Annotated in this window: 55 protein-coding genes (2 of these 55 running past the window's edge); 18 read left to right on the forward strand and 37 right to left on the reverse strand. The window is 30.4% G+C overall.

Annotated features, from left to right (window positions below; all coding sequences use genetic code 11):
- Positions 1 to 1605: the 3' portion of a GNAT family N-acyltransferase gene (locus tag L1S33_RS02515; RefSeq protein WP_240561099.1), read on the forward strand. It extends 204 nt beyond the left edge of the window; 1605 of the gene's 1809 nt are visible here — the last part of the coding sequence; its start codon lies off the left edge, out of view; the stop codon is at positions 1603 to 1605.
- A 69-nt stretch (positions 1606 to 1674) separates the two neighbouring features.
- On the opposite strand, the gene L1S33_RS02520 is transcribed toward L1S33_RS02515, so the two are convergent.
- The 7 genes from L1S33_RS02520 to L1S33_RS02550 form a co-directional block, all read right to left on the reverse strand.
- Entirely contained in the window at positions 1675 to 1968 is a 294-nt protein-coding gene (locus L1S33_RS02520; RefSeq protein WP_072556233.1) for a F0F1 ATP synthase subunit epsilon, read from the reverse strand.
- 79 nt (positions 1969 to 2047) lie between these two features.
- Entirely contained in the window at positions 2048 to 3559 is a 1512-nt protein-coding gene (atpD, locus tag L1S33_RS02525; protein WP_240561100.1) for a F0F1 ATP synthase subunit beta, read from the reverse strand.
- A 168-nt stretch (positions 3560 to 3727) separates the two neighbouring features.
- On the reverse strand, positions 3728 to 5101 hold the full coding sequence (locus L1S33_RS02530) for an OmpA family protein (protein ID WP_240561101.1): 1374 nt from the start codon (positions 5099 to 5101) through the stop codon (positions 3728 to 3730).
- A 106-nt stretch (positions 5102 to 5207) separates the two neighbouring features.
- Complete coding sequence (kbl, locus tag L1S33_RS02535; protein ID WP_240561102.1) at positions 5208 to 6401, reverse strand: glycine C-acetyltransferase; 1194 nt, start codon at positions 6399 to 6401, stop codon at positions 5208 to 5210.
- Between the two features lie 48 nt (positions 6402 to 6449).
- Positions 6450 to 9590 carry a UvrD-helicase domain-containing protein gene (locus tag L1S33_RS02540; RefSeq protein ID WP_240561103.1) on the reverse strand — a complete coding sequence of 1047 codons (3141 nt, stop codon included), beginning with the start codon at positions 9588 to 9590 and terminating at the stop codon, positions 6450 to 6452.
- A gap of 118 nt (positions 9591 to 9708) precedes the next feature.
- On the reverse strand, positions 9709 to 10545 hold the full coding sequence (locus L1S33_RS02545) for a ZIP family metal transporter (protein WP_072556238.1): 837 nt from the start codon (positions 10543 to 10545) through the stop codon (positions 9709 to 9711).
- Positions 10542 to 11198 carry a metal-dependent transcriptional regulator gene (locus L1S33_RS02550; protein WP_240561104.1) on the reverse strand — a complete coding sequence of 219 codons (657 nt, stop codon included), beginning with the start codon at positions 11196 to 11198 and terminating at the stop codon, positions 10542 to 10544. The genes L1S33_RS02545 and L1S33_RS02550 overlap by 4 nt, the downstream gene beginning before the upstream one ends.
- A gap of 88 nt (positions 11199 to 11286) precedes the next feature.
- Here L1S33_RS02550 and L1S33_RS02555 point away from each other — a divergent pair, with 88 nt between their 5' ends.
- On the forward strand, positions 11287 to 13602 hold the full coding sequence (locus tag L1S33_RS02555) for a TonB-dependent receptor (protein ID WP_240561105.1): 2316 nt from the start codon (positions 11287 to 11289) through the stop codon (positions 13600 to 13602).
- A gap of 9 nt (positions 13603 to 13611) precedes the next feature.
- Here the strand turns inward: L1S33_RS02555 and L1S33_RS02560 are convergent, their stop codons facing one another.
- From L1S33_RS02560 to tyrS, 4 genes are all read right to left on the reverse strand, one after another.
- Positions 13612 to 14523, reverse strand: coding sequence for a metallophosphoesterase (locus L1S33_RS02560; RefSeq protein WP_240561106.1), 912 nt, complete (start codon positions 14521 to 14523; stop codon positions 13612 to 13614).
- 50 nt (positions 14524 to 14573) lie between these two features.
- Positions 14574 to 15611, reverse strand: a complete 1038-nt coding sequence (locus L1S33_RS02565) for a transporter family protein (protein WP_240561107.1) — start codon at positions 15609 to 15611, stop codon at positions 14574 to 14576.
- Positions 15612 to 15688: 77 nt separating this feature from the next.
- Positions 15689 to 16006: a hypothetical protein gene (locus tag L1S33_RS02570; RefSeq protein WP_240561108.1), complete on the reverse strand. Its 318-nt coding sequence runs from the start codon at positions 16004 to 16006 to the stop codon at positions 15689 to 15691.
- Positions 16007 to 16347: 341 nt separating this feature from the next.
- Complete coding sequence (gene tyrS / locus L1S33_RS02575) at positions 16348 to 17655, reverse strand: tyrosine--tRNA ligase (RefSeq protein WP_240561109.1); 1308 nt, start codon at positions 17653 to 17655, stop codon at positions 16348 to 16350.
- Between the two features lie 61 nt (positions 17656 to 17716).
- Between tyrS and L1S33_RS02580 the strand changes: the two genes are divergently transcribed.
- Positions 17717 to 18718, forward strand: coding sequence for an SDR family oxidoreductase (locus L1S33_RS02580; protein ID WP_240561110.1), 1002 nt, complete (start codon positions 17717 to 17719; stop codon positions 18716 to 18718).
- 7 nt (positions 18719 to 18725) lie between these two features.
- Here the strand turns inward: L1S33_RS02580 and L1S33_RS02585 are convergent, their stop codons facing one another.
- Genes L1S33_RS02585 through L1S33_RS02600 form a run of 4 tightly spaced genes read right to left on the reverse strand, consistent with a single transcriptional unit; the run spans position 18726 to position 21747 of the window.
- Positions 18726 to 19217, reverse strand: a complete 492-nt coding sequence (locus tag L1S33_RS02585) for a DUF4296 domain-containing protein (protein WP_240561111.1) — start codon at positions 19215 to 19217, stop codon at positions 18726 to 18728.
- On the reverse strand, positions 19217 to 20557 hold the full coding sequence (locus L1S33_RS02590; RefSeq protein ID WP_240561112.1) for a dihydroorotase: 1341 nt from the start codon (positions 20555 to 20557) through the stop codon (positions 19217 to 19219). The genes L1S33_RS02585 and L1S33_RS02590 overlap by 1 nt, the downstream gene beginning before the upstream one ends.
- A 6-nt stretch (positions 20558 to 20563) precedes the next feature.
- Complete coding sequence (locus tag L1S33_RS02595; protein ID WP_240561113.1) at positions 20564 to 21025, reverse strand: GNAT family N-acetyltransferase; 462 nt, start codon at positions 21023 to 21025, stop codon at positions 20564 to 20566.
- A 2-nt stretch (positions 21026 to 21027) separates the two neighbouring features.
- Positions 21028 to 21747: a polyprenol monophosphomannose synthase gene (locus tag L1S33_RS02600; RefSeq protein ID WP_240561114.1), complete on the reverse strand. Its 720-nt coding sequence runs from the start codon at positions 21745 to 21747 to the stop codon at positions 21028 to 21030.
- Positions 21748 to 21867: 120 nt separating this feature from the next.
- On the opposite strand from L1S33_RS02600, the gene L1S33_RS02605 reads away from it, so the two are divergent.
- The 3 genes from L1S33_RS02605 to L1S33_RS02615 all read left to right on the forward strand — a co-directional run bounded on the left by L1S33_RS02605 (position 21868) and on the right by L1S33_RS02615 (position 24658).
- Positions 21868 to 22458 carry a DUF4271 domain-containing protein gene (locus tag L1S33_RS02605; protein ID WP_262914338.1) on the forward strand — a complete coding sequence of 197 codons (591 nt, stop codon included), beginning with the start codon at positions 21868 to 21870 and terminating at the stop codon, positions 22456 to 22458.
- A 14-nt stretch (positions 22459 to 22472) separates the two neighbouring features.
- Positions 22473 to 23222 (forward strand): uroporphyrinogen-III synthase, encoded by a 750-nt coding sequence (locus L1S33_RS02610; RefSeq protein ID WP_240561116.1) that lies wholly within the window; start codon positions 22473 to 22475, stop codon positions 23220 to 23222.
- 98 nt (positions 23223 to 23320) lie between these two features.
- Entirely contained in the window at positions 23321 to 24658 is a 1338-nt protein-coding gene (locus L1S33_RS02615; RefSeq protein ID WP_240561117.1) for a deoxyguanosinetriphosphate triphosphohydrolase, read from the forward strand.
- Positions 24659 to 24763: 105 nt separating this feature from the next.
- Here L1S33_RS02615 and L1S33_RS02620 read toward each other — a convergent pair whose 3' ends face one another.
- Complete coding sequence (locus L1S33_RS02620) at positions 24764 to 25333, reverse strand: DUF3109 family protein (protein ID WP_240561118.1); 570 nt, start codon at positions 25331 to 25333, stop codon at positions 24764 to 24766.
- 83 nt (positions 25334 to 25416) lie between these two features.
- On the opposite strand from L1S33_RS02620, the gene L1S33_RS02625 reads away from it, so the two are divergent.
- Together L1S33_RS02625 and L1S33_RS02630 are read left to right on the forward strand one after the other, a co-directional pair.
- Complete coding sequence (locus tag L1S33_RS02625) at positions 25417 to 25998, forward strand: MarC family protein (RefSeq protein WP_240551118.1); 582 nt, start codon at positions 25417 to 25419, stop codon at positions 25996 to 25998.
- A gap of 1 nt (position 25999) precedes the next feature.
- The gene (locus L1S33_RS02630; protein WP_240561119.1) at positions 26000 to 26617 is read left to right on the forward strand and encodes an FAD-dependent oxidoreductase; all 618 of its coding nucleotides are present in this window, start codon (positions 26000 to 26002) and stop codon (positions 26615 to 26617) included.
- A gap of 41 nt (positions 26618 to 26658) precedes the next feature.
- Here L1S33_RS02630 and glmS read toward each other — a convergent pair whose 3' ends face one another.
- The 3 genes from glmS to L1S33_RS02645 are packed head-to-tail and all read right to left on the reverse strand — an operon-like array spanning position 26659 to position 30893.
- Positions 26659 to 28515: a glutamine--fructose-6-phosphate transaminase (isomerizing) gene (gene glmS / locus L1S33_RS02635; protein ID WP_240561120.1), complete on the reverse strand. Its 1857-nt coding sequence runs from the start codon at positions 28513 to 28515 to the stop codon at positions 26659 to 26661.
- A gap of 24 nt (positions 28516 to 28539) precedes the next feature.
- Complete coding sequence (locus L1S33_RS02640; RefSeq protein ID WP_240561121.1) at positions 28540 to 30060, reverse strand: DUF4270 domain-containing protein; 1521 nt, start codon at positions 30058 to 30060, stop codon at positions 28540 to 28542.
- A gap of 11 nt (positions 30061 to 30071) precedes the next feature.
- Positions 30072 to 30893 (reverse strand): glycogen/starch synthase, encoded by an 822-nt coding sequence (locus tag L1S33_RS02645; protein ID WP_240561122.1) that lies wholly within the window; start codon positions 30891 to 30893, stop codon positions 30072 to 30074.
- Between the two features lie 97 nt (positions 30894 to 30990).
- Between L1S33_RS02645 and panC the strand changes: the two genes are divergently transcribed.
- The 4 genes from panC to radA all read left to right on the forward strand — a co-directional run bounded on the left by panC (position 30991) and on the right by radA (position 34755).
- Complete coding sequence (panC, locus tag L1S33_RS02650; RefSeq protein ID WP_240561123.1) at positions 30991 to 31836, forward strand: pantoate--beta-alanine ligase; 846 nt, start codon at positions 30991 to 30993, stop codon at positions 31834 to 31836.
- 48 nt (positions 31837 to 31884) lie between these two features.
- A complete protein-coding gene (panD, locus tag L1S33_RS02655) occupies positions 31885 to 32235 on the forward strand; it encodes an aspartate 1-decarboxylase (RefSeq protein WP_072556258.1) in 351 nt (116 codons plus the stop codon).
- Between the two features lie 2 nt (positions 32236 to 32237).
- Entirely contained in the window at positions 32238 to 33182 is a 945-nt protein-coding gene (locus L1S33_RS02660; RefSeq protein ID WP_240561124.1) for a lysylphosphatidylglycerol synthase transmembrane domain-containing protein, read from the forward strand.
- A gap of 214 nt (positions 33183 to 33396) precedes the next feature.
- Positions 33397 to 34755: a DNA repair protein RadA gene (gene radA / locus L1S33_RS02665; protein WP_240561125.1), complete on the forward strand. Its 1359-nt coding sequence runs from the start codon at positions 33397 to 33399 to the stop codon at positions 34753 to 34755.
- 80 nt (positions 34756 to 34835) lie between these two features.
- Here the strand turns inward: radA and L1S33_RS02670 are convergent, their stop codons facing one another.
- The 3 genes from L1S33_RS02670 to L1S33_RS02680 all read right to left on the reverse strand — a co-directional run bounded on the left by L1S33_RS02670 (position 34836) and on the right by L1S33_RS02680 (position 38519).
- Entirely contained in the window at positions 34836 to 35090 is a 255-nt protein-coding gene (locus tag L1S33_RS02670; protein WP_240561126.1) for a hypothetical protein, read from the reverse strand.
- A 367-nt stretch (positions 35091 to 35457) separates the two neighbouring features.
- Positions 35458 to 37242, reverse strand: a complete 1785-nt coding sequence (locus L1S33_RS02675) for a ribonucleoside-diphosphate reductase subunit alpha (RefSeq protein WP_240561127.1) — start codon at positions 37240 to 37242, stop codon at positions 35458 to 35460.
- A 2-nt stretch (positions 37243 to 37244) separates the two neighbouring features.
- Positions 37245 to 38519, reverse strand: coding sequence for a ribonucleotide-diphosphate reductase subunit beta (locus tag L1S33_RS02680; RefSeq protein WP_240561128.1), 1275 nt, complete (start codon positions 38517 to 38519; stop codon positions 37245 to 37247).
- Positions 38520 to 38908: 389 nt separating this feature from the next.
- On the opposite strand from L1S33_RS02680, the gene L1S33_RS02685 reads away from it, so the two are divergent.
- From L1S33_RS02685 to L1S33_RS02695, 3 genes are all read left to right on the forward strand, one after another.
- Positions 38909 to 39100, forward strand: coding sequence for a cold-shock protein (locus L1S33_RS02685; protein ID WP_072556268.1), 192 nt, complete (start codon positions 38909 to 38911; stop codon positions 39098 to 39100).
- A gap of 364 nt (positions 39101 to 39464) precedes the next feature.
- Entirely contained in the window at positions 39465 to 40199 is a 735-nt protein-coding gene (locus L1S33_RS02690; protein ID WP_240551106.1) for a LytR/AlgR family response regulator transcription factor, read from the forward strand.
- 13 nt (positions 40200 to 40212) lie between these two features.
- A complete protein-coding gene (locus L1S33_RS02695; protein ID WP_240561129.1) occupies positions 40213 to 42126 on the forward strand; it encodes a tetratricopeptide repeat-containing sensor histidine kinase in 1914 nt (637 codons plus the stop codon).
- On the opposite strand, the gene dinB is transcribed toward L1S33_RS02695, so the two are convergent.
- Positions 42123 to 43205: a DNA polymerase IV gene (gene dinB / locus L1S33_RS02700; protein WP_240561130.1), complete on the reverse strand. Its 1083-nt coding sequence runs from the start codon at positions 43203 to 43205 to the stop codon at positions 42123 to 42125. The genes L1S33_RS02695 and dinB overlap by 4 nt on opposite strands.
- Before the next feature lie 104 nt (positions 43206 to 43309).
- On the opposite strand from dinB, the gene hflX reads away from it, so the two are divergent.
- A complete protein-coding gene (hflX, locus tag L1S33_RS02705) occupies positions 43310 to 44515 on the forward strand; it encodes a GTPase HflX (RefSeq protein ID WP_240551103.1) in 1206 nt (401 codons plus the stop codon).
- A 38-nt stretch (positions 44516 to 44553) separates the two neighbouring features.
- Here the strand turns inward: hflX and L1S33_RS02710 are convergent, their stop codons facing one another.
- The 10 genes from L1S33_RS02710 to L1S33_RS02755 all read right to left on the reverse strand — a co-directional run bounded on the left by L1S33_RS02710 (position 44554) and on the right by L1S33_RS02755 (position 51442).
- Positions 44554 to 45183 carry an arsenate-mycothiol transferase ArsC gene (locus L1S33_RS02710; protein ID WP_240561131.1) on the reverse strand — a complete coding sequence of 210 codons (630 nt, stop codon included), beginning with the start codon at positions 45181 to 45183 and terminating at the stop codon, positions 44554 to 44556.
- Positions 45184 to 45201: 18 nt separating this feature from the next.
- Positions 45202 to 45969, reverse strand: a complete 768-nt coding sequence (locus L1S33_RS02715; protein WP_240561132.1) for a metallophosphoesterase family protein — start codon at positions 45967 to 45969, stop codon at positions 45202 to 45204.
- A gap of 16 nt (positions 45970 to 45985) precedes the next feature.
- Complete coding sequence (locus L1S33_RS02720) at positions 45986 to 46453, reverse strand: DUF6428 family protein (RefSeq protein ID WP_240561133.1); 468 nt, start codon at positions 46451 to 46453, stop codon at positions 45986 to 45988.
- A 39-nt stretch (positions 46454 to 46492) separates the two neighbouring features.
- Entirely contained in the window at positions 46493 to 46822 is a 330-nt protein-coding gene (locus L1S33_RS02725; protein ID WP_240561134.1) for an ArsR/SmtB family transcription factor, read from the reverse strand.
- Positions 46823 to 46935: 113 nt separating this feature from the next.
- Entirely contained in the window at positions 46936 to 48015 is a 1080-nt protein-coding gene (locus L1S33_RS02730; protein ID WP_240551098.1) for a CNNM domain-containing protein, read from the reverse strand.
- 225 nt (positions 48016 to 48240) lie between these two features.
- The gene (locus tag L1S33_RS02735) at positions 48241 to 49161 is read right to left on the reverse strand and encodes a DUF3078 domain-containing protein (protein WP_240561135.1); all 921 of its coding nucleotides are present in this window, start codon (positions 49159 to 49161) and stop codon (positions 48241 to 48243) included.
- 80 nt (positions 49162 to 49241) lie between these two features.
- Positions 49242 to 50090 carry a DUF3078 domain-containing protein gene (locus tag L1S33_RS02740; protein WP_240561136.1) on the reverse strand — a complete coding sequence of 283 codons (849 nt, stop codon included), beginning with the start codon at positions 50088 to 50090 and terminating at the stop codon, positions 49242 to 49244.
- A gap of 7 nt (positions 50091 to 50097) precedes the next feature.
- Positions 50098 to 50607, reverse strand: a complete 510-nt coding sequence (locus L1S33_RS02745; protein WP_240551095.1) for a DUF2480 family protein — start codon at positions 50605 to 50607, stop codon at positions 50098 to 50100.
- Between the two features lie 81 nt (positions 50608 to 50688).
- Entirely contained in the window at positions 50689 to 51009 is a 321-nt protein-coding gene (locus tag L1S33_RS02750; protein ID WP_072556281.1) for a DUF59 domain-containing protein, read from the reverse strand.
- A gap of 7 nt (positions 51010 to 51016) precedes the next feature.
- The gene (locus L1S33_RS02755) at positions 51017 to 51442 is read right to left on the reverse strand and encodes a SufE family protein (RefSeq protein ID WP_240561137.1); all 426 of its coding nucleotides are present in this window, start codon (positions 51440 to 51442) and stop codon (positions 51017 to 51019) included.
- Between the two features lie 75 nt (positions 51443 to 51517).
- Here L1S33_RS02755 and L1S33_RS02760 point away from each other — a divergent pair, with 75 nt between their 5' ends.
- Positions 51518 to 52444 (forward strand): PfkB family carbohydrate kinase, encoded by a 927-nt coding sequence (locus tag L1S33_RS02760; RefSeq protein ID WP_240551094.1) that lies wholly within the window; start codon positions 51518 to 51520, stop codon positions 52442 to 52444.
- 64 nt (positions 52445 to 52508) lie between these two features.
- A complete protein-coding gene (locus L1S33_RS02765; protein ID WP_240561138.1) occupies positions 52509 to 54407 on the forward strand; it encodes an amidophosphoribosyltransferase in 1899 nt (632 codons plus the stop codon).
- 71 nt (positions 54408 to 54478) lie between these two features.
- Here the strand turns inward: L1S33_RS02765 and L1S33_RS02770 are convergent, their stop codons facing one another.
- The 4 genes from L1S33_RS02770 to L1S33_RS02785 all read right to left on the reverse strand — a co-directional run.
- The gene (locus L1S33_RS02770; protein ID WP_240551093.1) at positions 54479 to 54979 is read right to left on the reverse strand and encodes a DUF1761 domain-containing protein; all 501 of its coding nucleotides are present in this window, start codon (positions 54977 to 54979) and stop codon (positions 54479 to 54481) included.
- A gap of 110 nt (positions 54980 to 55089) precedes the next feature.
- On the reverse strand, positions 55090 to 56076 hold the full coding sequence (locus L1S33_RS02775; RefSeq protein WP_240561139.1) for a DUF4837 family protein: 987 nt from the start codon (positions 56074 to 56076) through the stop codon (positions 55090 to 55092).
- Positions 56077 to 56124: 48 nt separating this feature from the next.
- Complete coding sequence (locus L1S33_RS02780; RefSeq protein ID WP_240561140.1) at positions 56125 to 57462, reverse strand: lytic transglycosylase domain-containing protein; 1338 nt, start codon at positions 57460 to 57462, stop codon at positions 56125 to 56127.
- Position 57463: 1 nt separating this feature from the next.
- On the reverse strand, positions 57464 to 57671 hold the 3' portion of the coding sequence (locus tag L1S33_RS02785; protein WP_240561141.1) for an exodeoxyribonuclease III. It continues 554 nt past the right edge of the window; the window shows 208 of its 762 coding nt (coding positions 555–762); the start codon falls outside the window, past its right edge; it ends in the stop codon at positions 57464 to 57466.

Genomic DNA, 57671 nt, shown 5'->3' on the forward strand with positions numbered 1-57671 from the left:
GAAGACGATTTAAAAAGAATACCTAAAGATGGTGCTTTTATTACAATATCTAACCATCCGTTAGGAGGAATTGATGGTGTTTTATTATTAAAACTATTGGTTGAAAAAAGAGCTGATTATAAAATAATTGCTAATTTTTTATTACACAGAGCTGAGCCTTTAAAGCCTTATATAATGCCTGTAAATCCTTTTGAAAACAGAAAGGATGCAAAATCTAGTATTGCCGGAATTAAAAATTCACTACTACATTTACGTGAAGGAAAACCTTTAGGTATTTTTCCAGCTGGTGAGGTTTCCACCTATAAAGATGGTGAATTAAAAGTTGATAAACCTTGGGAACAAGGTGCTGTACGTTTAATAAAAAAAGCGAAAGTTCCTGTAATTCCAATTTACTTTCATGCTAAAAACAGTAAGCTTTTTTATATACTTTCTAATATTAGTGATACGTTAAGATCTGCTAAATTACCTTCTGAAGTAATGACACAAAAAAGACGTGTTGTTAAGGTTAGAATAGGGAAACCTATTTCTGTGAAAGATCAAGATACGTATCCAGATATTCCTTCTTTTTATGAATTTATCAGGAAGAAAACCTACATGTTGGCAAATCCTTTTCAGAAAACGCCAGTTAAAATTTTATCTTCTCAGAACTTGAAAATTCCGAAGAAAGCTAAGAAAATTACAGCACAAAGAAGTCCAGAATTATTTCAAAAAGAAATTGACCAACTTAGAGATGATGGAAATCGTTTATTAGCCAGTAAAAACTACGAAGTGTTTTTTGCAAATGCTAAAGAAATTCCAAACTTATTGCATGAAATTGGTAGAACAAGAGAAATTACTTTTAGAGATGTTGGAGAAGGAACAAATAAGCCGTTAGATTTAGATAAATATGACAAGTATTATTATCACTTAATTTTATGGGATAGTAATAAAAATTCATTAGTTGGTGCTTATAGAATGGGTCTTGGTAAAGATATTTTTAAAAAGCATGGAATAAATGGTTTTTACGTGCATTCTTTATTTAGAATTGAGCCAGAATTATATTCTATGATGGAAAACACTATAGAATTAGGTAGAGCATATATAGTAAAGGAATACCAGCAAAAACCGATGCCACTGTTTTTATTATGGAAAGGAATTGTACATGTTACGCTTCGTTATCCTAAATATAAATATTTAATGGGTGGAGTTAGTATTAGTAATCAGTTTTCAGAATTTTCGAAATCTTTAATGATTGAATTTATGAAATCTCATTATTATGATCCGTATGTTGCACAATATATTCATCCAAAGAAAGAATTTAAAGTTCAATTAAAGGACGGTGATAAAGATTTTGTTTTTGATGCTACAAAAGCAGATATGCAAAAGTTTGATAAGATTATTGATGAGATTGAACCTGGAGCATTGCGTATACCTGTTTTAATAAAAAAGTACGTAAAACAGAACGCTCGTTTAGTAGCTTTTAACGTAGATCCAAAATTTAATAATGCAATTGATGGTTTAATGTATATTAAAGTTGCAGACATACCCGAAAGTACTGTTAAACCAGTTATGGAAGAGTTTCAAGCTGAATTAGAACGCAAAGCACAAGAAGAACTAAATAAATAAATATTTTTTATTTAAAAACAAAAAAGCCAAACTTTAAAAGTTTGGCTTTTTTTATGGGTTTTAACGAACTTAATCCGCTAATACAATTACTTTATTATCTTTCAATTCTAAAGTTCCAGATTTAATGCTTAAAGTTAATACTTTATCATCGTCTATATGTGGAACAAATTGACCACTTAAGTCATTTAGGACTAAATGCTCTTGTGTATGAACATGAATCTTAACCATTCCTTCCTTTAAAATAGAAACAACTGGTGCGTGATTATTCATCATTTGAAAATCACCATTAATTCCAGGTACTGTTACAGAATCAATCTCTGATGAAAATAAAATAGCCTCTGGCGTTACAATTTCTAAAAACATATCTCTTTTAGTTTTCAGTTCGCAGTTTACAGTTTACAGTCTCACTGAGAACTGAATACTGAATACTGCTTACTAGTTTTTAAGCTTCTGCCAACATTTTTTCTCCTGCGTCAATTGCATCTTGAATTGAACCACGTAAGTTAAATGCTGCTTCAGGGTATTTATCTAATTCACCGTCCATTATCATGTTGAATCCTTTTATAGTGTCTTTAATATCTACTAAAACACCAGGAATTCCTGTAAATTGTTCAGCTACGTGAAATGGTTGAGATAAGAAACGTTGTACACGTCTTGCTCTGTGAACTACTAATTTATCTTCTTCAGATAATTCTTCCATACCTAAAATGGCAATAATATCTTGTAATTCTTTATAACGTTGTAATAATTCTTTTACAGCTGTTGCTGTATTATAGTGCTCATCACCTAAAATTTCTGCAGATAAAATTCTTGAAGTAGAATCTAATGGATCTACCGCAGGATAAATACCTAACTCTGCAATTTTACGAGATAATACTGTTGTTGCATCTAAGTGAGCAAACGTTGTTGCTGGTGCTGGATCTGTTAAATCATCTGCAGGTACATAAACCGCTTGTACAGATGTAATAGAACCTTTTTTAGTTGAAGTAATACGCTCTTGCATTGCTCCCATTTCTGTTGCTAATGTTGGTTGGTAACCTACCGCAGAAGGCATACGACCTAATAATGCAGAAACTTCTGAACCTGCTTGTGTAAAACGGAAAATGTTATCTACGAAGAAAAGTACATCTTTTCCTTGTGCTTCTCCAGCTCCATCACGGAAATACTCTGCTATAGTTAAACCAGATAATGCAACACGTGCACGTGCTCCAGGTGGCTCATTCATTTGTCCAAAAACGAAAGTAGCTTTTGAATCTCTCATTCCAGGTTTATCAACTTTAGATAAATCCCATCCGCCTTCTTCCATAGAATGCATAAAGTCATCACCATATTTAATAATTCCTGATTCTAACATTTCTCTAAGTAAATCATTTCCTTCACGAGTTCTTTCTCCAACTCCTGCAAATACAGATAAACCTCCGTGTCCTTTTGCAATATTGTTAATTAACTCTTGAATTAATACTGTTTTACCAACTCCTGCTCCACCAAATAAACCAATTTTACCTCCTTTTGCATAAGGCTCAATTAAATCGATTACTTTAATTCCAGTAAATAAAACTTCTGTAGAAACAGATAAATCTTCAAATTTAGGTGCTAAACGGTGAATTGGTAAACCTGCTTCACCTTTTTTAGGTAAATCTCCTAAACCATCAATAGCCTCTCCAGTTACATTAAATAAACGACCGTATATATCATTTCCTATTGGCATTTGAATTGGGCTACCTGTAGCCAAAACTTCTTGACCTCTTTGTAAACCATCTGTAGCATCCATAGATATAGTTCTTACTGTATCTTCACCTACGTGTTGTTGTACTTCAAGAACTAATATAGATCCGTCTGTTTTTTTAATTTCCAATGAATCATAAATCTTTGGTAACTCAGCGTTTTGAGTGTTGAATTCAACATCGATAACTGGGCCAATAATTTGAGAAACTTTACCTGTTATTGTAGACATTACTTTATGTAATTAAGTTATTTAATTTATTTTGTGAAGTTTACCTTCACTTTTTGCGGTGCAAAGGTAGATTTTTTATGACAATATAAAAAGTGTTTTCAATAGTTTTTATATATGAAAAAAGCCTCGCAAATGCGAGGCTTTTAAAATATTATAATCTAATTAAAATTACTTGTTAGTAACTCTAACTTCAACTCTACGGTTATTAGCTCTACCAGCTCTTGTTGCATTAGTATCGATTGGAGAATCTTCTCCGTAACCTACTGCAGACATTCTTGAAGAAGAAACACCATTACTAGATAAGTAATTCATAACAGCATTAGCTCTTCTGCTTGATAAACTCATGTTAGTAGAATTTCTACCTTGACTATCAGTGTGCCCTTCAATTACGAAAGTTGCATTTGGATAATCTCCCATGATTTTTGCAATTCCATTTAATGTTTCAACAACTCCTGGTTTGAAAGTAGTTTTACCTGTATTAAATAAAATAGTTCTTGCAAAAGTTTTTAATTCTGCTACAGCTGCGTCAGTAATTACTGGCTTAGCTTCAGGACATCCGTTATTAGAAGCAGGACCTGCTACTTTAGGACATTTATCATCTTTATCAAAAACTCCATCTTTATCAGTATCTGCCCAAGGACAACCACCGTTTGAAGCTGGACCAGCTACTTTTGGACATTTATCTGAAGCATCAGCTACACCGTCTCCATCAGCATCTGGACAACCTTTCATTGCTCTTGTTCCTGCTACTGTAGGACAAGCATCAGCTGAATCTTTAATTCCATCACCGTCAGTATCAGGACAACCATTCATAGAAGCTAAACCAGCTACATTAGGACAAGCATCTTCAGAATCTTTGATTCCGTCTCCATCAGTGTCAGGACAACCATTAAACTCAGCTAAACCAGGTGTTTCTGGACAAGCATCGTCTTTGTCATAAATTTTATCTCCATCGGTATCTTTACCACCAAATTTAAATACTACACCTACAGAATGTTGAAAAACATCACGCCCAGTATTTTCAAAACCGTGCTTATATACTGATTGGAAGTTTAAACCTAAGTTATCATTAAACCAAGTGTTAAACCCTAAACCTCCTACTAATACACCGTCTCCGTTACCATCTAATTCTTGGTAAGCTCCACCAACACCTACATAAGGATCAAACCATGCAGTCTCTCCAAAAAGGTTGTTTAAGTCATATTTTACAAAAGCATCAAAAGACCAATATAATGCATCTGCATCATCTGTAGTAACAATTGTACTTAACTTGTTTAAAGATCCAGATACTTGTAAAGTAAATCCATCATTTAAATACTTTTCTGCTGAAATTCTTGAAATTGATGGCAATGTGTTACCTGCCCATTCAGTTGTTCCAATGTAATCTTCTAAGATAGTACCAATGTTATCAGTGTAAGCTCTTACGTCTACAGTATTAACACCAAAACCTACTACCCAAGGGTTGTTTTCATCTTGTGCGTTTACATTACCAACAGTTAGCATTGCAAACATAGCTATCACAGCCAATTTTAATCGTTTCATTATCAAATTTTTAAATTAAAAGTTCGTTTTTATAATACGCAAAAGTAAGTTGTTAAAACTTATCTACAAAGACAAATATAAAAAAACTTACAATAAAATTACTTTTTTATACAATATTCAGTTCTTTCCCCACCTTTACAAAAGCTTTAATTGCCTTGTCTAAATGGCCTTTTGTATGCGATGCAGATAATTGAACACGTATTCTAGCTTTCTCTTTAGGCACAACTGGAAAGAAAAAACCAATTACATAAATTCCTTCTTCCAATAATTTATTTGCCATTTCTTGAGAAAGTTTTGCATCATATAACATTACAGGTACTATTGCTGCATCTGCTCCAACTAAATCGAAACCTGCTTTTTCCATTTCTGTACGGAAATAATTAGTATTCCACTCTAATTTATCACGTAACGAAGTGTCATTAGAAATTAAATCGAATACCTTTAACGCTCCTCCTACCAAAGATGGTGCTAATGAATTTGAAAATAAATACGGACGAGAACGCTGACGTAAAATTTCTATAATTTCTTTTTTCCCTGTTGTATAACCACCCATTGCACCTCCTAATGCTTTACCTAAAGTTCCTGTAACTATATCAACACGATCCATTACGTTCTTTAACTCTACAGTTCCACGACCTGTTTTACCTATAAAACCTGTTGCATGGCATTCATCAACCATTACCATTGCATCGTATTTGTCTGCTAAATCGCAAATTTCATCTAATTTGGCAACAATTCCATCCATAGAAAAAACACCATCAGTAACAATAATTTTAAAGCGGTGATTTTGTTTATTCGCTTCAATTAGTTGTTCTTCTAATGAAACCATGTCATTATTATCATAACGATAACGAGCCGCTTTACACAAACGAACTCCATCTATAATAGAAGCATGATTTAAACTATCTGAAATAATTGCGTCTTCTTTTGTTAATAACGGCTCAAAAACACCTCCATTAGCATCAAAAGCTGCTGCATACAATATAGTGTCTTCTGTTGTGTAAAAATCTGCAATTGTTTTTTCTAATTTCTTATGTATATCTTGTGTTCCACAAATAAAACGTACAGAAGACATTCCAAAACCATGAGAATCCATTGTATCTTTTGCTGCCTGAATTACTTCCGGATTATTAGATAACCCAAGATAGTTGTTTGCACAAAAGTTAATTACCTCTTCTCCAGTTGAAATTTTAATTACTGCATCTTGAGAAGATGTTATAATTCTTTCCGACTTATATAACCCAGCATCTTTAATTTCCTGGATTTCATTTTTTAAAGTATCTTTAATTTTACCGTACATTTTTTATCAATTTTAAAAAAACAAAGTTACAAAGTTTCCTTAATTTGACTATACTTCAACAACATCAATTTCTTCATTAATATATATGAGTAGTTTTTTATCAACTTTAAAATTCATCGATTTTAAAACTTGCTCGTATTTTAATAACTGTTGATGATAGCTTTTTGATGGTTTACCTGTTTTATAATCGATGATAATGGCTTCATTTTCTTTATTGAAAACCAATCTGTCTGGAATAATAAGCTGCCCATCAATTGTAACAATTTCTCTTTCATTAAAAACACTAACTTCTTCTGAAAAATATTCTTTTAATTGATTATGGTTTACAATCTGCTTAATACTTTTTTCAATTTCTGATGCATTTTCTTGTTGAAGTTCTCCTTGGTTTATATATTGATTTACTACTTTTTCAACATCATCTTTTGTGATAATTTTTGACATCATTTCGTGAATTAAATTCCCAAAATCTATTGCCTTTCCTTGTTCAGTATTCCATAGTTTAGAAGCACTTGCCAGCATAACAATATTATGATCTTGCCAAGGCGAAGAAATAAAGGTTTCTTGCACTTCAGTAATTGAATCTTCCTTTTTAAACTTACTTATTCTTTTAAAATCGCCAAAAGAATATTCTAATTCATCATCATTCCAAAGTTGATTTTTCTTTAAAAAATTGATAAAAATACCCGAATAAAAATTATGGTTTTCTTCTTTAGTTTTACCTTGAAGTTTCTTCTCCGTAATAATATGTAATTGCTCCACAGAACGTGTTAAAGCAACATATAATAAATTAAAATTATCTAACTCCAACTCTTCTCTTTGTTGTTGAAAAATCTCAGCACCACGATCATTTACATATTGTAAATCCTTAGTATAAGGCACCAATAATTCTTTGAATCCATCAAAAGTTGGTGGCAATTCATTTAACCAAACCTTTGGATCTACTTGTCTATAAATATCTAAATCGTACGGAAAAATAACTACTGGAAATTCCAAACCTTTCGATTTATGAATGGTCATTACCTGAACAGCATTGGAATTTTCTGAAGCAACAATACTTAAACTCTTCTTTTTAACTTCCCAAAAATCTAAAAACTCCTGAATATTTGTTCCTTTTCTTTGTTGATCTAAAACAACATCTAAAAAAAACTGCACATACGCATCAGAAGAATTTACCAAATTAAAACTTCTAATTATGGTTTCTACTTTTTCGTAAAACGGAATTTGCTGAAAAGCATTTAAATCAAAAGAAACACCATAGCTTTTTAATTCATCAAAAATTACAGCAATCTCTTTCTTAGCAAATTGATGCAAAAATTCATCTTTACTAACCGAAACCAATAAATGTTCCTGCAAAAAATGTAACATTTCGAAACGCGCTTCCTCATCTTTTGGATGCTGAATTACCTGTAAAACATTTATTAAAAAACTAACTTTCTCACTGTTTTCTAGCAACAAACTATCTGGAGAAATTACAGCAATTCCGTTTTCAGATAAAAAACTTGCAACTGCAATTCCGTCTTTCTTTTTACGTGTTAAAACACAAATTTCATTCAATTGAAAATCGCCTTTTAGAGTATTAATTCGCTCTAAAACTTTTCTTTGGTATTTTAATTTTTCATCTTCTTTTTCATCTTCTTTCTCTAAAAATGAAAGTGAAACAAATCCGCCTTTTTTTGAATTTTCTAACTGTTTATTTCCATCTAAAAACAACCTATTATAACTTTCGTTTTGTAAAAATGCTGCTGTATGTTGAAAGAATTTATTGTTAAAATCAATCACTTCAGAATAACTACGGTAATTGGTTTCTAACGTTTTTGTATCCTTCGGAAGTAAAAAAGGGTTTACTGAATTTTCTTCCTCAGAACCTAAGTCTATAAATTGCTCTGCTTTACCGCCACGCCAACGATAAATGGCTTGTTTTCCATCGCCAACCAACAATAAATTACTGTTTTCTTGCGCGAGTGCATTGTCAATCAGCGGAATTAAATTTTGCCATTGCAACACAGAAGTATCTTGCATTTCATCAATAAAATAATGCATAAAACGTTGCCCAATTCGCTCATAAATAAAAGGCGCTGGTTGGTCTTTTATATTATCTGAAATAAGCTGATTAAACTCTGCATTTAAACGAAGATTATTATCTTCTTTTATAGTTGTTAATTCGCTATTAATATTATTTAAAACAGCTAACGGAATTATACTTTTTAAGGCCAACTTATTCAGAAGAAATTGCTGATGTAATTCTTTTAACTGATTGAAAAAAGCAACAATTTGTGGAACAATACCTTCTATCGACGCTACAACATCTTCACTTGCTGTTTTATTATAATAATGATTATTATCTATGGCTTTTTGAATAGTTTCACTTCGTTTTATAAAATCGAACGTGAAATTTTTTATTGCCACATCATTAAAGAATTTTGGAACTGTACCTCTTGTAAAATCTTTAGCTTCTAGGTTTGCATTTTCAATTAGTTGTAAACAATCTTCACCTATTTTTTCAAAAGAAGTTTTTAATTCTTGTTGATGTTTAGACAACCGTTTTTTTAAATTTGTAAAGTCTTCTAAACTTTTATCAGCTAATTCTCTAAAATGCTGATTATCATCTTCATTTAATAAAATTCGAGCAAATTCATATAATTCTTTAGAAACATCCCAAGATTTATCATCGTCTGCTTTATCTAGCGAAAAATCGATTAATGTTTCTGTTAATTTTTTATCGGTTCCTATTTTAGAAATAAGCACATCAACAGCTTCATTCAACAAAGAAACTGCATCCATTTCAACTTCAAAATTGAGCGATAAACCCAAGTCAAAGGCAAAACTTTTGATTATTTTATGCGTAAAACTATCAATTGTAGTAATTGAAAAAGCGGAGTAATTCTGTAAAATTGCATCTAAAACTTTCTTGCTTCTTTCTGTAATTGTAGCAGCATCTAACGAAGTTTCTTCGAGAATTTTTGGATATAAATCGGTTTCATTTCCTTCGGAAAACGCTTGTAAATTTTCCATTACACGCTCTTTCATTTCACCTGCAGCTTTGTTGGTAAAGGTTATTGCCAACACTTTTTGAAATCGGAAAATATCTTCAGATTGTAGTAAAATCTTTAAATATTCTTTAACTAGTGTAAAGGTTTTTCCACTTCCTGCGGATGCGTTATATACTTGAAAAGTTGAAGGTTGTTGCACAGCGCTATTTTTATTGCAAAATAATCTTTTTGGAAGCATGAGCCAAAAATCAAGACAAAAAGAAAAGCAGAATTTCAATTAAGAAATTCTGCTTTAAATATTTAATAACAAATGAATTTTAACCTAATCCAACATCTAAAGACATCATTACTATAAATCCGCCAATAAAACCAAGTGTGGCAATATCTGTATATTTATCTCTTTGCGTTTCTGGTATAACCTCTTCAACAACTACAAAAATCATTGCTCCTGCTGCAAATGCTAAAGCATATGGTAAAATTGGTGTAAAAAATGAAACTGCTAATGCTCCTAAAACTGCTGCAACAGGCTCTACAATTGCAGATAGTTGTCCGTACCAAAAACTTTTAAACCTACTTACACCTTGTCTTCTTAATGGCATTGCAACAGCAAATCCTTCTGGAAAATTCTGAATTCCAATACCAATTGCTAACGAAATTGCAGCGATTATCATTTCAGTTTGCTCTACACCAACTAAAGTTGATGCTGCTCCAAATAAAACTCCAACAGCTAAACCTTCCGGAATATTATGCAAGGTAATTGCTAATACTAATAAAGTTGTTTTGTGCCATTCTGTTTTTACACCTTCTGCCTCTTCTTCCTTAAAATTAATGTGTAAATGCGGTAGAATTTTATCCATTCCAAAAAGCGCTAAAGCTCCTAAACCAAAACCAATTGCCGAAGGAATAACCTTCATAAAACCTTCTCCTGGACTATTTTCAATTGCAGGTGCCAATAAGCTCCAAAAACTTGCCGCAACCATAACTCCACCAGTAAAACCAAGCATTCCATCTAAAACTGCGCGATTCATTTTCTTAAAAAAGAACACTAAACTTGCTCCTAAAGCTGTTAATCCCCAAGTGAAAAGCGAAGCATATAATGCTGCCCAAATGGGATTTTCTTTGGCAAAATCGACTAATTGATCAAATGTACTCATTGTTTTTTAATATATAAATTGTTTGCTATTTTGTTTGAAATAGATAATTTCTTATCATTTATTTTTATTGATAAAGAGTCATCAAAAGGCTCTTTTTCTATAATTGTTATTTGTTGCCCTAAAGCAATACCTTGTTTGTCTAAAAAACGTAAAAATTCAGAAGAAGAATCGTTTACACCAACTAAAATTCCGATTTCACCTTTAGTTAAAACTGACAATAAACTTTTTTCAATAGTTTGTAAATTCCCATCTTTATCTGGAATTGGATCTCCATGTGGATCATGCGTTGGAAAATCTAACAAAGCATCTAACTCATCAATTAATTTTTGTGATTTAATATGCTCTAATTGCTCTGCAACATCATGTACTTCATCCCAAGAAAAATTTAGTTTCTCAACTAAAAAAACTTCCCACAAACGGTGTTTTCTAACAATATATGCAGCCGTTTTCTTTCCAAAATCCGTTAATGTTACACCTTGGTATTTCTTATAAATAACCACTTCTTTATCAGATAATTTTTTAATCATATCTGTTACTGAAGACGCTTTAGTATCCAATTTCTTTGCAATAGCATTGGTGCTAATTCCTTTTTCTGAAATTGCAGCTAAATGATAAATTGCCTTTATATAATTTTCTTCCGATTGTGTAAACATTACTGCAAATATATAACTTTTTGATTTATAAAAACATATTTTTAGATAAGTCTAAAAATTATTTTACATTTGTAAAAATTAAATTTAAATGAATAAGTTTTTTACAGCATTCTTACTATTATCTGCTTTTGTAAACGCACAAACAATAAAAGGAAAAATAACAACTGCAAATAGTGGTGATTTACCTTTTGCAAACATTGTTGTTAAAGGTTCAATAAACGGAACTACAGCTGACGAAAACGGATTGTACGAACTAAAAACCAAAAAAAATAAAGTTGTTTTAATAGTTTCTTCTGTTGGGTTTTTATCTCAAAGGAAGACAATAACTTTAAACACTAACGAAGTTAAAACAGTAAACTTTTCACTAAAAGAAACTGCTGAAATATTAGATCAAATAACGGTAACCGGAACAAGAACTGATAAAAGAAGAACAAAATCTCCCGTAATTGTAAACATTATAAACTCACAAACATTAGCTGATGTGCAGGCTTGTAATTTATCTGAAGGTTTAAAATTTCAAACGGGTTTACGTGTAGAAACAGATTGCCAAACGTGTAATTATAAGCAGTTAAGAATGAATGGTTTAGCTGGAGGATATTCGCAAATTCTAATAAACGGAAGGCCTATTTTTAGTCCGTTAACTGGTTTGTATGGTTTAGAGCAAATTCCCGCAAATATGATTGATAGAATTGAAGTTGTTCGTGGTGGCGGTTCTGCTTTATACGGCTCAAGTGCTATTGGCGGAACTGTAAATGTGATTACTAAAATTCCGAAGCGAAACGATTTTAGCGTTGGTTATACATATCAAAATATTAAAGGAACTTCGGATCATATTTTTGCAGGAAACGCAACTGTTGTTAATGATGATAGAAATGCTGGAATCTCCTTTTTTGTAAACAATAGACATCGAAATTTATATGACGCAAACGGCGATAATTTTTCGGAATTACCTGAATTAAAGAATACTTCTTTTGGTACAAACTTGTTTTTCCTTCCAACGGAAAATCAAAAAATAGAAGTTAATTTTAGTAAAATGAATGAATACCGTTATGGTGGCGAAATGGTTGAAGGTGCTCCGCATTTTGCTTTTCAATCTGAAGAAAGAACACACGATGTGTATGTTGGTAATATTGATTATCAAATTAATTTTAATGACGAAAAAAGCTCATTAATCACATATTTAGCAACACAATATACAGGAAGAGAACATTATACCGGTATTCGTCCAGAGGAAGAAACTGCTGAAGATTTAGACCATTTAGCTAATCCGCCATATGGAACTTCAGAAACTACAACATTTCAAGGTGGCCTTCAACTAAATCATAAATTAGATCAATTTTTGGGTGGAAATAATGTGCTAACTTTTGGTGGAGAATTTGTACAAGATGATGTTTTTGATGTAATTGAAGCTTATCAATATAAAGTAGATCAATTAACTCAGAATATTGGAATTTTCTTCCAAAGTGATTGGGAAATTACCGAAAAATGGAATTTATTAGCTGGAGCACGTTTTGACAATCACACCTTAAACAATAGAGCAATTAACAAAGAAGTAGTTAATAATGTTATTAGTCCGCGAGTTTCTTTACTTTATAAACCGTTTGAAAAAACACAACTTAGAGCAACTTGGGGAACTGGTTTTAGAGCTCCACAGGCTTTTGATACCGATTTGCATATTGCATTTGCAGGTGGCGGAATATCAAGGGTTCAATTAGCGGAAGATTTAGAAAGAGAACGCTCTAATAGTTATAGTTTATCTTTTAATTATGACAAACCAACCGAACATTATATCTATGGTTTTACTATTGAAAGTTTTTACACCAAATTAGACGATTCTTTTATTTTAGAGAATATTGGAACAGATTCTTTTGGTGAATTATTCGAAAAAAGAAATGGAGACGGAGCAACCGTTAAAGGAATTGCTTTAGAAGCGCGTTTAAATTACGATGGAATTTTGCAATTAGAAAGTGGTTTTACATTTCAATCAAGTAAAAACGCTTCACCTGTTCAATATTCAGATGCTTTAAATCCGAAAAATGAATTTCTAAGAACACCTAACAATTATGGTTTTGCAACATTAACCTATTCGCCAAATCAAAAATTTAAAACCGCTTTAAACTTAGTTTATACAGGAAAAATGGAGGTTTTACACGTAGCTTCTCCACAAAATTTAATTGCTGATGCATATTTTACTTCTCCAATTTTTACGGAAGTCGGAATTAAATCGAGTTATAATTTTAATCTTCCGAAGTTACAAACCAATTTAGAATTGTCTGCGGGTGTAAAAAATCTGTTTGATAGCTACCAATCTAAATTTGATATTGGAAAAGAACGTGATAGTAATTTTATTTACGGACCTGCAACGCCAAGAACTATTTTCTTCGGAATAAAATTTGGGAGTTAATAAAGTATATTATTTTTTCATATTAAAGTAAGTAGAAAGTTCTTTTGGACCTTCAAGATTAGTTCTTTTAATATGCATTTTTCCATCATTATCGCTTTCTAAATGCCATTTTATTAACGTAATTTGATTGTTTTCAATCTCTAAACCAGTAATACATCGTGGATGCACACAACTACCGTCATTAAAATGAGGTAACTCGTCAAAATTTGGAAACCTTGGTCTGTGTGTATGACCTGTAATTACCATTTGATTATTGTTTCTTTGAATCCATTTTTCAATTTTACGCTCAACTTTAATTAGTTCTTTAAAGTTTTGAGCAGGACTTGTTGGGTCTTTTATTCCAATTAATTGTAAAGGTCTCCAAACAAATCGCACTAAAAATCTACTTAATTTCCAAAAAACGTAATTAAACCAATCTGCTTGATGGCCGTGCATTAAAAATATAGATTCTTCTTCTGTCTTTTTTAAAATAATTGCTTCAGAAAAAGAAACATTTACCATCAATTCTTTCTTTTTTTGTTCAGAAAAACTATAGTAAGAAGCAAGGTTTTTTTCTACATTTTTAGGATTTCTATAATCCATATCGTGGTTTCCCCAAATAAAATGAAGCTGATTTTTAGAGTGAAACTTCTTTAAAACACCAAAAACATCTTTATTAGCTTCAAAAATATCTGTAAACTTATTTTCCCAAAGTTCGTCTCCATCACCTAATTCTATATAAGTGAAATCCTTTTTTAAGTATTGCTCAAGAGCAAACACAAAAACTTCTCTATTATGCTTAAAATCGTCTGCAAAACCATTATTTCCTCTGTGGCAATCGCTAAACAACACATATTTAGAACCTTTATTTAAAGGAAGTGTTTTTGCTTTTTTAAACGCTCTATTTATTCTACTATTGGAAGACATAACCCAAAGATGCATAAAAAAAGCGAGGTTATAAAACCTCGCTTTTTAAAAATTTCTATAAAAGATTACAACGCATATTGTAAACCAACTGTTATCGTTTCTTTTTGTTCTAATTGAATTCCGTTAACATCTTGATATAATGGTGTTGCATATTCAAATCCAAGTCTAAAACCTTTTAAACTTCCTTTTGGTGCATATAAATTAAACCCTAAACCACCGTTTATAAAAGTTCCTCCAGAATTTGTAGTATCTGCTGTTGTTACCATCATCGGATTTAAATTAGGGTTTGCTCCATCAATTTCATCAACAATTAAACCCTGTAAACGTGCAGAAAAACTTAACCAATCGGCAGTTTTTACAGCAAACCAATTGTTTAATTCATACTTATTACCTAGAGAATAATCGTAAGAATTATCGCCAAAACGTACTGTAGCTTTTAATTGATTTCCCCAAGAAATAGTTTCTTTTTGCCCTAAATATGTTACACCAAATTCTGTATCAAAAGTTCCGCTTCCTAATTGCATAGGATATGGTAATTGAACTTCATTTGGAGAACTCATTGGTGTTACATCCATTTCTTCAATACTTCCTGTTGGTAAAGAAAAGTTTAAAGATCCATGTAAAGATTGTCTGTTTTTATTTAAGAACTTATAAATCATTCCTAATTTTAAATCTCCAAAACCAGAAGATGATGTTGAAAACGGAACAATATTACCCATCATTCTCATTTGCAAATCCATATCGTTCTCTGTATACATTGCCATTGCAACTAAAGTAATTCTATCGGTTGGCGCGTACATTGCTCCTAACATGTGCATTTTCATTGGCATCTCTAACGGTGTTACCATATATCCAGCATCATGAGCTTCAGTATTAGATATCGCATCAGAACCAGAAAGTAATCCCTTCATGTTCATACTCATATAACGATAAGAAAACATAATACCACCTTTACTGTGGTAATGATCTCCCATTACAGATACTGGTGCATGACCGTCTGGTCTATTACCTTTCCAATTAGTTAATTGTTTTTCTTCTTTTTCTTGTGCTATAATTAAGGTTGATAGGAATACAAATATCCCTAAAAAAATAAATTTTTCCATTTGTAAAATTTTAAGTTTTTTATGCGTGTTTCTAATCAACTTATAAAAGTTGATTGATTAAATACAGATATATAAACTTAAACTGTTGGTGGATGAAATACTGAAGATGTATATAAAAAAGAATAATTCTTAGGAGTAAGATGTTTTTCTTTAGTTTGAAAAAGAAATGATGAATGTTCTTTAATTTGAAGTAAAATAACAAAACCAACTGGATATTCTTCCATAGAAACCCTTAATGCTTTTCTATCTTCTTCTTGTTGATTTTCTAGCTTCTTCATTAAATAACACTTACCATTACATTCCATTTCTGGAACATCTTTATTAATACACAAAACTTTAGCAATATAACTATAGTTTAAAGCATATTCTACAAAAGGTGTTATTGGCTTTAACATTGCTATTAAATATAGCAAAACAAAAAAATATGTTGTAAGTTTTAGCTTCAAAAAGAAGTTTTAAAATTTAGTGCAAAAATACTTTACTTATAAAAAGCTTGCAAGATAAAAATTTAATTATTTATTTTTATTTATTCTAAATAAGTATTATTTTTGCAGAGAATTATGATTATCTTTTATAAAGAACATACTGCAGTTAAAAATATTCTTTCGCTTTCTTCTTGCGAAGCGTCTTGTGCTACCAATTGCATAAAACCAAAAGGTTCTTGTTGCAATAAGTACAAAAAAAAAGGCATCAACTGTAAGCGATGCCCTTTAACTTTTAATGTAAAAATTGCTTCTTAGCTATTTACTTTTAATAAGAAATAAGTCTTTTTTCCGCGTTGTAACAAAACATATTTATCTGCTATTAAATCTTTAGAAGTAATAACAAAATCTTCTTTTACTTTCTCTTTATTTACCGAAACAGCATTTTCTTTTAAGGCTCTACGAGCATCTCCGTTAGACTTTAAAAAGTTAGTTTTTGCTGCTAAAGCACCAATCATATCTAAACCTTCTGCAATATCCTCTTTAGAAACTTCCGCTTGCGGAACACCATCAAAAACATCTAAAAATGTTTGCTCGTCTAAAGATTTTAAATCTTCTGAAGTAGATTTTCCAAATAAAATATTAGACGCTGCAATAGCTTTATCTAGTTCTTCTTTAGAGTGTACAAATGTTGTAACCTGTTCTGCTAATCGTTTTTGTAAAACTCTAACATGTGGTGCTTCTTTGTGCTCTTCAATTAAAGCTGCGACAGTCTTTTCATCTAAAAAAGTAAATATTTTGACATACTTTTCTGCATCTTCATCAGAAGTATTTAACCAAAATTGGTAAAATTTATATACTGATGTTTTTGAAGCATCTAACCAAACATTTCCGCCTTCAGATTTACCAAATTTAGAACCATCTGACTTTGTAATTAATGGACATGTCATTGCATAAGCCTTAGCTTCTTCACCAACATTCATTCTTCTTACAAGTTCTGTTCCTGTGGTAATATTTCCCCATTGATCAGAACCTCCCATTTGTATTTTACAATTGTGCGCTTTATATAAGTGGTAAAAATCGTATCCTTGAATTAATTGGTATGTAAATTCTGTAAAACTCATTCCTCCAGATTCTTCTCCAGAAATACGTTTTTTCACAGAATCTTTTGCCATCATATAGTTTACGGTAATTCTTTTACCTACATCACGAGCAAATTCTATAAATGAAAAGTTTTTCATCCAATCGTAATTATTTACTAAAATTGGAGAGTTAGCAGTACCATTATCAAAATCTAAAAAACGGGCTAAGGTTCTTTTAATTCCATCTACATTTTTAGCTAATGCTTCTTCATTTAATAAGTTACGCTCATCAGATTTTCCTGATGGATCACCAATCATACCTGTTGCTCCACCTACTAAAGCAACTGGTTTATGCCCAGCTCTTTCTAAGTGAACTAATAAAATAATTGGCACTAAACTACCAATGTGTAATGAATCTGAAGTTGGATCAAAACCAATATAGGCTGCAGTCATTTCTTTTTGCAATTGCTCTTCGGTTCCTGGCATCATATCGTGAATCATTCCACGCCAACGTAATTCTTCAACTAAATTCTTTGTCATCTTGGTATATTTTAAAAGCGCAAAGATAATTTTATCGTTTAAAAAAAACTATTTTCGTGCTATGATTTTAGTTACTGGCGGAACTGGTTTAGTTGGAGCTCATTTACTGTACAAATTAACCACAGAAAATGAGAAAATTAGAGCTATTTATAGAGCTCAAGAAAGTCTTGATAAAGTAAAAGAAATCTTTTCTTTTTATACTTCTGAAATAACACAACATTTTTCTAAAATTGAATGGATAAAGGCAGATATTACTGATATTCCTTCTATGATTCCTGTATTTATCGGCATTAAAAAAGTATATCATTGCGCAGCTTTGGTTTCTTTTAATCCTAAAGATTATAGAGAAATGCGAAAAGTAAATATTCACGGAACTGCTATTGTTGTAAACCTTGCTATTGATGCCAAAATAGATAAACTATGTTTTGTTGGTTCTATTGCAGCAGTTGGTAATGCTATAAACGGAGAAATTATTACTGAAGAAAATGAATGGAATGACGAAGATGATAATCACGGTTATGCAATAACAAAGTTTGGTGCAGAGATGGAAGTTTGGCGTGCAAGCCAAGAAGGCATTAATGTTGTAATTGTAAATCCTGGTGTAATTTTAGGAAGTGGTTTTTGGAACACTGGTTCAAGCAAGCTATTTACCCAAATTTATAATGGTTTTAAGTTTTATACTGAAGGAATAACTGGATTTATTGGCGTAAAAGATGTTGTAAAAGCAATGACTTTACTAATGAATTCTGAAGTAAAAAACGAACGATTTATTCTAGTTTCTGAAAACAAATCATTCAAAGATATTTTCTTTTCAATAGCAGATGCTTTTGGCAAAAAACGTCCTTCTCAAAAAATTAATCCTTGGCAAACTGCTCTTTTTTGGCGAGTTGCTTGGTTAATTTCTTTAATTACAAGAAAAGAACCTTTACTAACAAAACACTCAGCAAAATCTGCTCATGGTGTTTCTTATTATTCAGCAGAAAAAATAAAAAAAGCTTTAAATTTTAACTTTGAAAAAATAGAAAATGTTATTAAACGAGTAGTTAAAAATTATCCTTTATAAAAAGGAATTATCTTTTTTTAAACCCTTTTTCTAAAATTGGTTTTTTCAACTGAGTAGTATCTAATTTTGTAAGGTTGTTAAGTTTCTCTTCCTTACTCTTGCCTTTAAGGCGTTCTTTTTTTATCTTTTTATTATTTAAATTCTTTATAGAATCTTGTGTTTTTAATTCCTTAGAGTACTTCTTATGCTCTTTATCAATATTATCTTTTACTTCAAGTAAAATTTCATTGTATTGCTCTATTACTGATGTATAATAGACATTACTTTCTTTAAATCTTGCACTATCTATTTTATATTTATCGTATATAAAAGGCAAATAATTTACTTGTCTTTGCTGAATTTTATTTTTAACGTTTTTAGCAGATAATGCAATATACATATCAGACAAAAGAGCAACCATTGTGTCTTTTGGTATTAAATTTTCTGGTTTCTTGTAAATTGTATTACTTGTACAAGAACTAAGAAAAATAAAAACTAGTATGTATAAAACTTTTTTCATTATCTGTTAAAAGTTAATCGCTTTCCTTTCTTCTCTTCGTTAAAAACACCTTTGTTGTACATTAATTCTCCATTTACAAAAGTGTGAGTAATTTTACTTGAAAACTCAGTTCCTTCAAACGGAGACCAACCACATTTGTATAAAATATTTTCTTTAGAAACTGTCCAAGAATTGTTGGTGTCTACCAAAACTAAATCGGCATAAAAACCTTCTTTTATAAATCCACGTTGTTTAACTTGAAAGATTTTAGCAGGATTATGACACATTTTTTCCACCGCTTTTTCAACCGATAAAACGCCTTCTTTTACTTTCTCAAAAATAGCAGGAATTGCATGTTGTACTAACGGACCTCCACTTGGTGCTTTCGTATAGACATTATCTTTTTCTTCTAAAGTATGTGGAGCGTGATCTGTAGCAATAATATCAATTCTATCATCTAACAACGCTTTCCACAAACCATCTTTATCCTTTTGAGATTTAACAGCTGGATTCCATTTAATATGAGTTCCTTTTGTATCATAATCGGCATCAGTAAACCATAAATGATGTACGCAAACCTCTGCTGTTATTTGTTTTTCTTCTAAAGGAATATCATTGCGAAATAAATCGGTTTCTTTAGCAGTTGATAAATGAAAAACATGCAAACGTGCACCTGTTTTTTTAGCCAATTCAATTGCTTTTGAAGATGAAATATAACAAGCTTCTTCACTTCTAATAATTGGGTGATATTTTAAAGGAATATCATCTCCAAATTCTGCTTTATATTTTTCTGTGTTTTTTCTAATTGTAGCTTCATCTTCGCAATGCACAGAAATAACCATTTTTGTTGACGAAAATATTTTTTCTAAAACAGCTTCATTATCCACCAACATATTTCCTGTAGAAGAGCCTAAAAACAATTTAATTCCAGCAACATTTTCTGGATTTGTTTTTAATAATTCTTCTAAGTTGTTGTTTGTTCCACCAAACATAAATGAGTAATTAGCATAAGAATCTTTAGCAGCAATGTTAAATTTATCTTCTAACAATTCTTGTGTTGTTGCTTGCGGAACGGTGTTAGGCATTTCTATAAAAGACGTAATTCCACCTGCAATTGCAGCTTTGCTTTCTGTAGCAATATTTGCCTTGTGTGTTAAACCTGGCTCACGAAAATGTACTTGATCGTCAATCATTCCAGGAATTAAATAACTTCCTTTTGCATCAATTATAATTGCATTGTCTGTAGCTATAATAGATTCAGAAATTTCTTTAATAAATTCATTTTCAATAAGAATATCTCCATTAAAAATGGTATTCTCATTTACTATTTTTGCATTTTTTATTAATGTATGTTGTGTCATTTCTTTTTAAAATTCTAAACGCATATTAACTAAACTCTTATTAAAACCAAAACGTTCATAAGATTTTATTGCTGCAGGATTATTATGGTAAACATCTAATCTTATTTCATTTAAGCTTTCTTTTTTAGCCCAATTTTTTAAAGATTCTAAAATTAAACCACTTATTTTTTTTCCTCTAAAGGATGGTTTCACAAACATAAAACCAATGTAACCATGCTTTTCGTTTTTGTGATAAATTCTAGAGTTTTCAATTCTAATGTAACCAGAACCTACAACTTCATCTTTAGAAACTGCAACAATTAAATGTGTGTTTTTTGCAGTTATTAATTCTTCAATATTATAATAATTGATATTTCCTTTTTTTAAAAAAGGATCCATTGGTCTTTCTGCCTCAATAACTCCTTGTTCAAAAGTTAATAAAACCTCTAAATCTTTAAGTGTAGCTATTCTAGTAGAAATTAATGTCATCTTTATTTTGGCAACTTACTTAAACGCATTTTTATAACTCCAAAAAGTGCTTCGTAAACAATATTTCCGCTCATTTTAGATTCACCTAAAGTTCTATCTGTAAAGATTACGGAAACTTCATTAATTTTAAATCCACGTTTCCAAGCTTTATATTTCATTTCAATTTGAAAAGCATAACCAATAAATTTAATTTTGTCTAATCTAAGTGTTTCTAAAACACTGCGTTTCCAACAAACAAAACCAGCTGTTGTATCATGCAAAGGAATTCCTGTAATAAAACGCACATATTTAGAAGCAAAATAAGAAAGTAAAACTCTGTGCATTGGCCAATTAACAACATTTACTCCAACAGAATATCGAGATCCTACAGAAACATCTGCGTCTTTTTTAGCACATTCATTATAAAGCCTTATTAAATCTTTTGGATTGTGAGAAAAATCTGCATCCATTTCAATAATGTAGTCGTATTTTTTTTCAATAGCCCATTTAAACCCGTGAATATATGCGGTTCCTAAACCGTTTTTTCCTGTACGTTTTTCTATGTGTAGTTTGGTTGAAAACTCTTTTTGAAGATTTTCTACTATATTTCCAGTACCGTCTGGAGAATTATCATCAACAACTAAAATATGAAAATCTTTCTCTTGATTAAAAACTTCGCGTATTATAGCTTCAATGTTTTCTTTTTCGTTGTACGTAGGTATTATAACTAATGCGTCAGACATTATAGATTTTATTCAAATAAGAGACAAATATACATCATTTTATTCCTAATTTAGCGTTAATATTTCTGTTGAAAAATGCAAGCAATTCCTAGAGAACTAACACAAAATAATTGGATAACAATGTTATTCCTAGTAGGCTTTATTTTGCTTTTTTTCATGAAGTTATATAAACCTTCTCGTTTTTTAGGGTATTCAATTTCGTTTTTTACACGTGGTTTTATTGAGAAACGAGCAGAAGAAAAACCTGCTATTTTCTCTACTTTTCATGTTTTAATATTTTCTTTTTGTGCTTTAACACTTAGCTTATTTGTATATACATTAATCCCTGATAACCAAACAAAAAACAACCTAATATCCTATGTATATGTAATCTTATTTACGTTTATATATTTGATTATTAGAAGATTAATAGATTATTCTTTTAGCAAACTACTTGATCTTTCTAATTATGTTAGGTACTTTATTTTTACAAAGGTTGGTTACCTATATACGCTTTCAATTTGGTTATTTCCAATTTTAATAGCCTATAATTATGGTTATAAAAACAACTACTTTCTTTGGGGAAGTTTTCTAATTTTAATTGCAATTCGTTTTGGTTTAGTTTTTTACAACAACAAAAAGCTGATTATAAAGCACTTGTTTTATTTTATTTTGTATCTTTGCGCCCTTGAAATAGCACCGCTATTTATTATTTTAAAAATACTAAAATAAGTAAAGGACATACTATGAAAGTGAAAACTATTTTAGTGTCTCAACCGGCACCAAAAACTGAGACCTCGCCTTATTTTGATTTGGCTGACAAACAAAAAATTAAAGTTGATTTTAGATCATTTATTCATGTTGAAGGAATTTCTGTAAAAGAAGTTCGTGCAGAAAAAATTGATTTAAAAGACTACACTGCTGTAATCTTAACAAGTAGAAATGCTGTAGATCATTACTTTAGAATTGCTGAAGAAATGCGTTTTACAGTTCCTGACGACATGAAATATTTTTGTCAATCTGAAGCGGTAGCTTATTATCTACAGAAATATGTAGTGTATAGAAAACGAAAAATTTATGTAGGTACAAGAACATTTCCTGAACTTACAAAACTTATAAAGAAACATAAAGACGAAAAGTTTTTACTACCTTCTTCTGATAAATTAAAACCTTTAATTCCTCAGGAATTAGACAAGTTAAAAATTAACTGGACACGCGCTAATTTATACAGAACTGTTGTAAGTGATTTATCTGATTTAGAAAATGTTTTTTACGACATTTTAGTTTTCTTTAGTCCTTCTGGAATAGATAGTTTATTTAAAAACTTTCCAGAATTTAAGCAAAATAAAACACGTCTTGCTGTTTTTGGCAACTCTACTATAAAAGCTGTAGAAGATAGAGGATTAAGAGTTGATATTGCTGCACCAACACCAGAAACTCCTTCTATGACAATGGCATTAGAAAAATACATTAAAGACATTAATGGTAAAAAATAATATATTCTAAATTTATTTTAGAATGTACATAAATTGATAAAAGAGAAGTTGTAAAGCTTCTCTTTTTTTGTATTTTCGAAGAACTTTAAATTAAAGCAATGAACTGGGAACAACTTCTATCTTTAAAAAGATTTGGCGACACACAAAAACGAGAACGAATAGCACAAGACGAAACTCGTTTAGGGTTTGAAGTAGATTTTGATAGAATTATATTTTCATCAGCTTTTAGAAGTTTACAAGACAAAACACAAGTAATTCCACTTTCTAAAACCGATTTTGTACACACACGTTTAACACACAGTTTAGAAGTTTCCGTAGTTGGTAGAACACTTGGGAGGCGTGTTGGAAAAGTACTGCTAGAAAGACATCCAGAATTAGTAAAACTTGGATATACATTCAATGATTTTGGCGCAATTGTAGCTGGCGCTTCAGTAATGCATGATATTGGAAATCCACCTTTTGGGCATTCGGGAGAAAAAGCAATTGGCGAGTACTTTAAAACCGGAAACGGATTAAAATATAAGAATCAACTTACCGATAAAGAATACCAAGATGTTATAGATTTTGAAGGAAATGCAAACGGATTTAAAATTTTAACCGAAAATAGACAAGGTACAGAAGGTGGCTTACGTTTAAGCTACGCAACTTTAGGAGCCTTTATAAAATACCCAAAAGAATCCTTACCAAAAAAACCTACACAACATATTGTAGATAAAAAGTACGGCTTTTTTCAATCAGAAAAGGCGGCTTTTTTAGATGTTACGGAAGACTTAGGTTTGTTGAAAAAACAAAGTGACGGAATTTCATTTTACCGTCATCCTTTAGCTTACTTAGTAGAAGCAGCAGATGATATTTGCTATACAATTATAGATTTTGAAGACGGAATAAATCTTGGTTTAATAGACGAAGAATTTGCTTTAGAATACATGATAAAACTAGTGAAAGATAAAATTGACAGCAATAAATATCATTCACTTCAACATAAAAAAGACAGAATAAGTTATTTAAGAGCTCTTGCTATTGGCGTGCTAATTAATGAGGCTGTAGCTATATTTTTAGCCAACGAAGAAGCCATTTTAAAAGGTGATTTTGACAAAGGCTTACTAGACAAATGTAAATACGAAGCACAAATAAATGACATTATAAAATTGAGTGTAGCCAAAATATATAATTCTAAAGAAGTTGTAGAAAAAGAGGTTGCAGGTTATAAAATTATAGCCGATTTATTAGATGTCTTTGTAACTGCTCTAAACAATAAGTTTGATGGTAATCAATCTAATTACGACAATTTAGTACTCAATTTATTACCAGAAGAATATCAAGTACAAGAAGAGCAATTATACGATAGAATTATGCAAATATGCAGTTATATTGCAGGTTTATCAGATGGTTTTGCAATTAGACTTCACAAAAAATTAATGGGAAATATTATTTAATAGTAGAAGCCATTTCCTGCTTTCCGCTATATCTTTTTTGTGAAAAACAAAAAAGGATGTCGCTTCAATAAGGGCTAAACTTGTTTGCTGACTTTTTGTAATAATTTATTTCAAGTGTTTTTCGGCAGTTTTCTCTAATTCTAAATACCAATTTTCACCAAACTTTCTAATCAAAGCTTCTTTTAGAAATTTGTAAACGGGTACTTGTAATTCTTTTCCCAACGTACATGCATCATCACAGATATCCCATTTATGGTAATTTACAGCAGCAAATTCACTATAATCTTTTACTCTAACAGGATATAAATGGCAAGAAATTGGTTTTTTCCAATCTACAATACCTTTATTATACGCTTGTTCAATTCCACACATTGCTGTGTTTTTTTCATCAAAAGTAACATAAGCACACGCTTCTCCATCAATTAATGGAGTTTCTAACTCACCAAAATCGCTAGTTACCCAAGTACCTTGTTTTTCGATAGCTTCTATTCCTTCAGCTCTTAAAAAAGGTTTTACTTTAGGGTAAATCTCCTCTAAAATTTTAGTCTCTTCCTTATCAAGTGGCGCTCCAGCTTCACCCGCTACACAACAAACTCCTTTACAAGCGGATAGATTGCAAACAAAATCTTTTTCTATGATATCTTCCGATACTATTGTCTTACCTAATTGAAACATAACGCAAAAGTACAGTTATTTTTACCTTTTATAAACGTATATTAAGATTTCTTAACTAATTTTGCAGTATTAAATAAACAATAATGAATTTTAATTTTAAAGAAATATTTACGGCATTTATGGTTTTATTTGCTGTAATAGATATTATTGGAAACATTCCTATTATTATAGATTTACGTAAAAAAGTAGGCCATATTCAATCTGAAAAAGCCTCACTTATTGCTGGTTTTATCATGATTATTTTCCTTTTCTTAGGACAAAGTTTACTATCTTTAATTGGCGTAGATGTTAATTCATTTGCTGTTGCAGGTTCTTTTATCCTGTTTTTTATCGCCTTAGAAATGATATTAGGAATTACATTATATAAAGATGATGATGAAGGTGGAATAACTGCTACGGTTTTCCCTTTAGCCTTTCCTTTAATTGCTGGTCCAGGAAGTTTAACAACCTTGCTTTCTTTGCGAGCAGAATTCAATATTGAAAACATAATTGTTGCCGTAATATTAAATGTTTTAGTAATTTATATTGTATTAAAAACATCTTCTAAAATTGAACGTATAATTGGTGCAAATGGTATAAAAATTATTAGAAAAGTATTTGGTGTAATTCTTTTAGCTATTGCTGTAAAGTTATTTGCACATAATATTAAAGAGTTATTTGCTTAAGATGAATTTTGATGTTTTAATAATTGGAGGTGGTGTTGCAGGTATGCAATGTGCACTACTTTTAGGTTCTGCAAAAAACAAAATGTTTGCTAAAAATAAAACTGTTGGCATTATTTTACACCAGCGTTCTTCACACCTACAAAATGCTTTATTTAATAACGTTTTAGGCTTACCTAAAGGAAAATTTGGTAGCGATATTTTGTCTGAAGGAAGACAACAATTAAAAAATGTTTATCCGCATATTTTTCAAATTGAAAATGAAAAAGTTTGTAAAGTTGAAGATGATAAAGCTGGTTTTAAAGTTACTACCAATAAAAAGGAATATACAGCAACAAATGTTGTTATTGCTTTAAACTACTCTAAACCTTTTGAAATTGAAGGATTAGATGAATACATAGAGCCTCACAAAAGAGCAAATCCTGCAAAAGATAGAATTCAATTACGTAATAATAATCATCTTATAAAAAAGGGATTATATACTTGTGGTACAATTGCTGGCTGGCGAAGTCAATTTGCAATTGCAGCCGGAAGTGGCGCAAGTGTAGCTACAGATATACTTACCGATTGGAATGATGGAAATCACACTAAAATTCATGATAAAATAAAAAATCCGATGTAAATTTACATCGGATTTTTTTATTATTTAAAGTTTTCTAAAACTTATTCAACCGTAACAGCTTTAGCTAAATTTCTTGGTTGATCTACATTTTTCTCTAACATTACTGCAATATGATATGATAATAGTTGTAATGGTATTGTAGTTAACAAAGGAGTTAAAGCCTCTTCTGTTTCTGGAATTTCAATTACATGATCTGCAATCTTTTTAACCTCAGTATCACCTTCAGTAACAATTGCAATAATTTTTCCGCTACGAGCTTTTATTTCTTGTATGTTACTCACTACTTTTTCGTAATGACCTTTATTGGTGGCAATTACAAAAATTGGCATATTTTCATCAATTAAAGCAATTGGTCCATGTTTCATCTCCGCAGCAGGATAACCCTCAGCATGGATATAAGAAATCTCTTTTAATTTTAATGCTCCTTCTAAAGCAACTGGAAAATTAAAACCACGACCTAAATATAAACAGTTCGTTGCATCTTTATAGACTTTAGCAATTTCCTGTACTTTTTTATCTATTTTTAATAATTGCTCTACTTTCCCAGGAATTAACTGCATTCTTTGTAAATACGTATGAAATGCATTCTTAGATAAAGTTCCTTTTGCTTCTCCTAACTTTAAAGCTATTAACGATAAAACAGTTATTTGTGTTGTAAATGCTTTTGTAGATGCCACGCCTATTTCTGGACCTGCATGTGTGTAGGCTCCTGCATGTGTTTCTCTTGCAATCGAAGATCCTACAACATTACAAACACCAAAAACAAATGCTCCTTTAGATTTTGCTAATTTAATAGCTGCTAAAGTATCCGCAGTTTCTCCAGATTGAGATATAGCAATTACTACATCTTTAGAAGTTATAATTGGATTTCGATATCTGAATTCAGAAGCATACTCTACTTCAACTGGAATACGAGCCATATCTTCAAAAAGATACTCTCCAACTAAACCTGCATGCCAAGATGTACCACAGGCAATAATTATAATTCTATCAGCGTTTAAAAACTTTTGAAGATTATCATCAACACCAGACATTCTAATAATACCCTCATCAGCTAACATACGTCCTCTATAAGTATCTGTAATTGCCTTTGGTTGTTCATGAATTTCTTTAAGCATAAAGTGATCGTAACCACCTTTTTCTATTTGCTCTAAGCTCATTTGAAGCTCTTGAATCGTAGCGTCTACTATTTTATCGCTTTTAATCTGACGAACACGTACTTCTTTTCCTATTTTTATAATTGCTAATTCACCATCTTCTAAATAAATAGCATCTTTTGTGTATTCTATAAAAGGAGATGCATCAGAAGCAACAAAAAATTCTTTATTATCTTTACCAACTCCAATTGCAATTGGACTTCCTAAACGAGCTACTACAATTTCATTTGGTTTTGTTTTATCAAATACAGCAATTGCATAGGCCCCAATAACATTGGTTAATGCTATTTGAACAGCTTTACCTAACTTACATTTTTCGTTCTTTTTTACCTCTTCAATAAGGTTAATAAGAACTTCTGTATCTGTATCACTATGAAACTTATAACCTCTGTTAATTAGCTCTTGTTTAATAGTGTCATAATTTTCTATAATTCCATTATGAACAATAACTAAATCTCCTGATTGAGAAAAATGTGGATGTGAATTTACATCATTTGGAACACCATGTGTTGCCCAACGAGTATGCCCAATACCAATTTTACCAAGTTTTCTTTCTTCTTCTTTATTGGTGATAAGTTCTAAGTCAGAAACCTTTCCTTTAGTTTTTGACATTCGCATTTTGTCTCCGTCATACAACATAACACCTGAGCTATCATAGCCTCTATATTCTAGACGCTTTAATCCGTTAATTACTATAGGGTAAGCATCTCTAAAGCCAATATAACCTGTAATTCCACACATAACAATTTAGGTTTTAAAAATTATTTATTTTTTTATTGAATATGATATTTTTAATTGCGCCTTTCTTTCTACGTTAGAAGAAGTATTACTATGCAGCACAATTCCTCTTGGGTTCCAGTTAAAGGAACCTACAATAGTATCAGTAGTAAAGCTTGGTAAATCTGTTGTGTTAAATACTTTTAACCCTAAAGGGGGATTATATGAAGATTCACCAGATAGTAAATCAGAAATATAATCGGTTATTCTAAAGTGGTATCTGTCTTTAGCACCATTCTCATCAATTAATAATTGACCTCCAAAAACACTTGTTCCTTCAGTAATTATATCTTTTATAAGGCTAGGATTACCATCTTCATTTTTATATAAAAACAAATTTAATGGAACATTAGTTGTATCTTTAGATTGTTCTACATAAAAAACTAAAGAAGCATCATTAATTAACCAATCCTGACTTCTTAAATCTTGTAATTCTGTTCCTTGTAAAATATCAATATTAGCCATTGTTCCTGCTGTCCCTTGAACTACAAAGTTACCTGCTGCAGGGGCATTTCCTGCTGTTGGTTTATAAATACTATTTGTAACACCACTTAAAGGGAAAGAATTATTTCTTACTATAGTATCAATTATAGACCCGTTTGCTAAAACAGTATTTGTATAGAAGATGTCTATTACCGGTGATCCTGTAGAAAAATTAAAAGGAATCAAAGAGCCATCTGTTCCGGAAGCTTCAATAATTAATCCTCTAAAGTAATTTTGAAATGCTTGTAATGACTCAAATTCCGTTGTTTCATATTTATCTAAAAACAACGCTTTTATTTCATCTTTATCAAGCGGAATAGCCATAAAAGGAGCTGAATTTGCAATTTTCAAGGTATCTTTAAACGTGTTTCCATTACTTAAATTCCTATCAAAAACATACATAGTATCTTGTGTTGTTTCATTTTGAGGAACCGTAAAAGAAAAATTTGCATCTTCATTTAGTATATTTCCTTTAGAATATACCGCATCAGATAAATAAGTATTTTGTTGCGTAGGATTTGCTGGGTCTAATGTATTTAAAAAAGTTAAATTTCTATACACTTTTACTGCAACCGGTATTGTTGGATCCCCTAAAATTGAATCAATTTTAAAGCTATTTCCATCACTTGTTTCAACATCAACTGTGTTAGTAGATTGATATGGTAATCGTATTAAAACCTTATCCATTTTAGTAACAACTGTTGTATCTGTACCATATGTGTTTTCAACAACTTTTAAATCTGCAAGTAAGCCAATTTGAGAAACTATTGATGCTTCAATAGTTTTAAAATCATCACTTTTATAAACTCCTAAAAGGTATTCTCCTAAGTTAACACTTATTCCTCCATCTGCTCTAACCGCAGCAATATCAACTGGAGAAATTGTAATATCTAACAAGGTGTCTTTTGTTTCAAAAACTCCATTATTTATTACTGAAGAACCAATATCTGTAAAATCTTTTTCACAAGAAATAACACCGAATAAAAATAGTAGGAAAGATCCTACATAAACACTTTTTTTAATCATTGTAAAATGAACTAATCGTTTAAATTTTCTAATACTTTTTCTGAGTAAAACTCTAAATATGCCTCTGTAATATCTTCATCTTTTTGAAAATCTAAAACTACTGTTTCAGAATTATCAATAAACTCTAATATTTCATCAGATAAATCTTCACTACCTTTTATAATAGCATCAGAATTTTCTATGGCACTTTTTAAAATATTGGTATGATTTGGTGTTTCAATTGTTTTAACTTTTGCTTCGTCTAAATTATCAAAACGAACTTTATCTGCCATTTCACTATCTAATTCACCTTCAAAACCACTATTATACAGCGAAGTTACAATCTTGCTCTCTGTAAACAATGGCTCTTCCTTATAAAATTCTCTTAAATAAAGCGGAAGTAAAGATGCCATCCAACCATGAATATGAATAATATCTGGAGCCCAGTTTAATTTTTTAACTGTTTCAACAACACCTTTTGCAAAGAAAATCATGCGCTCGTCATTGTCATCAAAAAGCTCTTCATCTTCATCAGAATATACAGCTTTACGCTTAAAATACTCTTCATTATCTATAAAGTAAACTTGCATTCTTTCTTTAGGAATTGAAGCTACTTTTATAATTAAAGGCATATCCATGTCATTGATAATCAAATTCATACCAGACAAACGAATAACTTCGTGTAATTGATGTCTTCTTTCGTTAATTACACCAAATCTTGGCATAAAAATACGTGTTTGAACTCCTTTAGAATGTGCTTTCTTTGCAACGTTAAATGCAGTTGATGATAACTCAGTTTCTGGTAAGTAAGGAACTACTTCCGACGAAACATATAATATTCTCTTGTCCTTCATTAAATCAATTCTCTTTAAATAAGAGTGCAAAAATACGAAAATATATGCAAAAATCATGTTAAAATGCTAATTTCGCATGTATTCCAATTTATAACGAATGAAAAAATTTGATAAAAAATCCGAATTAAAAAAGTATTTATCAGCTTTAAAGAATGATAAAAAATCCATTGGTTTTGTTCCCACAATGGGCGCGTTACATCAAGGACATTTATCGCTCGTAAAAAGTGCTCAAGAGAAAAACGATATTACTGTAGTTAGCATTTTTGTAAACCCTACACAGTTTGATAATAAAGAAGATTTGGTAAAATACCCAAAAACTCTAGAAAATGATATTCAGCTTTTAGAAAGTGTAAATTGTGATGTGTTATTTTCACCTTCGGTGGAAGAAATTTATGCAGAAAACATAAGTTCTGAAAGTTTTAATTTTGATGGATTAGAGCATCAAATGGAAGGAAAATTTAGAGATGGCCATTTTGATGGAGTTGGCACAATTGTAAAGACATTGTTTGAAATTGTTGCGCCAGATACTGCTTATTTTGGCAAAAAAGATTTTCAGCAATTACAAATCATAAAAAAACTAGTAGAAAAACATTCCATTCCGTTAAAAATTAAAGGATGCGATATTTTTAGAGAAGAAGATGGTTTGGCAATGAGTTCTAGGAATGCTCGTTTAACAAAAGAACACAGAGAAGCTGCTCCTTTTATTTATAAAACACTTAAAAAAGCAAAGAAAAAATTTGGCACAAAAAGTGCAGATAAAGTTACTAAATGGGTGGAAAAGAAGTTTAAAAAACACCCTTTATTAGAATTGGAGTATTTTACCATTGCAAACGAAAAAACATTAGAAACCATCAATAAAAAAGAGCCAAAACAAAAATATCGTGCATTTATTGCCGTTTTTGCTGGTGAAATTAGGTTGATAGATAATATTCGTTTAAAATAAAACAGTTCAAAAACAAATCATTAACCATTAAAAAACTATTTTTGCACTATGTTAGTACAAGTTGTAAAATCAAAAATTCACCGTGTAAAAGTTACAGGTGCCGATTTAAATTATATAGGAAGCATTACCATTGACGAAGATTTAATGGACGCAGCCAATATTATAGAAGGAGAACGTGTTCAAATTGTAAACAACAATAATGGAGAACGTTTAGAAACCTATGCAATTCCAGGACCAAGAGGAAGCGGAGAAATAACGTTAAACGGAGCCGCTGCAAGAAAAGTTGCAAAAGGAGATGTTTTAATCTTAATTGTTTACGGATTCTTAGAATTAGAAGAAGCTAAAAAGTTTAAACCTTCATTAGTTTTTCCTAACGAAAAAGATAATACACTTACATAGTTTTGAATTTTAAAAAGATTTTAAAAATTATATTACCTCTCGCTTTGGGAGGTTTTTTAGTTTGGTATTCTTTATCTAAAGTTTCTTTAGAAACACTTATACAATACTTTAAAGAAGCAAATTATTGGTGGATTGCACTTGGGTTATTCTTTGGTGTTTTAAGTCATTTATCAAGAGCCTATCGTTGGAAATTTATGCTAGAACCATTAGGTTTTAAGCCAAAATTTGCAAACAGCACAATGGCAGTTTTAGTTGCCTATTTAGTAAATTATGCTGTTCCAAGAGCAGGAGAAGTTTCTCGTGCAGCAGTTATGACAAATTATGAAGGCATTCCGTTCGAAAAAGGTTTTGGAACCATCGTAGCAGAACGTATTGCAGACCTAATTATGATGCTCATAATCATAGCAATTACACTCTTTTTTCAATTCGATTTTATTTACGAATTACTCACAAAAAACTTCGATCCAACAAAAATATTCATCGGTTTAGCAGTGTTAGCTTTGTTATTTTTCGTTTTTACCAGATACGTTAAAAAAGCAAAAAGCGGTTTTGGATTAAAAATTAAAACATTTATAACAGGCTTAGTAGAAGGCGTTACCAGTATTTTTAAAATGAAAAATAAATGGGCATTTATCTTCCATACCGTATTTATTTGGGCAATGTATGTCTGCATGTTTTGGGCAACAATTCCTGCAATTGAAGGTTTAAGCGTTCCTTTTGGTGGTGTTTTAATCGGCTTTATTGCTGGCGGATTCTCTATTGCAGCAACAAATGGAGGTATTGGTTTATATCCAGTTGCCGTAGCTGGCGCATTAGCGTTATTTGGTGTTTCAGAAGAACCTGCAACCGCTTTTGGTTGGATTATGTGGACAGCACAAACCGCAATGATTATCATTTTCGGTGGCTTATCATTTCTATTCCTACCAATATACAATAAGAACAAATAATTTTTTGGGCGTTACTTTATCCTGAAGGCATTCAGGACCAAGTCGCGCTTTACACTATATCTTTTTGCTAAATAAACAAAAAGGATGCCGTTTCAATCGCTAACGCAACTGTTTGCTAACTTTTAGGAAATCTTTTTTATTATTATTTTTTTAAAAGCCACATGCTAATAAACTTTGTAACTTTGTTACCCTAAAACTTTGTAACTTTTAAAAAATGGCAAAAACCAAAACAACTTTTTTCTGTCAAAACTGCGGAACACAACATGCAAAATGGGTTGGACAATGTGGCGCTTGTAAAGAATGGAATACTATTGTAGAAGAAGTAATTCAGAAAGAAGAAAAACGAAGTTGGAAACAAGCCACAACAGCAAAATCAGTTACAAAACCCTTAAAAATTGCCGATATTCAATTAAATCCTGAAGAACGTGTTATTACCAATAATAATGAATTAGACACCGTTCTTGGTGGCGGATTGGTAAAAGGATCCGTAACACTTTTAGGAGGAGAACCTGGAATAGGAAAATCTACTTTATTACTGCAAGTTGCCTTAAACATTAAACAGAAAGTATTGTATGTTTCAGGAGAAGAAAGTCAATCGCAAATAAAAATGCGTGCAGAAAGACTGGAAAGCAGCAATTCTAACTGTTTAATTTTAACTGAAACAAACACGCAGCAAATTTTTAAAAATATAGAAGAAGTTGCACCAGAAGTTTTGGTTATTGATTCTATTCAAACATTACATACAAACTCAATTGAAGCTTCTCCAGGCAGTATTTCTCAAATCAGAGAAACATCTGCAGAGCTTATAAAATTTGCCAAAGAAACTGCAACTCCAGTTTTGTTAATTGGTCATATTAACAAAGAAGGACATATTGCTGGGCCAAAAATTTTAGAACACATGGTAGATGTTGTTTTACAATTTGAAGGCGATAGAAATCATACCTACAGAATATTACGTTCACAAAAAAACAGATTTGGTTCTACAGCAGAATTAGGTATTTACGAAATGCTTTCAACCGGATTAAGAGAAGTATCTAATCCGTCAGAAATACTAATTTCTAAAAAAGATGCAGATTTAAGCGGAACCGCAATTGCCTCAACTTTAGAAGGTATTAGACCGTTAATGATAGAAATACAAGCTTTGGTTTCTACAGCGGTTTACGGAACACCTCAACGCTCTACAACAGGTTACAATCTAAAACGATTACACATGATTTTAGCTGTGTTAGAAAAAAGAGCCGGATTTAAATTAGGTGCAAAAGATGTTTTTTTAAACGTTACTGGTGGAATTAATGTAGACGATCCTGCAATTGACTTAGCAGTTGTTGCGGCAATTTTATCATCAAACCAAGATATTGCCATAAATCCAAATGTGTGTTTTGCAGCAGAAGTTGGTTTGGCAGGAGAAATAAGACCTGTTTCTAAAATAGACCAACGAATTATTGAAGCAGAAAAGTTAGGTTATAAAACTTTTGTTGCTTCAAAATACAATAAAATAGCCTCTAAAAATCACAATATAAAATTGATTTTAGTTGGTAAGATTGAAGAGGCTTTTGCTACGTTGTTTGCTTAGATGTATTATAAAAACAAAAAAAGAGAAATCTTTCGACTTCTCTTTATTATAATGTATTCACTCAAAAAAATTGTTTAAAACTATTTTAGATAATCATTTACTAACTCTTCAATTAATTTGACAGATTCAGTGTTTTCTGATTGAATCTTTAAGGAAAAATTATCTTTCTTTCCAGTTAAAATTATCTCTGCATCATGATCAGATGATATTAAAGTTAATTTAGATTGAATTTCACTTATAACTTCATCCATTTGATTATTTAGGATAGAATTAATATCTAAAAATTCATTCTTGTTTTTTTTTAATTTTATAGTATTGTCTATAAATTGTATCATTTCTTCTTGTATTTAAACTTGTTAACTTTTTGTTTTTTGTTAACAAGTATGTTCAGCAAGTCTAAAATATGACCATAAAGCACATTTTAGTTTGCGATAAAATTTAGAAAAATAACTTGGTGAAAAGAATCCTAATTTGTAGTTTTGAAAAACAAAAGGGAGATTGAGTAATCTCAAAATTCTTTTAACTAACTTTAATTTTAGCCCTGGCCGGAAAAAATTAAAAATTTACCAAGAAGCGATATTCCACTATCGCTTTTTTTTATGCGTAATTTTTTATCTCAATAAAAATATTTAAATTATTATTAATAAAGAGAAGCCTTTCGACTTCTCCTTTATCAACTTTTAATAAAATAATAAAAAACGATTATCCTTCGCAATTTAAACAGTCTTTCTTTTGTTTAAATTTCTGCGCAGCGTTCATACTGTGTTGGTAATACATAGATTTTACTCCTAATTTCCAAGCATTAATGTACACTTTATTTACATCTTTAATTGGCATATCTGGGTGCACCATAATGTTAATAGACTGTCCTTGATCGATGTGGTTTTGTCTATTTGCCGCTTGATATACAATTACGTTTTGATCTATTTCTGAATAGGTTTTAAACACATCTTTTTCTGCTTCTGTTAAAATATCTAAATGTTGTACAGAACCGTCATTGTCTCTAATGCTTTTCCAAACATCTGATGTGTTTTCGCCTTTTTCTATTAATAATTTCTCTAAAATAGGATTCTTAATAGTTGTTTTAATTTTGGCAATATCTTTTACATAGATATTAGACCAAATTGGCTCAATACCTTGTGATACTTGTCCTAAAATAAACGCAGATGATGTTGTTGGTGCAACTGCATTTAAGGTTGTATTACGTCTTCCGTACCCTTTTAAAACTGCTGGTTCTCCATACATTTTAGCCATCTCTTCAGATGCTTTGTAAGATTTTTCTTTAATTACTTTAAAGATTTCGCTGTTTAAAGAATATGCTTCAGCACTATCAAAAGCTAACATTTTAGATTGTAATAAAGAATGCCATCCTAAAGCTCCTAAACCTAATGCTCTATTTTCTTTTGCAAAATTATAGGCTTTTTCCATAAAACGAAACGTAAACTGATCGTCTCTGTCTGATGAGTCTTTATATACTTCTAACTTGGTAATAAACTCTTGCATTACTGCATCTAAAAAGAATGCTAGTGTTTCTACTGCATCTGTATCTTTCCATTTGTCATAATGCACCAAGTTAACTGATGATAAACAACAAACAAAAGACCAATCTTCATTAGAAGGTAACATTATTTCTGTACATAAGTTACTTGCATAAATTTCGTGGTTATTGTCTTTATAAACATCTACCGTTCCATTATTTGCGTTGTCTCTAAAAAGTATATATGGATATCCTATTTCTCCTCTTCTTTGTAATATTTTTGCCCAAAGACTTCTTTTTGATACATCTCCATCAATCATTTCTTGCATCCATTGGTCACTTACCGTAACTCCATGCGTTAATTCTTGTATTGGATTTCCTTCTGTTCCTATTTCTAAAAACTCTTCAATATCTTGGTGATCTATTGGTAAATATGGAGAAAAACGACCTCTTCTTACTGAACCTTGACTTACTACGTCAACCATTTTTTCAAACAATTGCATAATGTGAACCGAACCAGATGATGAACCATTATTTTTTACATCTGCTCCTCTTTCACGTAATTTACCAAAATAACCAGAAGTACCACCTCCTAATTTAGACATCATACCAACTTCTGATTGTGAGAATAAAATATCTCCCATATCATCTGCTACATGCGAACCAAAACAACTAATAGGTAAACCTCTTTTCTTTCCGAAGTTAGACCAAACTGGCGATGCTAATGAGAAATAACCAGCAGCCATATATTTATAAAACTTATCTGAAAACCCATCAATTTTTAAAATACGTTCTGCATTGTCTGCTATTTCGCGTATTCTTTCTTCTGGCGTTGTATCTCCTGTTAAATAACCAGACTCTAAAAATTTACGACTGTTTTCTGTTAGCCATTCTATTTCTGGTTCATTTTTACTCTTAAGCATTTCCTCTCTAGCAGCGTTTTGTGCTTGGATTAACTTTTCGTGATCAGTAAGTTCTGTTTGTGTTGTCTTTGTTTCGTTTTGGTTCATAATTAAAATAGGTCGTCGCTTGTTATACTTTTTGTTCTTTTACTATAGTTGATAGATCTTTTTACGAAAAAATCTCCATGTTTGGTTCCAATAATTTCATCATCAAACCAATCTGTTTCTGCTAATAAAGTTTGGTCTACATCAAATACTTTTGAGATACCAATACTTTCTAATGAGTTATTAAATCTGTTTTTAATAAACTCTTTTATTACGTTTTTAGGTAAGAAATCTAATTCTCCTTGTTCAAAAATCCAATCAATTAATTTACTTTCAGAAAGAAATGCTTCTTTACAAGTTTCTTGTACTAATAAATTATGTTCTTCATTAAACCAATCTGGATTTTCTTCTTTAATAATTTTAATTAAATCGATACCAAAATCTCCATGAATTTGTTCTTCTTTAGAAGTAGCTTCTACAACGTTAGAAATTCCTTTTAATACATTCTTATGCTTATTAAAAGCCATAATAATAAGGAACTGAGAAAATAAAGATACATGCTCTATAAACAGAGAAAATAAAATTATTGATTCAGAAAATTCTTGATTGTCTTCACTTTTTACATTTTTTAATGCGTTTTCCAGGTAATTAACACGTTTCATAATTACAGGATTTTTCTTCAAGTTTTTAAACTCGTTGTTTAATCCTAAAACTTCTAATAAATGTGAGTATGCATCATGATGACGTACTTCACTTTCTGAAAACGTTGCTCCTACTGAACCAATTTCTGGTTTTGGCATCTTTTTATAAATGTCTCCCCAAAAAGTTTTAACAGCAACTTCTATTTGAGAAATTGCTAACATGGTATTTTTTATAGCATTTTTCTCTACCTCGGTAAGAGATGTTTTAAAATCCTGGATATCACTTGTGTAATTAAACTCCGTATGAATCCAGTAAGAATGTCTAATTGCATCTACATATTCATTTAAAGCAGGATATTCATATGGTTTTAAATTTATACGCTTCTCAAAAATATTGCTCTTTCTGCTTCTTGTTTGTTCGTCTCTATATAATATGTAAGCTTTAGCTACATCGTGAAAAGGACTATCCATTAACTTAAATTCTACGATGTCCTGAACTTGTTCTACAGTTGGCGTATAAGTAGGTTCATTTAATTTCCTTTCTAATAAAGTACCGTTTACGATCTTAGAAATTGCTATAGCATCTTCTCTAGTACCATGATTTACAGTAATCATCGCTTTTTCTATAGCGTTAATAATTTTCTCTAACTCAAAAATAGTTGTTTCTGAGTCTCTTTTTATGATTTGCGTAATTTCCACGGTAAAATAAGATTATTTAATTGTTAATTAATCGTTGAGAACGACTCTCACAAAGATTGCTTTTTTTGCTTCAAAATGAAAGCCATACTTATTCACAAAACCCTTGAAGTTTTTAACAAAAACTGTTTTTTTTGTTTTTTATTAAAAAAAACAATTTTTATAAACAACTAATTTACAGGTGTTTAAAAATTAAAAAACGCTACTTCAAGTGTGTTTTATGGAAATTCTTAAAAACGGCATATTTAAAATTTACAACTATTATTATTTTAATAGTTATTTGAATTTAGTTTTTTATAAAAAAGGATTTTAACTAAAAATAAAAAACTCATTTAGAAAATTAGTTAAATAGTAGTATCTTTATACTTTATTAACAATTTATATTTATCAAAGTGAAAAACGGTACAGTAAAATTTTTTAACGAGTCTAAAGGATTTGGATTTGTTATTGAAGATGGTTCAAAAGAAGAGTATTTCGTGCACGTAAGTGGTTTAATCGATGAGATTAGAGAAGGAGATGCAGTAGAATTTGACTTAAAAGAAGGTAGAAAAGGCTTAAATGCAGTAGACGTTAGAGTAATCTAATTTTTATATTTTTTACAAAAAAACAAACCTCGTAAATATTTACGAGGTTTTTTTTATACCTAATACTATAAAACAAAAAAAAGCGATACATAAGTATCGCTTTTGTTTTTTTCATAATTAATTAATCCCCCAATTTATCAATTATGTTTTCTTTCTCTGATTCAAATTCTTATAAAGAATTTTTTTCAATATTGTAACCCTTCAATTACACTACAAATATAGATAATGTGTTAAGTTTTAAAATAGTGTTTTGTATAAATGGTATTGTTTTTTGTATAATCTGCAATTTTTTATGTTATAATTTTCTTAAAAAGATGTTTTATAAAATTATATAGTATTTTTGAAATCTAAAACCCTCTTTCTTATGATAAATGCTGTAATAGTAGATGATGAACTAAAAGCAATAAAAAGTTTGTCTTGGGAAATTTCAAATTTTGAAGACATTATTAATGTTGTAGCTACTTTTGACAACCCTGAAGAAGCGCTTTTTTATCTCAAAAACAATAAAATAGATTGTCTTTTTCTAGATATTGAAATGCCAACAATGGATGGTTTTCAATTCTTAGAACGAATTGAGAAAAGAGATTTTGCTGTGGTTATTACTACTGCTTATAATGATTACGCTATTAAAGCATTAAAAAACGAAGCAATAGATTATCTTTTAAAACCAATTGACACCGATGATTTAAAAGATACGCTAGAAAAAGTTAAGAAATATAACTATCATTTTGATAATACAGAGAAATTTGAAAAAATATTAACTGGTTTTAACGAGAAGTTTAATCAACGAAAAATTACAGTTAGTACGGACGGAAAACTTATCTTCTTAGAGTCTGATGAAATTTTATTTGTTGAATCTGAAGGTAATTACTCAACTATACATACTAAAGATGGTAAAAAAATAGTACTTACCAAAAAGCTTAAAGAAGTAGATCAATTGTTACCTTCTAATCATTTTTTTAGAATTCATAATTCATTTATTATTAATTTAAATAAAATTAAAGAGTTCTTAAAAACTGATGGTTATGTTATAATTGAAGGAAATCATAAAATACCTGTTTCTCGTCAAAAAAAATCTGAATTTTTAGAAAAATTTTAAGCATTGTAATAGCATGAAAAAAATACTTTTTACTCTTATTATTCTTTTTTCTATTTCAATTTCTTCTCAAAAAAAAGAAGTAAATAATAAAATCCAATACCTTATTAATGGAAATATTACCAATGATGATATTATAGACTCTATTTTTAAAAATCATAGAAGACATAAAGAAGATCTAAAATTATTAATTAATAAAAGTAAAGAGAATTCTTATTTATATGGTCAGTTTTATGGACACAGATCTTTAGGAAGAATAAACAGGGATCTTTCTTTGTTCGAGAAATCTATTTCAGAATACAACAAAGCTGTAGAGATAACCAAACTACTAAAGGATACGGTTTCTGAGTTAAAGGTTTTAAACTCAATAGGTTCAGCATACAGAAGACAAGATGACATTACCAATGCATTAAACTACCATCAAGAAGCATTGGACATTGCTTTAAATATAAAAAACCCAAGTATTGATATCAAAAAAAGTATTAGTATTTCTCAAAATAGTATGGGAAACTTATACATTTCATTAAGACAATATGATTTAGCCTTAAAAGAATTTAGTAATTCAATTGTTATGCAAAAACAACTTAATAATAAGTTAGGTCTTGCAATTAATTATCAAAACATTGGTAACGCAAAAGAAGAACTTGGAGATTTAGACGAAGCACTTAAAAATTATCATAAATCTTTAACCTATAATAATAGTTTAGAAAACAATGTTGGTAAAATTATATGTGCTTACAGTATAGCTAATGTGTTAATAAAACAAAAGAAATATATAGAAGCTCAAAAAACAGTTAATTCTGTTTTAAATATTGCAATAACACAAAAAGATATGTATTATTTGTCTAACACATATAACACTTTGGGCTTATCTCAAGTTCATCTTAATAAGTTTAATGCGTCTGAAAAGAACTTAAAAAAAGCACTTAAAATAGCTACAGAATATAAGGTTCAAAATATCATAGTAAAAGCAAATGAAAATTTAGCATTACTTAACGAAAATAAACAAGACTATAAAAAGGCATATAATTATTATAAAACTGCCAAAGAAGAAGGTGCAAAAACTTACAATAACCGTAACTTACTTTATTTAAATGAATTAAAATCTAGGTACGACAAACAAAGAACCGAAAATCAACTTGAAGATTTATCAACACAAAATGAAATTGCTAAACTACAATTAGAAAAAAATAGAAATATTTTTATTCTTATTGCAAGTTTGTTTATTCTTTTAATTGTTATCCTATATTCAATAATAAGAGAACGCTCTTTACAAAATGAAAAAAAATTTCTTACTCTAAAACAAGAAGCCTTACAGAGTCAAATGAATCCTCATTTTATTTTTAATGCTTTAAACTCTATAAAACTTTATATTATAAATAATGAGCAAAAAAACGCTGTTTATTATTTAAATAAATTTGCTAAACTTATTAGAAAAATACTTGAAGCATCTAAGGTAAAAGAAATAAGTTTAAGAGAAGAGTTAGAAACAATGGAGTTATATATGAGTATAGAAAACATTCGTTTTAACAATGAAATAAACTACACATTTAATGTAGATAACAATTTAAAATTAGATAGTATAAAAATACCTCCGTTGGTATTGCAACCTTTTATAGAAAACGCTATTTGGCATGGTTTATCATCTAAAAAAGGCAGTAAGAAAATAGCTCTTTCTGTAAAAAAAACAGAAGAAGATTACATTTTAATTTCTATAGAAGATAATGGTGTTGGACGAGAAGTTTCTTCAAAAATTAAAGCAGGTAAAACTATAAATAGAAAATCTATTGGAATAGGTTTAACTACAGAACGATTAAGAAGTTTTGTTAGAAGTTTTGAAAAAGATTTTTCTCTTAAATACACAGATATTAAAGGCGCAAAAAATAATATTGAAGGGACAAACGTAGAGATTAAAATACCTTTAGTTTAAAAATCGAATTTTAACTGAACAAAAACTGGTTCTCTCTTTTCTGTGTTTAAATTACTGAAAGAAATACCTACTAAACGAACCGAATTTTGTAATTTCTCTTGATACAATAACTCTTTAACAATGGGTAAAAATTCTTTTTTTTGTTGAAGAAAATTTAATCCCGTTTTACTTCGAGTTTGCATTGTAAAATCTGAATATTTAATTTTTAAGGTAACCGTTTTTCCTTTTGTATTGGATTTTACTAAACGCCTTTCTAATTCATCCGCAATTTTAGATAGTTTTTCCATCAGAAATACTTCCGAAGAAATATTATCAAAAAAAGTTCTTTCTGCAGCAACAGATTTTCTAATTCTATTTGGTTTCACCACACTTTTACTTATTCCTCTAACAATATTGTAATAATGCGCACCACTTTTTCCAAAGAGACTCACTAACTCTTCTACCGATTTGTTTTTTAAATCTAAGCCTGTAAAAATTCCAAAATTGTACATTTTAGCTGCCGTAACTTTACCAACTCCATAAAATTTATTTACCGGTAATTGCTCTAAAAAGTCTAAAACCTCTTCCGGATTTATTGTTTTTTGTCCATTTGGTTTGTTAATATCAGATGCTACTTTGGCAATAAATTTATTGATAGAAATTCCTGCGGAAGCTCTCAACTCAAGTCTATCCCAAATTTTCTTGCGAATTTCTTCTGCAATCATACTCGCCGACGGATTTCCTTTTTTGTTTTCAGTAACATCAATATAAGCTTCATCTAAAGAAAGTGGCTCTACCAAATCTGAATATTCATAGAAAATTTTTCGGATTTCTGTTGAAATTTCCTTGTAACGCTCAAATCTTGGTGGTACAAAAATTAAATGTGGACATTTTTGTCTCGCCAAAACACCACTCATTGCAGAACGTACTCCAAATTTTCTTGCCTCATAACTAGCTGCGGAAATTACACCACGTTTTTCACTACCACCAACAGCAACAGGTTTATCCCTTAAATCTGGGTTGTCCAATTGCTCTACAGATGCATAAAAAGCATCCATATCTACATGAATTATTTTTTTAAATGGTGGTTTTAATTCCATGTTAGCCTGATAAATGATTTTTATTTTATTTTTTAAAAATTCATTCTGATCTCAAAAGTAAAAAAATCAAAATCAATACAACAATATTTGTACTTTTGTTGTGTATGATAGACGAGAGAGAAGTAACTTCAGAAAAAGCCGTTTTAATTGGTGTAATTACACAGCAACAAAACGAAGCGCAATCAGATGAATATTTAGATGAGTTAGAATTTTTAACGTTAACTGCTGGTGGAAAAGCAGTAAAACGTTTTGTTCAAAAAATGGAAAAACCAAACCCTAAAACCTTTTTAGGTGTTGGTAAATTAGATGAAGTAAGAGCATACATAGAGTCTCATAATATTGGTACTGCAATTTTTGATGACGAATTATCACCTGCACAAATACGAAATATAGAAAAAGTTTTAGATTGTAAAATCTTAGACAGAACCAATTTAATCTTAGATATTTTTGCACAAAGAGCACAAACAAGTTCTGCAAAAACACAGGTAGAATTGGCACAATGTCAATATTTATTACCTCGATTAACACGTCTTTGGACACACCTCGACAAACAAAAAGGTGGTATTGGAATGCGTGGACCTGGTGAAACAGAAATTGAAACAGATAGACGTATTATTCGTGATAAAATTACCGTCTTAAAAAAGAAGCTTTTAACTATTGATAAACAAATGGCCGTGCAACGTAAAAACCGTGGTAAAATGGTTAGAGTTGCTTTGGTTGGATACACAAATGTGGGTAAATCTACCTTAATGAATGTGGTTAGTAAAAGTGATGTTTTTGCAGAAAACAAGCTTTTTGCGACCTTAGATACAACCGTTAGAAAAGTTGTTATTAAGAACATTCCGTTTTTAATGACCGATACCGTTGGGTTTATTAGAAAATTACCAACGCAATTGGTAGAATCTTTTAAATCTACTCTAGATGAAGTTCGTGAAGCAGATTTATTATTACATGTTGTAGATATTTCGCATCCTAATTTCGAAGATCATATTGCTTCTGTTAATACTATTTTAGATGAAATTGATAGCGGAGACAAACCAACAATTATGGTTTTCAATAAAATTGATGCATATTCTCATGAAACCATTGATGAAGACGATTTAGTTACTGAAAAAACGAAAATTCATTACACTTTAGAAGATTGGAAAAAAACTTGGATGAGTGATTTAGAGAAAGAATCTATCTTTATTTCTGCTTTAAACAAGGATAATTTAGAAGCTTTTAAAGAAAAAACGTATCAACAAGTTAAAAAAATACACATTCAGCGTTTTCCATATAATAACTTTTTATATGATGAGTATACAGAATAATTTAAAATAAAAAAATCCCGCTATTGCGGGATTTTTTATTACTCTATTAGAGAAAAAACATACAATAACTCAGTTGCTATTTGTAGGCTTCTTTCGTTGTATTTTTCTGCTTGTTGTGGTGTATTATCAAATGCTTTGGGATCTTCAAAAGTAATAGGAATTCTTGTTTCTGCACCTGCAATAAAAGGACAACCTCCATCTGCTTGCGAGCACGTCATTATTGCTGCAAATTCAGATTTAGGATTGAAATCACTATCTAACTTTTTAGAAAAGCCAATTATTGGATGTTCATTTTCTGAATATTTAATGCTATAAACTGGATTTTCACCTTCAGAAAGTGTAGCTATTTCAAAACCTGAATTCTGTAACGTTTTTGCAGCTACAGGAAAAAGTGCTGTTGCTTCAGTTCCTCCAGAGTAACAAAACACGTTTTTAATATTAAAATAGTTTGCCATTGTTTGCGCCCAAACTTGCGATAAATGACTTCTTCTAGAATTGTGTGTACAAATAAAGTTAATTCTAATTTCTTGTTTCTTATCAACTTTTGTTTGTATAAAATCTACTAATGGTTGTAAAATTTGTTTACGTTCTTCAGAAATAGTTTGTGGATTTAATCCTTTAATTGTTGTTTCTATTTCCGAAAATAAGGTTGTTTGTGTTGTTGTCATTTTTATTTCAATATTTTTCTAATATCCATTTCTTAAGTTTTCAGCAAAATCATTTGATAAAATACTTTCTTCAACAGCTTTAGCTGCTTTTTCAATGTTATAATTAAAACGTATAAATTCTACTTTAATACTTTGTTTATCTAACAATGAGGCGTTTTCATTTATGTCTAAAATTACATAACACCCTTTGTTATTGTTGTCTTTTGGTTTTCCAACAGAACCTGTATTAATTGCGTGTTTATATTTTAATTCTCCATCCTTTTTAGTGCTTAAAACTTTATGATAGGGCTTATGAGTATGTCCAAAACATAAAATATCTGCGTTCGCATTTTCCATTATGCTTAACATATTTTCGTTTTCTTCAAATAAATATTCATCTATTTTATTTGGACTTCCGTGTACCAAAAGCATGTTAAATTTAGATTGGTTTAATTGAAATTCTAAATTAATATGCATTGGTAATGTGTGCAAGTATTTTCTGTTTTCAACACTAAGAACTTCATTTGTAAAAGCTTTAGAAATACTTCCTTTATTTAAGTTTTTATCGGTTTTATAAGCCGCTACATTGTCTGTAGACATTCTAGCAATATTAAAGTCGTGATTTCCTGCTATGGTTGGTATTCGTCTTTCTTTAATGGCTTGGATTACTTCATTTGGCCAAATATTGTAACCAACCAAATCGCCAAGACAATATATTGCATCTATATTTTGCTGATCTACACTTTTAAAGAAAGCGTTTAGTGCTGGTAAATTTGCATGTACATCACTAAATAAAGCTATTTTCATGTTTCTTATTTAAAAATTAGCAACAACCACTTCCTGGAGCACACGAATTTTGTGCAGGAATTTCTGAAAACTGTAATTTTGGTTTTTCAGCAGGAATTCCGCATGCATCTTGCGCCAAACAATCTGTTTGTTTTGATGTTAATAGGAAGTTTGTTCCGTCAAAATCAAGTCCAAATTTACCAATAGTTTCTGCTTGGTATTCTACTTCTACCTCTAAATCTTCTATTTTTAAAATCTTTTCTGAAAGCTCAATTATGTTTATTAATTTTTCTGGATGTAATCTATGATCGTAATCATTTGCGCTCCAAAGTTGAAAATTAACAACCTCTTCATTTCTTACAGTTCCTCCACAATCGATAAAATTTTTAGTTATTTTACCTACTTCTGTTACGTGAAAATGATTTGGAACCAATTCTCCGTTTGGTAATTTAAATGCTATTTTGTCTAATTGTTTTAATTTGCTTTTGATTTCTGAAAGTTTCATATCTAAAAATTTTATTACGTTTTAATTTATTTTGGAATTTTAACAACATGCTGTTTTTATCAAGTCTTGATCTAAAAACTGGAGCATTATTTTTTTCATTTCAGACCATTTTTCTGAGTTTACACAATAGCAAACACTGGTTCCTTCAACGCTTCCTTTTATGAGTCCTAATTGTTTTAACTCCTTTAAATGTTGAGAAATAGTTGGTTGTGCTAAACCAATTTCGTTTACCAAGTCGCCACAAACACAGGCGTTAATTTTAAACAAATGTTGTAAAATTGCTACTCTTGCAGGATGCCCAAATACTTTTGCATACAATGCAATTTTATTTTGTTGGTCTGTAAATATTTCTGATTTTGTTATTCCCATTTTATTTAATTACTATATTGCAATATTACGATTAATGTTTAAATCAGAAAAGAACTGTTGTTTATTTTTAAAAAAAATAGTGTAATTAAATAAAGATAAAAGGAGTAATTAGATTATTCTTCAGGAGTTTCTTCCTCAATAATACCCATAAGTTTGGCTCTTACTTCCCAATTTTTACGGGCCATCGATTGTAAGTCTGCAACATTATCACTTTCGTCCATAATTTCTAAACCAAGTAAAGTTTCTATTACATCTTCTTGAGAAACAAGACCGCTTACAGATCCATATTCATCTACAACCAAAGCAATATGTTCTCTTTGTTCTATTAACTTTTCGAACAAACTTGGAATAGATAAATCTCTATTGGTAACAATTATATCTCTTTTTATGCTTGTTAAAGGTTCATTACCGTTTCCTTTAATAATTGCTTCTAGCATATTATCTTTTAAGAAATAACCTGTAATATTATCTGATTTTTCTGAAAAAACAGGGACTCTAGAAAAGCGCAAATTTGTATGTGCGTCATAAAACTCTTGTATTGTTTGTTTTTCGTTGGCAGATTTTAAGACTGTTCTTGGCGTCATAATATCTTTTGCTAGAATCTCTTTAAAGTTTAGTAAGTTTTTAATCACTTTACTTTCCGATTCTTTAAAAACTCCTTCTTCATGTGCTATATCTGTCATAGCTGAGAAATCTTCTCTACTTAAAACACTTTCTCCATGACCACCTTTACCTCCAATAAGTTTTGTTGCCAATTGTAAAATCCATAAAATACCTGTCCATTTTAATGGAAAGATCATCATATTTAATGCTTTTGTAGTAAAGTTAGCTAATTGTTTCCAGTAGGTTGCTCCAATAGTTTTTGGTACAATTTCTGAAGCTACTAAGATTAAAATTGTCATTACAGCAGAAACTATAAAAACTCCATAACCATCATCATTAAAAACCTTTTTTGCTTCTGCTCCAACTAATATTGCACCTACTGTATGTGCTAATGTGTTTAAAGTTAGAATTGCAATTAAAGGTTTGTCTACATCTTTTTTTAAGGTTTCTAAATCTTCTGCAAAAGATTTTCCTTCACTTTTTGCTACATTAACAAATGTTGGTGTAACACTTAAAAGCACTGCTTCTAAAATTGAGCATAAAAATGAAAAGAAAATAGATACGGTTCCGTAAATTAATAATAATGTCATTCAGAATAATTTTTAGCAAAAATACATAAAAAGAAATCAGTAAATAAGACTCCGTTTTTAAGATATGAAAAAAGTTAATAAATAAGCTTAGCCCTGATTGAAACGGCATCCTTTTTTATTTTTCATAAAAAAGATATAGTGAAAAGCAGGAAATAGCTTCAAATAAAAAAACCTCAAACATTGCTGCTTGAGGTTTATTATTTTTAATCTTGTAATTGGATTAACTTACATTGAAAAGTTAAGACCAAATAACCAGTAAGACTGTAATTTGCTGTTTACATTACCAAAAGTTGCAGATGGCGTTGTTAACAATGCATTGTTTAATGCTTCTTGTTTGTTGTCTCTTAAACCAAACTCAAACCCTAAACCAATTCCTTTCCAGAAAGTGTATCCGAAAGAGTTAATCCAAGTTACGTTAGATAAATCTCCAGACTTATAGCTTTGGAAAGCAGATAAGTTAGATTTAAAGTTTACTGGACCTAATTTTCTTGTATAATCTGCAAATATTTTTGCTCCCATTGAAGATTCAAAAGCAGCATCATTATCAGCAAATACAAAGTTGTAGTTTAATGGGTGAACAACAACCACTAAGTTTTGAATTGGTGTCCAAGTAATACCAACACCTAAATCTAAATATCCAGGGTCGTTAAAGTTACTAATTAAAGTAGTTCTGTATTCTCCTAAAGCAGATACAGCTAATTTATCAGTTAATTTATAACCGTATAAAGAACTCACTGTAAATACATCGTTTGTTCCATCAAAGCTATCGCTATCTGCTGGGTCATCAGTATTGTCGTTTTTAATCCAAGATAAGTTTACATTTAAAGAGTTTCTCCAGAAAAACTTTTCTCTATCTAAATTTGCAAAACCGTTACCAATAATACCAATATTTCCTGCAGATGTATTTGGTGTTCCTTTAGAATACCAGTTGTTAAATCCAGAAATGTTTGCTCCAAAAGTACCAAAAGCACCGTATTTCCAACCTGGAAAAGCATCTATTTGAGATTGTAAAGCATTTGCTTCTCCTTGTAATTTACCTATTTCTCCTTGTTTAGTTGAAAGTTCTTTTTTAAGTTCTTCAACTGTTTGAGCGTTTAAAGAAACACCTGTTATAGCAAAAGCTACTATTAAAATTAATTTTTTCATTTTATTTAATTTTTATTTTTTAAAAATGTGCGCAAACTTACGCTTTTTTATTTAGACAAGTTTATTTTTTTAAAGTCACTTTATTTTTGAAAAAAGTAACTTAATCCTAATCCAAAAACTTCTCTAAATTGAATTCTTTTAGACGTATTGTCATCTACAATTGCATGCAAAGTCATATTCATAGAAAAATACCTGTTAACTTTAAATAGTAAATTCATTTGATAATTAACATCTATATTTTCTGGATGGTTTAAATAATCGGAATAAATTGCAACTATATTCTCCATATTAATATTTTCCATTAAATCGAACTTCATATAAGTAGAAAGGTTAAAACCTAAACTATAACTGTTGGTTTCTCCAACATCTACACCATATTTTCCAGAAAACTCTTCAGAAACAAAAGTAAAACGAGATGTAGCTGGCGCAATATTAACCCTATAATCGTCAGATTTTTTCCACAACAATCCAGGCCCAAAACTTATATATGCTGGCGAAAAGAACGTTGAAGTTGGCTTAGCTGGTGTTTCAGAATAATCATAACCACGCGTAAACTGAGTAGTTATGTTATTAAAAAAAGAGAAAAACCATAATCCTTTAGACTTAAGACCTAGTAGCGAATTGTATTCGAACTGATCGTTTGTTTTTCTAAATCCTTTATCATCTACATGACTTAAGCCATAACCTGTTATAATCTTATTATCCCAATTCCATTTTCCTTTTTTATAGTTGAAATCGTAATTGATATTAACATTTCCTGCAATAGTATTATCTCCGCCAGAAGTCCAATTTGAAAATGCAGATTGATTGAATAAAAAAGTGAATTTCCCTTTAATATACCATTTTTGAATGCTGTCTGTAGAATGATTACCAAATACCGAAACACTAATTAAAAAGATGCATATTATTGAAAAATAAACGTTTTTCATTCTCTCACTATTTTTTATGTTTATATAATGGAACTGTAGAACAAGCTTCACCAAACATAATAGATTTTGCTATAGGTTGTAATTTTTCTATTAAAAAAGCAAATGCGCTTGGTGGAATTGGCTTATCGGCACAACCTTTTATAATGACAGGAGCATTAGCAAAGTCTTTAAAATCGACAAAACTTAATAACTCTTGATATAATACTGTTTCTAACAATTCTAAATTTCCAATAACAACTTTATTTGCGTGTGGCGTTAATTCTGCTGCCACTAACATAAAAGCCCAAGACGGAATAATAGCATCTACAGAACAAGTTACAGCTACAAATTTTCTCTTGTATTGAGACCAATCATGTTTTTTAACAGATGCTCTAAAGTCTGTTTCTTTCAAAATTAATTCTTGAAACAACCAATCTTTTATGTCAAAAACAACTCTTTCTCCTTCAGGATAAATTTCCTCAAGGTCAAAGGTTTTTAGTTTACTATTTGCAACTCTATTTATTATTTCTTCTGCCATTTATTTCTATTTAGTTTCAAAGTAGAGATTTCTCCTATCGTCGAAATGACATTCGTTATTTTTTAGTTTTGAATACTCAATTTAAAGCATTCCTAACTCAAGCTTTGCTTCTTCGCTCATCATTTCTTGCGTCCAAGTAGGATCAAAAGTAATTTCTACTTCACAAGAATTAATTTCTTTTAACGATTTTACTTTCTCTTCAATATCAACTGGTAAACTTTCAGCTACAGGACAATTTGGAGACGTAAGTGTCATTAATATTTTTGCGTCGTTTTCTTCAGAAACAAAAACATCGTAGATTAAACCTAATTCGTAAATATCAACTGGTATTTCTGGATCGTAAATAGTTTTTAAAACATTTACAATTTTATCGCCTATTTCTTCTAATTCTTTGTCTGTCATCTTTATGTTATTTTGTAAGCTTAGTTTGCTGCGCAATTGCATACATTTTTATTTGTTTAATCATAGAAACCAAACCATTTGCACGTGTTGGGCTTAAATGTTCTTTTAAACCAATTTCATCAATAAAACTGGTTTCTGCAGCTAAAATTGCTTGTGGAGTTTGGTTTGAATATACACGTAACAATAACGCTACAATTCCTTTGGTTAAAATTGCATCACTATCTGCTGTAAATGTTAAAGTCTCTTCATTTAAATCTGAATGCAACCAAACTTTTGACTGACAGCCTTTTATTAAATTTTCGTCAACTTTATAAGCTGCGTCAATTAATGGTAATGTTTTTCCTAAATCTATTATATATTGATAACGTTCCATCCAATCATCAAACATGTCAAACTCATCAATAATTTCTTCTTGTATTTCTTTGATAGTCATTTTTTAAAACTATTTTTGCACTTTACAAATTGTTTTGTACAATTACCGTGCAAAATTACTGATAAAAAATAAGAAATGAGTAAATTATTAGCAGTTGGTACTGTTGCGTTTGACGCTATTGAAACACCTTTTGGAAAAACAGATAAAATTTTAGGAGGTTCTGGAACCTATGTTGGTTTAGCAGCTTCTCAATTTGGAGTAGAAACAGGTGTTGTTTCTGTTGTTGGTGGAGACTTTCCACAATCGTATTTAGATATGATGAACAACAAAGGAATTAATACAGAAGGAATAGAAGTTATTAAAGAAGGAAAAACATTCTTTTGGAGTGGTAAATATCATAATGATATGAACTCTCGCGATACTTTAATTACCGAATTAAATGTTTTAGAACATTTTTCTCCGGTAGTTCCTGAAGTTTTTAAAAATTCTGACATTGTAATGTTAGGAAATTTACACCCTTTAACACAAGCTTCTGTTTTAGACCAAATGAATGAAAGACCAAAATTAGTAGTATTAGATACTATGAATTTTTGGATGGATATTGCTTTAGCAGATTTACATACCGTTTTAAAACGTGTAGATGTTATTACAATTAATGATGAAGAGGCACGTCAATTAAGTGGAGAATATTCTTTAGTAAATGCTGCTAAGAAAATTCACTCAATGGGTCCAAAATATGTAGTAATTAAAAAAGGAGAACACGGAGCTTTGTTATTTAACGAAGGAAAAATGTTTTTTGCACCTGCATTACCTTTAGCTGAAGTTTTTGATCCAACTGGAGCAGGAGATACTTTTGCTGGTGGTTTTTGCGGTTATTTAGCAAAAACAGAAGATGTTTCTTTTGAAAACATGAAAAACGCCATTATTTACGGTTCTAACTTAGCTTCCTTTTGTGTAGAAAAGTTTGGAACACATCGAATGGAAGAACTAACCAAAGACGAAGTTCAAAATCGTTTGCAAGCGTTTAAAGAATTAACACAATTTGATATAGAATTATCATAAATTAAAATCCGCGTCTAAACACGCGGATTTTTTTATACAACAACACAACAAAAACAACACAATAATGAGTGACGCCATTAAACACGAATGCGGTATTGCATTAGTTAGATTAAAAAAACCATTACAGTTTTACAAAGACAAATACGGTTCTGCTTTCTACGGAATTAATAAAATGTATTTGTTAATGGAAAAACAGCACAACCGTGGCCAAGACGGAGCTGGTTTTGCAAGTGTAAAGTTTAATGTAGAACCTGGAACTCGTTACATTAGTAGAGTTCGTTCTAATAAAACACAACCTATACAAGATATTTTTGCTCAAATTAACGATCGTTTAAACGGTGTTTTAGAGCAAAATCCAGATAAAAAAGACAATGTTGCTTGGCAAGAAGAAAACATGCCATACATTGGTAACCTATTCTTAGGACACGTTCGTTATGGTACCTTCGGAAAAAACTCTATAGAAAGTGTACATCCTTTTTTACGTCAAAGTAACTGGAAACACAAGAACTTAATTGTTGCTGGTAATTTTAACATGACCAATTCTAATCAATTATTAGAAGAATTGGTTGAACTAGGACAACACCCTAAAGAATTTACAGACACAGTTACTGTAATGGAAAAAATAGGGCATTTCTTAGAAGATGAAGTTTCTGAGTTATATTTAAAAGCAAAGGAAAAAGGCTTCAGTAAAAAAGATGCTTCACCTTTTATTGAAGAAAATTTAGATTTACAAAACGTACTAAAACGTTCTTCTAGAAACTGGGATGGTGGTTATGCAATGGCAGGTTTAGTTGGTCATGGAGACGCTTTTGTTTTACGTGATCCAAACGGAATTAGACCAACGTATTTTTATGAAGATGAAGAAGTTGTTGTTGTTGCATCAGAAAGACCAGTTATACAAACAGTTTTTAACGTTGAGATTGATAAAGTTCAAGAATTAGAGCGTGGACATGCGTTAATAATTAAGAAGAGTGGAGAAACTTCTATTAAGGAAGTATTGGAACCAAGAGAGAAAAAATCTTGTTCTTTTGAGCGTATTTATTTTTCTAGAGGTAGTGACGCTTCTATATATGAAGAAAGAAAAAATTTAGGAAAATATGTATTTCCACAGATTCTAAAATCTATTGATAGCGATATAGAAAATAGTGTGTTTACCTATATTCCTAACACAGCAGAAACCTCTTTTTATGGAATGATGGAAGCTGCAGAAGATGTTTTAAATCAGCAAAAAACGGCAGCAATTTTAGCTGGAAATGGTAAATTAACAAAAGAACAGGTTGTAGATATTTTATCTAAAAGACCTCGTTTTGAAAAAATTGCCATTAAAGATGCTAAATTAAGAACCTTTATTGCTGACGATAACTCTAGAGACGATCTTGTTGAACATGTTTATGATATTACGTACGGTGTTGTAAAACCTACCGATAATTTAGTAATAATTGATGATAGCATTGTACGTGGAACAACATTAAAAAAGAGTATTATTAGAATTTTAGACAGATTAAAACCTAAGAAAATAGTAGTTGTTTCTTCTGCTCCACAAATTAGATACCCAGATTGTTACGGGATTGATATGGCAAGAATTGGTGATTTTATTGCTTTTAAAGCAGCTTTAGAATTGTTAAAAGACACCAATCAATACACTATTGTTGACGAAGTTTATAAAAAAGCAATTGCACAAAGAGATAAACAAGATAGCGAAATTGTAAATTTTGTAAAAGAAGTTTATGCGCCGTTTACTAGAGAGCAAATTTCTGCTAAGACTGCACAAATGTTAAAAACGGAAGATATAAATGCTGACGTTGAAGTTATTTATCAATCGGTTGATAATTTACATGTAGCTTGTCCGGATAATTTAGGAGATTGGTATTTTACTGGAAATTATCCAACTGATGGTGGAAATAGAGTAGTAAACGAAGCGTTTATTAACTTCTACGAAGGAAATAATAAAAGAGCGTATTAATAAGTAAATCTCTTCTTGTAAAATAAAAAATCCAGCTAAATAGCTGGATTTTTTATTTTTAATATTATAATTTACATTCCAAACTTACAAACAATTCCGCCCATAATAGCTAGAGTTACAATCCAATATCCTGCATTAATAGCAACATATTTTACAGATTTTCTTTCAAACATAGCAATAATTGCTAAAATTGGTAATACTAAAAATACTCCTGTAAGTGCTCCGTGTAAAACTCCATGCTTAAAGGTTCTGAAACGATCGCCATAATTAGCTACAAATTCTTGAAAATAAGTGTAAGCAGTTCCAGTGTTCTCTGTAAAACCTGGCTCTCCAGCTAAAGTTGAATAAACACCCATTTGGTGTATTGTTGCTGGTAAAAGAAAGAATGCTAGAATAAAACTAAAAACAAGGCATAAAATAAATGTTAATGTCATGTTTTTACCTTCCATAGATTCTTTTGTAAAACCCATTTCTTTCATCCAAGCATTTCCAAATAAAGGTCCGTACCATAAGAAACCCATTACTAAAGGCACCAAAGCTGCCAATGCTAAGTATAAAAAATTTAATTGCATAATATAAAGTTTTAGTTAATACTCAAATATACATAAACCATTATAAATCAATATAATTAATAAAAAAAGCCAGCAAAATGCTGGCTTTTTAAAAATATAAATTTGTCTAATTATTTTATCTTTAATGATTTTCCAATAGCTTCTAACTCAAAAATAAAATCGCGCTTATTTACTGAAGGCGCATAGGTAAACCCTTCAAAAACAATTAATCTGTTGTTCTTTTTGTCTACAATTGTATAGTTGATAAATGGACCAGCCATGAAATCGTTTTTAACCTCCCATTTTCCACGAGTTTCGTAAGCTTTTTTACCATCAATTTCTGCATCAAAAGTAAATGGAGCATAAGCTTGTTCGGTTATCATATACATGCCTTCATCGCTTCCTGGAATATATTTTTCACCAATTGAATCTCTCATTTTAGTAACATTTTCTGCAACTGTAGCTTCATCTTCTAAAGGTAAAGAATAAATTAAAATATTATTACTTCCATCTCCACGAGCAATACCGCTTTTTAAATGCTGACGTAACCATAAAAATTCTCCTGTATCATCAACCGTTTTAAATATTTTTGGAATTGTTAATGACAAACCTAAATTTTTAGTGGTTTTATATTTTGAATCGTCAAGCTTATTCTTTGCAAAATGACGTTGCATTTTTTTAATGTCTAATGCTTGAAATGTTTTAATAATTTCTTTACCCTTTTGTTGAATTACATTTATAAAACCAGCTTCATCTTTAGCTGTTATAAACATAACAACTTGTGGTTTTGAGTATTTATTTTCTGTAATAGAGAAGCTTTCTTTAGCTCCTTTTTCTAAAACTAAGATAGACTTGCTGTTTCTCATAAAACTTGCAAAACCTGTTGGATCTACTTGTGTTACAGATAATATTGTTTCTGGTTGCGGCAAACCAACTTGGTGCTCTCCAAACACAGTTCTTAATTCATCTCCAACTTTACCTTCCCAATCGTTACCTTTTATTACTACTAAAATTTCATTAATAGTTCCTGTTGCTGTTGGTAAAATAATATCTTCTTTTGATTGCTCACAAGATGAAAATGCAAAAATAACTGCAAATAATAATATTAATTTTTTCATGATAGTTTTTCGTTTAGTTTGATGGTTAGAATCAAAAACTGTTCCGTTTTACATTCTTTTTGGATAAATATACAAACGTTGCCCAATCTTTAATTTTGTGCTTCGCATATTATTCCATTGCTTAATTTTACTAACTCGCACTCCGAATTTCTTAGCAATTTTACCAAGATAATCACCACTTTTTACCCTGTAAGTTGTGCGTTTATCCATTTCAAAATACTTTGGTAATGGTTTTTCTCGCTTGCTATCATCAAAATCTGCCAAGGCGTAAATTTCTTGTTCTTTGTCTAAAAAATCTACGAGTTTGTTTCTTGGTAAACGTACTGAAAATGGTTTGTTTTTTACAAACGGAATTACATCCATTTTGTACTGCGGATTTAAAAACGACAATACTTCATTTTCTACACCCGTTTTTTCAGAAATTTGATCGAAAGTAACGGTTCTTTTTACCTGAATTGTATCTGTTTGAAAGTTGTAAATATCTGGTGCCGTTGGATAAATTCCTAATTCATCTGCATAGGTGAAAATATACATTGTTGCATAAAATGCTGGTAAATAACCTGCGGTTTCTCTTGGTAAATACGGACGGATATTCCAATAATTTCTGTAACCTCCAGAACGTTTTATAGCTTTTAATACATTTCCTGGCCCAGAATTATAAGCCGCTAAAGCTAAATCCCAATCATCAAAAATATCATATAATTGACTTAAATATTTACAAGCTGCAATAGTTGCTTTTACAGGACTTTGGCGTTCGTCTACATAAGAATTTACCGCCAATTTAAACTGTTTTCCTGTTCCGTACATAAACTGCCACAAACCAGTTGCACCAACTCTAGATTTTGCTCTTGGATCTAAAGAAGATTCTACAATTGCCAAATATTTCATTTCAATAGGAATGTCATATTGATCTAAATGTTGCTCGAACATTGGAAAATAATATTGCGCCCTTGCCATTAAAGCTGGATAGTATTTTTTACGGTACTTTATGTAATTATTAATTACCTTTTCTAACGCTTCATTATGGTCTAAATGAAAAGGAGTTGTTGCATTAATCTCTGCTAAACGTGTTTTTAACAAATCTGAAGACACAATACTTTCTACATTTCCAATAATATCTGCATCGTTTATTACGTATTGATTGCTATCAAATAAAGGTGATTTAAACTTGGCTTCTACCAATAAACTATCAATTAGTTTTAAATCGTCATCTGTATAAAATTCTGGTACAACTTCCGTTTGAATTGGCTGAATTGTATCCAATACTTGAAGGTTATCTTTTAGTTGAATAATGGTGTCATTTTGCACAAAAACCGAATCAATAATTGGTTCTTGAGAAAATGCTTGCGCAGAAATTATAAGTAGTAGTAAAAGTAGTTTTTTCATTTTATAAATCGAGTTCTACAGCAATTGGACAATGGTCTGAATGTTTTGCTTCTGGTAAAATATAAGCTCTAGAAATGTTGTTTTTTAACGGTTCTGAAACCATTGCATAATCTAAACGCCAACCTTTATTATTAGCTCTAGAATTTGCTCTGTAACTCCACCAAGAATATTCTTGTCTTTCTGGGTTTTTAAAGCGGAAACTGTCTATA

It is taken from the genome of Tenacibaculum aquimarinum, from assembly GCF_022478115.1.
Taxonomy (GTDB): domain Bacteria; phylum Bacteroidota; class Bacteroidia; order Flavobacteriales; family Flavobacteriaceae; genus Polaribacter; species Polaribacter aquimarinum_A.

Coding starts and splice junctions, on each gene's coding strand:
- L1S33_RS02715 (WP_240561132.1), bottom strand. CDS start 45,969: ATGAAAATAGCTTTATTTAGTGATGTACATGCAAATTTACCAGCACTA.
- L1S33_RS02590 (WP_240561112.1), bottom strand. CDS start 20,557: ATGACACAACATACATTAATAAAAAATGCAAAAATAGTAAATGAGAAT.
- L1S33_RS02780 (WP_240561140.1), bottom strand. CDS start 57,462: ATGAAAAAACTACTTTTACTACTACTTATAATTTCTGCGCAAGCATTT.
- L1S33_RS02775 (WP_240561139.1), bottom strand. CDS start 56,076: ATGAAAAAATTAATATTATTATTTGCAGTTATTTTTGCATTTTCATCT.
- L1S33_RS02740 (WP_240561136.1), bottom strand. CDS start 50,090: ATGAAAAACGTTTATTTTTCAATAATATGCATCTTTTTAATTAGTGTT.
- panD (WP_072556258.1), top strand. CDS start 31,885: ATGTTAGTACAAGTTGTAAAATCAAAAATTCACCGTGTAAAAGTTACA.
- L1S33_RS02755 (WP_240561137.1), bottom strand. CDS start 51,442: ATGACTATCAAAGAAATACAAGAAGAAATTATTGATGAGTTTGACATG.
- L1S33_RS02530 (WP_240561101.1), bottom strand. CDS start 5,101: ATGAAACGATTAAAATTGGCTGTGATAGCTATGTTTGCAATGCTAACT.
- L1S33_RS02645 (WP_240561122.1), bottom strand. CDS start 30,893: ATGAAGGACAAGAGAATATTATATGTTTCGTCGGAAGTAGTTCCTTAC.
- L1S33_RS02610 (WP_240561116.1), top strand. CDS start 22,473: ATGAAAGTGAAAACTATTTTAGTGTCTCAACCGGCACCAAAAACTGAG.
- L1S33_RS02520 (WP_072556233.1), bottom strand. CDS start 1,968: ATGTTTTTAGAAATTGTAACGCCAGAGGCTATTTTATTTTCATCAGAG.
- radA (WP_240561125.1), top strand. CDS start 33,397: ATGGCAAAAACCAAAACAACTTTTTTCTGTCAAAACTGCGGAACACAA.
- L1S33_RS02630 (WP_240561119.1), top strand. CDS start 26,000: ATGAATTTTGATGTTTTAATAATTGGAGGTGGTGTTGCAGGTATGCAA.
- L1S33_RS02605 (WP_262914338.1), top strand. CDS start 21,868: ATGTTATTCCTAGTAGGCTTTATTTTGCTTTTTTTCATGAAGTTATAT.
- L1S33_RS02690 (WP_240551106.1), top strand. CDS start 39,465: ATGATAAATGCTGTAATAGTAGATGATGAACTAAAAGCAATAAAAAGT.
- L1S33_RS02765 (WP_240561138.1), top strand. CDS start 52,509: ATGAGTGACGCCATTAAACACGAATGCGGTATTGCATTAGTTAGATTA.
- L1S33_RS02585 (WP_240561111.1), bottom strand. CDS start 19,217: ATGAAAAAAGTTTTATACATACTAGTTTTTATTTTTCTTAGTTCTTGT.
- L1S33_RS02720 (WP_240561133.1), bottom strand. CDS start 46,453: ATGAAACTTTCAGAAATCAAAAGCAAATTAAAACAATTAGACAAAATA.
- L1S33_RS02760 (WP_240551094.1), top strand. CDS start 51,518: ATGAGTAAATTATTAGCAGTTGGTACTGTTGCGTTTGACGCTATTGAA.
- L1S33_RS02695 (WP_240561129.1), top strand. CDS start 40,213: ATGAAAAAAATACTTTTTACTCTTATTATTCTTTTTTCTATTTCAATT.
- L1S33_RS02555 (WP_240561105.1), top strand. CDS start 11,287: ATGAATAAGTTTTTTACAGCATTCTTACTATTATCTGCTTTTGTAAAC.
- dinB (WP_240561130.1), bottom strand. CDS start 43,205: ATGGAATTAAAACCACCATTTAAAAAAATAATTCATGTAGATATGGAT.
- L1S33_RS02545 (WP_072556238.1), bottom strand. CDS start 10,545: ATGAGTACATTTGATCAATTAGTCGATTTTGCCAAAGAAAATCCCATT.
- atpD (WP_240561100.1), bottom strand. CDS start 3,559: ATGTCTACAATAACAGGTAAAGTTTCTCAAATTATTGGCCCAGTTATC.
- panC (WP_240561123.1), top strand. CDS start 30,991: ATGAAAAAATTTGATAAAAAATCCGAATTAAAAAAGTATTTATCAGCT.
- kbl (WP_240561102.1), bottom strand. CDS start 6,401: ATGTACGGTAAAATTAAAGATACTTTAAAAAATGAAATCCAGGAAATT.
- L1S33_RS02640 (WP_240561121.1), bottom strand. CDS start 30,060: ATGATTAAAAAAAGTGTTTATGTAGGATCTTTCCTACTATTTTTATTC.
- L1S33_RS02670 (WP_240561126.1), bottom strand. CDS start 35,090: ATGATACAATTTATAGACAATACTATAAAATTAAAAAAAAACAAGAAT.
- L1S33_RS02565 (WP_240561107.1), bottom strand. CDS start 15,611: ATGGAAAAATTTATTTTTTTAGGGATATTTGTATTCCTATCAACCTTA.
- L1S33_RS02675 (WP_240561127.1), bottom strand. CDS start 37,242: ATGAACCAAAACGAAACAAAGACAACACAAACAGAACTTACTGATCAC.
- tyrS (WP_240561109.1), bottom strand. CDS start 17,655: ATGACAAAGAATTTAGTTGAAGAATTACGTTGGCGTGGAATGATTCAC.
- L1S33_RS02725 (WP_240561134.1), bottom strand. CDS start 46,822: ATGGGAATAACAAAATCAGAAATATTTACAGACCAACAAAATAAAATT.
- L1S33_RS02750 (WP_072556281.1), bottom strand. CDS start 51,009: ATGACAGACAAAGAATTAGAAGAAATAGGCGATAAAATTGTAAATGTT.
- L1S33_RS02560 (WP_240561106.1), bottom strand. CDS start 14,523: ATGCATCTTTGGGTTATGTCTTCCAATAGTAGAATAAATAGAGCGTTT.
- glmS (WP_240561120.1), bottom strand. CDS start 28,515: ATGTGTGGAATTACAGGTTATATTGGCTTTAGAGATGCTTACCCTATA.
- L1S33_RS02625 (WP_240551118.1), top strand. CDS start 25,417: ATGAATTTTAATTTTAAAGAAATATTTACGGCATTTATGGTTTTATTT.
- L1S33_RS02745 (WP_240551095.1), bottom strand. CDS start 50,607: ATGGCAGAAGAAATAATAAATAGAGTTGCAAATAGTAAACTAAAAACC.
- L1S33_RS02600 (WP_240561114.1), bottom strand. CDS start 21,747: ATGTCTGACGCATTAGTTATAATACCTACGTACAACGAAAAAGAAAAC.
- L1S33_RS02580 (WP_240561110.1), top strand. CDS start 17,717: ATGATTTTAGTTACTGGCGGAACTGGTTTAGTTGGAGCTCATTTACTG.
- L1S33_RS02770 (WP_240551093.1), bottom strand. CDS start 54,979: ATGCAATTAAATTTTTTATACTTAGCATTGGCAGCTTTGGTGCCTTTA.
- hflX (WP_240551103.1), top strand. CDS start 43,310: ATGATAGACGAGAGAGAAGTAACTTCAGAAAAAGCCGTTTTAATTGGT.
- L1S33_RS02615 (WP_240561117.1), top strand. CDS start 23,321: ATGAACTGGGAACAACTTCTATCTTTAAAAAGATTTGGCGACACACAA.
- L1S33_RS02550 (WP_240561104.1), bottom strand. CDS start 11,198: ATGTTTACACAATCGGAAGAAAATTATATAAAGGCAATTTATCATTTA.
- L1S33_RS02620 (WP_240561118.1), bottom strand. CDS start 25,333: ATGTTTCAATTAGGTAAGACAATAGTATCGGAAGATATCATAGAAAAA.
- L1S33_RS02730 (WP_240551098.1), bottom strand. CDS start 48,015: ATGACATTATTATTAATTTACGGAACCGTATCTATTTTCTTTTCATTT.
- L1S33_RS02735 (WP_240561135.1), bottom strand. CDS start 49,161: ATGAAAAAATTAATTTTAATAGTAGCTTTTGCTATAACAGGTGTTTCT.
- L1S33_RS02595 (WP_240561113.1), bottom strand. CDS start 21,025: ATGACATTAATTTCTACTAGAATAGCTACACTTAAAGATTTAGAGGTT.
- L1S33_RS02570 (WP_240561108.1), bottom strand. CDS start 16,006: ATGTTAAAGCCAATAACACCTTTTGTAGAATATGCTTTAAACTATAGT.
- L1S33_RS02710 (WP_240561131.1), bottom strand. CDS start 45,183: ATGACAACAACACAAACAACCTTATTTTCGGAAATAGAAACAACAATT.